Annotated in this window: 44 protein-coding genes, 1 tRNA gene, 1 other RNA gene and 1 CRISPR repeat array (1 of these 47 running past the window's edge); of the genes, 5 read left to right on the top strand and 41 right to left on the bottom strand. The window is 40.2% G+C overall.

Translation table 11 applies throughout. The annotated features are described in order from the left end of the window. Positions 1 to 242 precede the first annotated feature (242 nt). The 18 genes from KHM83_RS11520 to cas13c form a co-directional block, all read right to left on the bottom strand. Complete coding sequence (locus KHM83_RS11520; RefSeq protein ID WP_213237173.1) at positions 243 to 1,277, bottom strand: nicotinate phosphoribosyltransferase; 1,035 nt, start codon at positions 1,275 to 1,277, stop codon at positions 243 to 245. 68 nt (positions 1,278 to 1,345) lie between these two features. After that, complete coding sequence (gene coaE / locus KHM83_RS11525) at positions 1,346 to 1,966, bottom strand: dephospho-CoA kinase (RefSeq protein ID WP_213237174.1); 621 nt, start codon at positions 1,964 to 1,966, stop codon at positions 1,346 to 1,348. After that, positions 1,953 to 4,583, bottom strand: a complete 2,631-nt coding sequence (gene polA / locus KHM83_RS11530) for a DNA polymerase I (protein WP_213237175.1) — start codon at positions 4,581 to 4,583, stop codon at positions 1,953 to 1,955. Before polA ends, coaE begins: the two co-directional genes overlap by 14 nt. A 292-nt stretch (positions 4,584 to 4,875) precedes the next feature. Beyond that, positions 4,876 to 5,712, bottom strand: coding sequence for a serine hydrolase (locus tag KHM83_RS11535; protein WP_213237176.1), 837 nt, complete (start codon positions 5,710 to 5,712; stop codon positions 4,876 to 4,878). A gap of 12 nt (positions 5,713 to 5,724) precedes the next feature. Further along, complete coding sequence (locus KHM83_RS11540; RefSeq protein WP_213237177.1) at positions 5,725 to 7,374, bottom strand: ABC transporter substrate-binding protein; 1,650 nt, start codon at positions 7,372 to 7,374, stop codon at positions 5,725 to 5,727. Between the two features lie 185 nt (positions 7,375 to 7,559). Continuing rightward, positions 7,560 to 8,537, bottom strand: a complete 978-nt coding sequence (locus tag KHM83_RS11545; RefSeq protein WP_213237178.1) for an ABC transporter ATP-binding protein — start codon at positions 8,535 to 8,537, stop codon at positions 7,560 to 7,562. Then, positions 8,530 to 9,516, bottom strand: coding sequence for an ABC transporter ATP-binding protein (locus KHM83_RS11550; RefSeq protein WP_213237179.1), 987 nt, complete (start codon positions 9,514 to 9,516; stop codon positions 8,530 to 8,532). The genes KHM83_RS11545 and KHM83_RS11550 overlap by 8 nt, the downstream gene beginning before the upstream one ends. 9 nt (positions 9,517 to 9,525) lie before the next feature. Next, positions 9,526 to 10,641 carry an ABC transporter permease gene (locus KHM83_RS11555; RefSeq protein WP_246543065.1) on the bottom strand — a complete coding sequence of 372 codons (1,116 nt, stop codon included), beginning with the start codon at positions 10,639 to 10,641 and terminating at the stop codon, positions 9,526 to 9,528. 16 nt (positions 10,642 to 10,657) lie between these two features. Beyond that, entirely contained in the window at positions 10,658 to 11,581 is a 924-nt protein-coding gene (locus KHM83_RS11560) for an ABC transporter permease (RefSeq protein ID WP_213237180.1), read from the bottom strand. A gap of 756 nt (positions 11,582 to 12,337) precedes the next feature. Continuing rightward, a complete protein-coding gene (locus KHM83_RS11565) occupies positions 12,338 to 13,084 on the bottom strand; it encodes an SIMPL domain-containing protein (protein ID WP_213237181.1) in 747 nt (248 codons plus the stop codon). Between the two features lie 97 nt (positions 13,085 to 13,181). Further along, the gene (locus KHM83_RS11570) at positions 13,182 to 14,486 is read right to left on the bottom strand and encodes a DUF4349 domain-containing protein (protein ID WP_213237182.1); all 1,305 of its coding nucleotides are present in this window, start codon (positions 14,484 to 14,486) and stop codon (positions 13,182 to 13,184) included. Positions 14,487 to 14,500: 14 nt separating this feature from the next. Then, complete coding sequence (locus KHM83_RS11575; protein WP_213237183.1) at positions 14,501 to 15,043, bottom strand: RNA polymerase sigma factor; 543 nt, start codon at positions 15,041 to 15,043, stop codon at positions 14,501 to 14,503. A 337-nt stretch (positions 15,044 to 15,380) separates the two neighbouring features. Then, complete coding sequence (locus KHM83_RS11580) at positions 15,381 to 16,328, bottom strand: metal-dependent hydrolase (protein WP_213237184.1); 948 nt, start codon at positions 16,326 to 16,328, stop codon at positions 15,381 to 15,383. 77 nt (positions 16,329 to 16,405) lie between these two features. Beyond that, positions 16,406 to 17,494: a M24 family metallopeptidase gene (locus KHM83_RS11585; protein WP_213237185.1), complete on the bottom strand. Its 1,089-nt coding sequence runs from the start codon at positions 17,492 to 17,494 to the stop codon at positions 16,406 to 16,408. A 114-nt stretch (positions 17,495 to 17,608) separates the two neighbouring features. Then, on the bottom strand, positions 17,609 to 18,046 hold the full coding sequence (locus tag KHM83_RS11590) for a hypothetical protein (RefSeq protein ID WP_213237186.1): 438 nt from the start codon (positions 18,044 to 18,046) through the stop codon (positions 17,609 to 17,611). Continuing rightward, positions 18,033 to 18,251 (bottom strand): helix-turn-helix transcriptional regulator, encoded by a 219-nt coding sequence (locus tag KHM83_RS11595; protein ID WP_213237187.1) that lies wholly within the window; start codon positions 18,249 to 18,251, stop codon positions 18,033 to 18,035. Before KHM83_RS11595 ends, KHM83_RS11590 begins: the two co-directional genes overlap by 14 nt. 139 nt (positions 18,252 to 18,390) lie before the next feature. Beyond that, positions 18,391 to 18,477 (bottom strand) — tRNA-Leu (locus KHM83_RS11600). Between the two features lie 281 nt (positions 18,478 to 18,758). Further along, a CRISPR array of direct repeats spans positions 18,759 to 19,710; the repeat unit is 30 nt; unit sequence GTTTCATTCCCTGCACGGCAGGGTGTAATC. 178 nt (positions 19,711 to 19,888) lie between these two features. Further along, entirely contained in the window at positions 19,889 to 23,614 is a 3,726-nt protein-coding gene (gene cas13c / locus KHM83_RS11605; RefSeq protein WP_213237188.1) for a type VI-C CRISPR-associated RNA-guided ribonuclease Cas13c, read from the bottom strand. A gap of 820 nt (positions 23,615 to 24,434) precedes the next feature. On the opposite strand from cas13c, the gene abc-f reads away from it, so the two are divergent. Further along, on the top strand, positions 24,435 to 26,381 hold the full coding sequence (gene abc-f, locus KHM83_RS11610; protein ID WP_213237189.1) for a ribosomal protection-like ABC-F family protein: 1,947 nt from the start codon (positions 24,435 to 24,437) through the stop codon (positions 26,379 to 26,381). Between the two features lie 119 nt (positions 26,382 to 26,500). Here abc-f and KHM83_RS11615 read toward each other — a convergent pair whose 3' ends face one another. Then, positions 26,501 to 28,381 carry a M56 family metallopeptidase gene (locus tag KHM83_RS11615; protein ID WP_213237190.1) on the bottom strand — a complete coding sequence of 627 codons (1,881 nt, stop codon included), beginning with the start codon at positions 28,379 to 28,381 and terminating at the stop codon, positions 26,501 to 26,503. Beyond that, positions 28,378 to 28,755, bottom strand: coding sequence for a BlaI/MecI/CopY family transcriptional regulator (locus KHM83_RS11620; protein WP_213237191.1), 378 nt, complete (start codon positions 28,753 to 28,755; stop codon positions 28,378 to 28,380). Before KHM83_RS11620 ends, KHM83_RS11615 begins: the two co-directional genes overlap by 4 nt. A 352-nt stretch (positions 28,756 to 29,107) precedes the next feature. Between KHM83_RS11620 and KHM83_RS11625 the strand changes: the two genes are divergently transcribed. Next, a complete protein-coding gene (locus KHM83_RS11625) occupies positions 29,108 to 29,395 on the top strand; it encodes a hypothetical protein (protein WP_213237192.1) in 288 nt (95 codons plus the stop codon). Between the two features lie 200 nt (positions 29,396 to 29,595). Here KHM83_RS11625 and KHM83_RS11630 read toward each other — a convergent pair whose 3' ends face one another. After that, positions 29,596 to 31,539, bottom strand: coding sequence for a diguanylate cyclase (locus KHM83_RS11630; protein WP_213237193.1), 1,944 nt, complete (start codon positions 31,537 to 31,539; stop codon positions 29,596 to 29,598). 241 nt (positions 31,540 to 31,780) lie between these two features. Here KHM83_RS11630 and KHM83_RS11635 point away from each other — a divergent pair, with 241 nt between their 5' ends. Further along, on the top strand, positions 31,781 to 32,272 hold the full coding sequence (locus KHM83_RS11635) for a winged helix-turn-helix domain-containing protein (protein ID WP_213237194.1): 492 nt from the start codon (positions 31,781 to 31,783) through the stop codon (positions 32,270 to 32,272). Positions 32,273 to 32,427: 155 nt separating this feature from the next. Here the strand turns inward: KHM83_RS11635 and KHM83_RS11640 are convergent, their stop codons facing one another. The 14 genes from KHM83_RS11640 to KHM83_RS11705 all read right to left on the bottom strand — a co-directional run bounded on the left by KHM83_RS11640 (position 32,428) and on the right by KHM83_RS11705 (position 51,410). Continuing rightward, complete coding sequence (locus KHM83_RS11640) at positions 32,428 to 33,072, bottom strand: hypothetical protein (RefSeq protein ID WP_213237195.1); 645 nt, start codon at positions 33,070 to 33,072, stop codon at positions 32,428 to 32,430. 282 nt (positions 33,073 to 33,354) lie between these two features. Beyond that, a complete protein-coding gene (locus tag KHM83_RS11645; protein WP_213237196.1) occupies positions 33,355 to 34,926 on the bottom strand; it encodes a S1C family serine protease in 1,572 nt (523 codons plus the stop codon). A gap of 31 nt (positions 34,927 to 34,957) precedes the next feature. Further along, a complete protein-coding gene (locus KHM83_RS11650; RefSeq protein WP_213237197.1) occupies positions 34,958 to 35,362 on the bottom strand; it encodes an Hsp20/alpha crystallin family protein in 405 nt (134 codons plus the stop codon). Between the two features lie 59 nt (positions 35,363 to 35,421). Then, entirely contained in the window at positions 35,422 to 36,843 is a 1,422-nt protein-coding gene (locus tag KHM83_RS11655; RefSeq protein WP_213237198.1) for a sensor histidine kinase, read from the bottom strand. A gap of 63 nt (positions 36,844 to 36,906) precedes the next feature. Beyond that, positions 36,907 to 37,593, bottom strand: coding sequence for a response regulator transcription factor (locus tag KHM83_RS11660; RefSeq protein WP_213237199.1), 687 nt, complete (start codon positions 37,591 to 37,593; stop codon positions 36,907 to 36,909). A 155-nt stretch (positions 37,594 to 37,748) separates the two neighbouring features. Beyond that, a complete protein-coding gene (locus tag KHM83_RS11665) occupies positions 37,749 to 39,152 on the bottom strand; it encodes an aminopeptidase (protein WP_213237200.1) in 1,404 nt (467 codons plus the stop codon). A 160-nt stretch (positions 39,153 to 39,312) separates the two neighbouring features. Further along, positions 39,313 to 39,963: a response regulator gene (locus KHM83_RS11670; RefSeq protein WP_213237201.1), complete on the bottom strand. Its 651-nt coding sequence runs from the start codon at positions 39,961 to 39,963 to the stop codon at positions 39,313 to 39,315. Next, positions 39,950 to 41,077, bottom strand: coding sequence for a sensor histidine kinase (locus tag KHM83_RS11675; RefSeq protein WP_213237202.1), 1,128 nt, complete (start codon positions 41,075 to 41,077; stop codon positions 39,950 to 39,952). Before KHM83_RS11675 ends, KHM83_RS11670 begins: the two co-directional genes overlap by 14 nt. Positions 41,078 to 41,198: 121 nt before the next feature. Next, entirely contained in the window at positions 41,199 to 41,645 is a 447-nt protein-coding gene (locus tag KHM83_RS11680) for a chemotaxis protein CheW (protein WP_213237203.1), read from the bottom strand. A 41-nt stretch (positions 41,646 to 41,686) separates the two neighbouring features. Further along, entirely contained in the window at positions 41,687 to 41,863 is a 177-nt protein-coding gene (locus tag KHM83_RS11685) for a DUF896 domain-containing protein (protein WP_213237204.1), read from the bottom strand. An 18-nt stretch (positions 41,864 to 41,881) separates the two neighbouring features. After that, positions 41,882 to 43,405, bottom strand: coding sequence for a histidine ammonia-lyase (gene hutH, locus KHM83_RS11690; protein ID WP_213237205.1), 1,524 nt, complete (start codon positions 43,403 to 43,405; stop codon positions 41,882 to 41,884). A 168-nt stretch (positions 43,406 to 43,573) separates the two neighbouring features. Then, entirely contained in the window at positions 43,574 to 45,451 is a 1,878-nt protein-coding gene (locus KHM83_RS11695) for a YgiQ family radical SAM protein (RefSeq protein ID WP_213237206.1), read from the bottom strand. Positions 45,452 to 45,628: 177 nt separating this feature from the next. Then, positions 45,629 to 50,968, bottom strand: coding sequence for a diguanylate cyclase (locus KHM83_RS11700; protein WP_213237207.1), 5,340 nt, complete (start codon positions 50,966 to 50,968; stop codon positions 45,629 to 45,631). A 16-nt stretch (positions 50,969 to 50,984) separates the two neighbouring features. Then, the gene (locus KHM83_RS11705) at positions 50,985 to 51,410 is read right to left on the bottom strand and encodes a MarR family winged helix-turn-helix transcriptional regulator (protein ID WP_213237208.1); all 426 of its coding nucleotides are present in this window, start codon (positions 51,408 to 51,410) and stop codon (positions 50,985 to 50,987) included. A gap of 151 nt (positions 51,411 to 51,561) precedes the next feature. Between KHM83_RS11705 and KHM83_RS11710 the strand changes: the two genes are divergently transcribed. Continuing rightward, positions 51,562 to 52,566 (top strand): M23 family metallopeptidase, encoded by a 1,005-nt coding sequence (locus tag KHM83_RS11710; protein WP_213237209.1) that lies wholly within the window; start codon positions 51,562 to 51,564, stop codon positions 52,564 to 52,566. A 31-nt stretch (positions 52,567 to 52,597) separates the two neighbouring features. Then, the gene (locus tag KHM83_RS11715) at positions 52,598 to 53,053 is read left to right on the top strand and encodes a bactofilin family protein (RefSeq protein WP_213237210.1); all 456 of its coding nucleotides are present in this window, start codon (positions 52,598 to 52,600) and stop codon (positions 53,051 to 53,053) included. 63 nt (positions 53,054 to 53,116) lie between these two features. Here the strand turns inward: KHM83_RS11715 and ssrS are convergent. The 6 genes from ssrS to KHM83_RS11745 all read right to left on the bottom strand — a co-directional run. Next, positions 53,117 to 53,291, bottom strand: a non-coding RNA gene (ssrS, locus tag KHM83_RS11720) — 6S RNA. Between the two features lie 29 nt (positions 53,292 to 53,320). Then, positions 53,321 to 54,235, bottom strand: coding sequence for an RluA family pseudouridine synthase (locus tag KHM83_RS11725; protein ID WP_213237211.1), 915 nt, complete (start codon positions 54,233 to 54,235; stop codon positions 53,321 to 53,323). 11 nt (positions 54,236 to 54,246) lie between these two features. Next, entirely contained in the window at positions 54,247 to 54,831 is a 585-nt protein-coding gene (locus KHM83_RS11730) for a hypothetical protein (RefSeq protein ID WP_213237212.1), read from the bottom strand. 10 nt (positions 54,832 to 54,841) lie between these two features. Continuing rightward, positions 54,842 to 55,864: a threonine aldolase family protein gene (locus tag KHM83_RS11735; protein ID WP_213237213.1), complete on the bottom strand. Its 1,023-nt coding sequence runs from the start codon at positions 55,862 to 55,864 to the stop codon at positions 54,842 to 54,844. 205 nt (positions 55,865 to 56,069) lie between these two features. Next, a complete protein-coding gene (locus KHM83_RS11740; RefSeq protein ID WP_213237214.1) occupies positions 56,070 to 57,317 on the bottom strand; it encodes a DUF1015 domain-containing protein in 1,248 nt (415 codons plus the stop codon). Positions 57,318 to 57,377: 60 nt separating this feature from the next. Beyond that, positions 57,378 to 57,671, bottom strand: partial view of a pyridoxal-phosphate-dependent aminotransferase family protein gene (locus KHM83_RS11745; RefSeq protein WP_213237215.1) — the end only. It continues 783 nt past the right edge of the window; only the last 294 of its 1,077 coding nucleotides appear in the window; the start codon falls outside the window, past its right edge — the gene reads right to left on this strand; the stop codon is at positions 57,378 to 57,380.

The raw sequence follows: 57,671 nt of genomic DNA on the forward strand, positions 1-57,671 counted from the left end.
CTTTCTTCAGATTCCTCGTCGCCAAGGACACCCTTGCCTTAAGCTATACACTTCCCACTACCAGGGTGTGTTAGGGACTCTCACCCGTTAGATTACGCCCATACCGGGCACACCAAAAAAAGCGCTGTTTACAAACCCGATCTGTAAACAGCGCCGCTTATTTTGAAGTCGTTCTAAATTTTTATGATTATATTTTTAATTTTCACATCGCAAATGTCATGGTTACCATTCTTGACATCGTATTATTGTACTTTTTTAAGCTTCGGATTATCAATTAGCCCCGGAATTCTACCGCGTTTAGCAACGGCTTTGCCGTTGACCATCTTGATATCCATGGTCATATCAATTGGCGAAGCACCTGAGATATAACTGCCAACGCCAAACGAATCGGCGCCCGCTTCGCGCAACGTGATAATTTTTTCAGGTGTCAAACCGCCTGACACAAATATTTTGACATAATCAAAACCTTCTGCATCCAGTTTAGCGCGCATTTCCTTAACGAGTCCCGCCGTTACACCGCCGCGTTCGCTAGGCGTATCCAAACGAATACCGTATAATTTGCCGTCAAGCGCTTTTGCAATTCTTATCGCTTCCTCTACTTCATCTTTAAAGGTATCAATTAAAACGATTCTGTTATGAGCCGGATCCGATATACGATTATATGTCTCTGATACGGTCAATGTATCACCAGCGATCAACATCGCGCTGTGCGGCACTGTTCCCGATGGGTTAAGTCCCATGAGTTTTGCCGCTAAAATACAGCTAGCACCCATTGCGCCGCCAATAACAGCCGAACGTTCCATAACAGGTGCGACGGAAGGATGCAGATGCCTTGCACCAAAACATAAAAATGTTTTATCACCGCATGCTTCTTTAATTTCACTTGCGGCTGTTGCCCAACCGGAAGCACTTGCCAGCATTCCTAAAACAATCGTTTCAAAAATCGCCATATCTTTATATTTGCCTTTAATTCTTATCACTGTATCTTTTACATCAAAACTTTCGCCTTCATCAACTGCCCATACTTCTAATGGTTTACCCTTCAGTAAATTCTTTACTTCATCAATGCCGCAAAAAATGCCTTTTTTTCTCGGAAAGATTTCAGCGACAACTTCTGCCTCAGCTAAATCAAGTGCAGAAAGAATATCCAGCGTGCGTAGAAAATACACATCAGTTGTTAAACCATTAACAATTTCATTCGCATCAGCTGAATGCATAATACGATCTTCACGAATGCTAATCTGATCTATATCTTTAATACTTTTAAGCTGCTCCATCACATTTTTCCCTTCTTAAGAATAGTCACTAACATTATAAATTATTTCATGTTATGAAGCAACTTTCGTTAATTAATAGTCAATGTTTTTAGAATGTCCGACAATGCCGCATCGACTTGACTGAATAAATGATTTTTATCGCCTGCATTATCCATAATACGCGTTGCATCATTCTTTTTTTCGTCTAGCGGCATTTGAGAATTAAGCTGTGCTTCAGCAAATTGCTCCGTTACACTGTCACGCTGCATCAAACGCTCAATCTGTACTTCCCTAGGGACATAAACAAGCCAAATCTCATCATACTTTTTAAAACGCCCCGATTCGATTAGAAGCGGAATATCTGCAAAAATAATATGATGTGATGTTTTCAATACGTTGATTTCATCCCATATTGCTTGATAAATGCGATCGTGTGTAATTTGATTCAGCGCGTTTCGTGCTGTTTCATCATTAAATACCAGTTCACCGAGTTTCTTTCTGTCAAGTGACCCGTCAGCCATTAAATAAGTTTCGCCGAATGTCTTCGCAATAGCTGCCAGAGCCGGCGAACCGCGATCGACGATATGACGCGCAATTAAATCTGCGTCGACAACCGGATAGCCCTTTCCGATAAGGTATTTGGTTACCGTGCTCTTGCCGCTGGCAATGCCGCCGGTGAGTCCAATAATAAAGGCTTTACTTTGCATCATACCAACTCGCTCCTGTGTTCATATCGACCTTTAATGGTACATCCAGCATATAAGCGGTTTCCATCGCTTCTTTTAAAATGGCTTTTGCCTTTTCAAGCTCCCCTTCAGGCACATTTAAAATCAGTTCATCATGTACTTGAAGAATGAGTTGTGTCGCCATTTCATTTTCTTTTAGGGCATGATACACCTTTATCATCGCCAGCTTGATAATATCAGCAGCCGATCCCTGAATTGGCGTATTGCGCGCTGTTCTTTCTGCCGCTGAGCGCAGCATAAAATTGCTGTGATTGATATCGGCAATATCTCTACGGCGATGTAAAACGGTTTCTACATAGCCGTCTTTTTTACATTGTTCAATAAGACCATCCATATAGGTTTGCACTTTTGGGTATGTTTCAAAATAGCTCTCAATATACGATTTTGCTTCTTTTCGCGTAATGCCCAAGCTTTCGCTAAGCCCAAAATCTCCCATGCCGTAGACAATCCCAAAGTTTACTTCCTTGGCACGGCTTCGCTGTAGGCTTGAAACTTCATCTTCAGCAACATGAAAAACCTGTGAAGCTGTAATGGCATGAATGTCCAATCCCTCACGAAATGCTTTGATCAGCGTGTCATCCTCGCTGAGATGTGCCAAAACGCGCAGTTCAATTTGAGAGTAATCGGCATCAAGCAGTGTGCAATTTTCATCCGGTATAAATATTTTTCTGATTTTTCGGCCATATGGCAGCCTAATCGGAATATTTTGGAGATTAGGCTCTGTAGAGCTCAGGCGCCCTGTTACCGCAATGGTTTGGTTTAACGATGTATGGACGCGCTCTTTCTCATCAACCACAGCTTTTAGGCCGTCAATATAGGTTGACTTTAATTTGGCGTACATTCTATATTCAATGATTTCTTTGATGATTTCATGTTTGTTCATAAGCTTTTCAAGGACATCGTGGCTGGTCGAATAACCGGTCTTTGTCTTTTTACCAACGGGAAGTCCCAGCTTTTCAAAGAGTATAACGCCAAGCTGTTTCGGTGAATTGATATTAAAGTTCTCTCCTGCCAAGCGATAAACTTCCGTTTCAATTTCATTAATCTTTGTTTCAATGGCAGTCCCCAGTTCGTCCAATGTCTGCATATCCACTTTAAAACCAATGTACTCCATGTCAGCAAGGACTTCGATCAACGGTAATTCGACTTCTTTCAAAAGTAAATCCAATTGGGCTTCTTTTATTTCTGCCATAAGACTTTCTGTGAGAATTGGCAAATAACTTACTTGCTGGCATAAAAATGCTTTTAGAGATGAATGATCAATATCAGCGTATGCTTTTTTCTTGGCACCTTTTCCCAGCAGTACCTCTTCGCCGTCTATTTGTAATTGATGCTTTTCGAAAAGAATATCCTCAAACAGATAATTGCGTCTTGCCGGATTGATGAGATAAGATGCGATGTACCCGTCAAAATCAATGCCCTTTAAAGCGATTCCCTCTGATAAACACCACAAGTAATCACGCTTGACGTCAAAGCCGCTTATGGCGATTTCATCGGATTCCAGCATTGGTTTAAGCGCCTGTAATTGCGCTTCACCTTCTACGTAATACAGCTTACCGTCTATATTCATCGCCATGCCATAACACGTCATATAGCGCTCTTTTGAAGGCTCAACGGCTGTTCTAATATAAATTTTACCCGCTTTATTTGCCGCTTTGATCACCTTCTCCGGATCGCAGATGACATCTTCTATGGCGATTGTTTCAACAGCCGGTTTTTCCGTCGGCTTAATACGATTTAGCAATGATGTCAATTCATATTGTTTCATCAAACCAATTGTCGCTTCCAAATTGGGTTCTACGATTTTAAACGCTTCAAAATCAATCTCTATTGGAACATCCTGATGTATGGTTGCAAGCCTTTTACTCATCAGCGCCTCTTCAGCATGTTCAATAATCAAGTTTCTGATGCGCTGATTCTCAACTTCTTCAACGTTTTCAATCAGATTTTCTACAGTTTTGAACTGTGCCAGCAGTTTTTGAGCTGTTTTCGGCCCAACGCCTTTAACGCCTGGAATATTATCGGCGCTGTCACCGCTTAAGCCTTTAAAGTCAATGACATGATCCGCTGTCACACCCCATTCTTCCATAATGGCTTCATCATCGTAATCTTTTAAATTCGTAATGCCCTTTTTGGTAATGTGGACATGGACACCTTCCGCCGCCAACTGCAGGGCATCTTTATCGCCTGTAATGATATGCGCCTCAATACCGGCGTTCTTCGCTTGCTTCGCAATGGTACCAATTAAGTCATCAGCCTCATAGCCTTGCAATTCCACTCTCGAAATATTAAGGGCATCAAGTATTTCTTTTGTAATCGGCATTTGCATCGCGAGCTCATCCGACATGCCTGTACGCGTCCCCTTATAGGCTTCATAAGAAAGATGTCTGAATGTAGGTCCTTTCATATCAAACGCAATAACGAAATGCGTCGGTTCAAAGTCGTCTATCAGCATTAACACCATTTCGGTAAATTTTAAAACACCACCCGTATAAATTCCTTTTGAGTTTCTCAGATCTTTTAACGCAAAAAAAGCTCTATTAATTAAACTGTTGCCATCTACAATGATGATTTTAGCCATACCAGCCTCCATTTTATCTATAATCATATCTTTATCTATTATAGCATATGATCGGGTAATATCGCATGCAACCGTCTTGTATAAAAACGATCATCTCCATGACAAACGATTTGATGAACTTGAGATGACCTCAAGATGATCTCAAGATGATTTTTTTTCGTTAATCAATCCCTCTCTGATAAAAAAACGCTGTTTCGCCATGATATAAGAATCATTTTGAAACAGCGCTTTTAGGCATTTTTTACGTACAATCCAATGATTTTAGTCTTTTGTAATCAAGTGGATGTCACGATTAAAACGAACCTTCTTTTGAAATGAAATGGTCGAGCAACAGTCGGCTCACTTGCGGACCGAACTTAAAGCTCTCATGTTCGTTGTAAAACAATTTGTCACTAAAGTTCTTTGTTAAGAGCGTCAAGACATAACCCCCATATGGCGTATAAAAGATCCCGCCATCATTACGACAGGCGTTCATACTGCCGCTCTTTGATGCGATGGACAGCACTTCCTCATCTCCCGTATCTTCTGCGTCGAGATAATACGGCGTCAGCGCTTTTGTCAGCATCGAATTGTAATGCTGTTTTTTTAGGATTTCAACGAAGCGCTCCGACTGCTCAACACTCCACAGCTCGCCCTGGTAAGCACGTTCAAAAATAACGGCATATTCCTTTGGCGTCGTTGTGCCAAGCTGTCTATACTTGACAAAATCAATTTTGTTATGCAGTCTCGTTTGCACCATGCCAAGTGAATCACACACAGCATTGACACGGTCGATCCCTAGCAGATCAATGAGAACATTGGTTGCAATATTATCACTGACGATAATCATCAGTGTTGCAAAGTCCAACGTCGATAGCGAGAGCCCAGGTGTCAGTGATCTTAAGACGCCGCTGCCGTCAATAAAATTCTCCGGCGTGTAAACCAATGGGTCGTCAAGACTCAAATTCCCTTTTTCAACTTCGTTTAGCAATGTTGCTAAAATCGGTACTTTGATACAGCTCGCTGTTTCAAAGCATTCATTTTCATTGATTGCGATGATATTGCCTTTAAAGTCATTCGCGTAAATCCCCATTAAGCCGCTAAAGCTGTAATTAATGGCATTTATTCGAGAGGTGATGTCCATCATCATAATGACACTTCCTTACTTTTCAATTTGGATGCTGTAGTAAGACTGATCTGACCAGCCATTCCAAGCAACCGTGTAGTTTTTAACATATGGTTGAACGACAAAGAGGTGATCGAGTTCGAAGAGTGGAATCCACGCTGCATCGTCATGTACAATTGTCTTTTCAATTTCTTGGTATGTCGCGATTCTTTCTTCAGCATTCGTCATAATTCTCGCGTCTTCAATTTTTTGTTGAATGTCTGCATTGACATAGTTGAAAGAACGGCTGACGGCATTTTTCTCTGTAAAGAAAGTATAGATGAAGTTGTCTGGATCGTTGAAGTCTGCTGACCAGCTGCTGTAGTAGCTAGGGAGTTCACCAGTTTTACGAATACCGAAGAATGTTGATTCATCCAATTGTGTAATCGTTACATCTACACCGATTTTCGCAAGATCTGATTGAATGATTTCATTGATCTTAAGCGTATTTGGGCTATCTGTTTCCTGTGCAACTTCAAACGCAAAACCATCTGGGTAGCCAGCTTCTGCGAGCAATGCTTTTGCTGCTTCTGGATCATACGGAATTTCCGGAAGATCGCTGTTGTAGCCGTAGAGCCCCGGAGGCATGATACCATTGACGAGCTGACCTTTACCATAGAACATTTGCGCCAGCATGTTTTCTCTGTCTATCGCCATTTGAAGCGCTTTTCTGACACGAACGTCCCCAAGCGGTTCAATGGATTGATTGAGACAAATGTAATAGACGCCAACTCTCGGACCTGAGACAATTAACTCTTTCCATTTGTCATTTGATTCAAAATACGGGATTTGGCTTCTCGCCATGTCACAGTTGAAGACATCGATTTCGCCGCTTTCAAAGAGCATTCTCGCGGTTTCAGCATCCGGTACAATTTTGAGAACGAGTTCGTCGTATTGCGCACGACCACCCCAATAATTGTCAAACGCTTCAAGAACGATCTTGTCGTTAACTGTCCATTCAGCTAATTTAAAAGGACCGCTGCCGACTGTAAGTGCCGGATCAATACCAAATTGATCGCCCGCTTCTAAAACAGCTTTTTTACAGTAAACCGAACCAGCCGGTGTTGCAAGACCTGCTACAAATGGACCAAATGGTTCATCAAGTGTGATTTCAAGCGTATAGTCATCGACAATTTTAATACCTTCTGTGCTGTCTGCTTCACCATTCATTCTCGCTTCTGCACCTGAAATCATATCAAAGAAGTCTGTGTTTAAGCCTTCTGTTGCAGGATCGAGCATACGGTCGAATGTGAAATAAACATCTTCAGCTTTGACTTCATCACCATTTTGGAAAAGCGCCCCTTTTCTCAAATGGAATGTGTAAACTAAACCGTCATCACTGACTTCCCACGTTTCTGCAAGGCCGGGAACCAATTCACTTTTACCGGGTGCTACCGTAACTGATTCTACCAGTCGGTCAAACATGTTGAGCGGCAGTGCATAAAATTCAGTTGTTTTTGCAACGTCCGCAGTTCCCGGATCTTCATCATAAGGCACGACAAACTGAACTTTTTCAGCAGTTGAACCCGTTGCTTCTGATGATGACGATGTACTTGATGCGCCTTCATCGCCATTGCTGCCGCCACATGCTGTCAATGCAAAAAGCATTGCAACGACGAGGCCTAGTGCGATTAATTTCTTTTTCATTTTTAATCCCCCTTGTTCTTAAAATTGACCCAATGCCTTCATACTTCGCACTGGATTTACAGCTTCATAAAATTGTGTTTTCTAAACAAAATTTGAAGCGTTTTATAATAAAAATGATCCTTCATTTTATTATTGATTAAGTGATCCTGCTGAATTCTTTTAACTTTCTCTCTCTAACTAGCTTTTTATAACGGATAATGACATGCATAGCCGCGATGTTCCATTTGAATGATTTCCGGTATTTCCTGTTTGCATTTATCCGTTGCAAATGGGCATCTCGTTCTAAAACGACACCCAGAAGGCGGATTGATTGCACTTGGAATATCCCCTTCTAAGATCATTTTCTCACGGTTTCGTTGAGATGGGTCAGGAATCGGTACAGCATCCAGCAAAAACTTTGTATAGGGATGTTTCGGATCTGTATAAAGGCTCTTAGGATCGCCGTACTCTACAATTTTCCCAAGATACATGACGTAAACTTTATCACTGATATAGCGTACGACACTTAAATCGTGCGAAATGAACAAATAGGTTAAATCGTAATCCTTTTGCAGTGATTTTAAGAGATTCAGAATTTGTGCTTGAATGGATACGTCCAGTGCAGAGACCGCTTCATCGCACACGATAAGGCTCGGATTGAGCGCCAACGCTCTTGCAATACCGATGCGCTGTCTTTGGCCGCCGCTGAATTGATGCGGATAGCGATTGGCATACTCTGGTTTTAAACCGGAAATTTTCATCAGTTCTGAAACTTTTTCATATCGCTCTTTTGCATTGGTCATCCCATGCGTTAATAGCGGCTCTCCAATTAAATCCTTAACTTTCATTCGCGGATTCAATGATGCGTACGGATCTTGGAAAATAATTGACGCATCTTTTCGAAAAGCTTTATCGTGTTTGCCGCGCAATCCGTAAATAGATTCGCCTTTGAAAACCACGTCTCCATCAGTCGGTGAAATTAAATTGATGAGCAGACGTCCAAGGGTACTCTTGCCGCAGCCCGATTCGCCTACGAGTGCAACCGTTTCACCTTTTCCGATTTCTATATCGACACCATCTACTGCTTTTACGACTTCTTTGCTCTTGCCGCCGCTAAAAACGCTTTGAACTTTGACTTCATAATATTTTTTTAAGCTTGATGCCGTCATTAATAGCTCAGACATTGGATACCTCCTTTCGAGGCAGCCAACAAAATACCTCATGGTCTCTTGATACCATTTCTCTAGGCGGAATTTCCTGATGGCAAATAGCCGTTGCCTCAGGGCATCTTGATGCAAATCGACAACCTTTCGGTAAATGAATGAGATTTGGCACCATGCCTTTGATACTGTATAGTTCAGTCACATCGTCATCAACACGCGGCAGTGATTTTAAAAGGCCTTTCGTGTAGGGATGCATTGGTTTATCGAATAGCGTTTTAACATCTGCCTGTTCCACGATTTGTCCCGCATACATAACGCAGACGGTATCGCTGATTTCTGCAACGACGCCAAGATCATGCGTAATAAAGAGGATTGCCGTGTCCAAATCTTTTTGAACACCGCACAGCAGCGATAAAATTTGCGCTTGAATGGTAACATCCAATGCCGTCGTCGGTTCGTCAGCTATGATGAGCTTCGGTTCACAGATCATTGCCATGGCGATCATTACGCGTTGTCTCAGACCACCTGATAGCTGATGCGGATAATTGTTAAATCGTTTTTCCGGATCCGGTATTCTTACTTTCTCAAGATAGGAAATGGCAATCTTTTTCGCCTCTTGTTTCGAGAGTTTCTGATGGACGCGAAGCGGTTCTGTCAGCTGTTTACCGATTGTATAAACCGGATTGAGTGATGTCATGGGTTCCTGAAAGATCATGGCAATCTTATTGCCGCGAATTTTCGCAATTTCACGCTCTTTCAATGTCGTTAAATCTTTCCCCTCAAAGAGAATTTCGCTGCCCGGCATGATAACACCGCTCGGTTTGGGAATGAGTCCCAATATCGACATCGCCGTCATGCTCTTGCCGCTTCCCGATTCACCAACAAGAGCTGTAATTTTACCCATTTGCAGTCTTAGTGATATATCATCAACAGCAGGGTTCATACCGTGTTTTGTTTTAAAATATGTTTTTAAGTGATTAATAACCAAAACGTCTGACATGCCTGCCTCCTAATCGTGTTTCGTGTACGGATCAAGTGCATCGCGCAGTCCGTCACCAATAAAGTTAAATGCAATCACAACGATGAAAATGGCAATCCCAGGCGTAATCGCTACCCACGGTGAAGAAAAAAGATATTCTTTTCCCCTTGAGATCATCAAGCCCCAGCTCGGCATCGGCGGCTGTGCACCAACCCCTAGAAATGATAACCCCGCCTCTGACATGATCGCTTCCGGTACACTCAATGTGAAGAGAACAATCAATGAGGGAATACAGTTCGGAAATATATGACGCCATAGTATTTTCCATTTGCTGACACCCATCGACCGAGCCGCTTCTACAAACTCCTTTTGCTTTAACGAAAGCGTCTGTGCCCTTATAATCCTTGATGTCCCGCCCCAATTGACAATACTAAGTGCAATAAAGATATTAAACAGTGAAGCACCTAATGTATACATGACCACCATTGCCAGGAGCAGCGACGGGAATGACATACAAATATCAGCCAGACGCATGATAAGGTAATCCGTTTTACCACCATAATAACCGGCGGTCATCCCTAACAGTGTTCCTATCGCCAATGTAATCAACGGTGGGATTAAACCAATGGCTAACGATATTCTGGCGCCGTAGATAATCCGGCTCATAATGTCTCTGCCCAAGAAATCCGTTCCAATCATATAGCTGTTATCTGATATTTCAGAAGCCCCCTCTGTAAATGACGGCGGTACCAACATTTCAGCCATATCCACTTCATAAGGATCATAAGGTGCAAAGATCGGCGCTCCTAAAGCAATTATAACAAATGCAATAACCAGTATTGCCCCGACAAAAGCTTTTTTATCTTTATAAATTGACTGTAACAGCTCTCGCCATATGGAATCAGCGGCGATTAATGTATCCTCTTGATCTTCCGGCATTTTATCTGGTTCTTTGCCTGAAAATCCGTTCTGTAAAAGCTTTTCTGCATCATTCGTTTCTGAAGCTTCTGATTTTTTGATAGTTGCTTCTTTCATAGAACCTTCAGTTTCTATCATTTGCTGTTCAATCTTATGCATATATCGGATCGTCTTTCGCTGAAACGGACCGAAGCTGCTGTTTCTCATCGTTGTAATCCAATCACTCATCGTTTTCCGTTCCCTCCTAATGGTATTTAATTCGTGGGTCAATAAATCCGTAAAGAATATCTGCTAATAAATTCCCTAGTATAATCAATACGGTTGCAAACATGACACTTCCCTGTAATAGCGGCATATCTCTCGTTTGAATAGCACTGACGGCGATACGCCCAATTCCAGGAATACCAAAGATTGTTTCTGTAATAACCGCACCGGACAAGAGTGATGCCACCTGTATCGTCATAACTGTAATAACTGGCAGAAAGGCATTTTTTAATGCGTGTTTAATGACTACTTGATGCCTTAGTAATCCCTTTTCCCTCGCTGTACGAATGTAATCGGAACTCATGACTTCCAAAAGACTCGATCGCGTCAGTCGTGCGATGGTCGCTGCAGCGCTCCACCCCAAAACGATTGCCGGCATAATAATATACTTAATATTGAGTCCATCAAAACCGGATATCGGCAGCCATTGCAGTTTTAGACCAAAAAAATACTGTCCCAGTAAACCTGCCCAAAAGACAGGCATTGAAACACCAATGAGTGCAAATGTCATGACGGCGTAATCAATCCACGTGTTCTTTTTAACGGCAGAAATGATGCCAGCCGGAATACCGATAATCCATGATACCAATGCGCCCGAAACGGCTAAGATTAAAGTATTCGGAAAAGCTTGCCATATAAGCGTTGACACTTCGCGTTTTAATTTGTATGAATAGCCGAAATCACCATGCAATGCATCTAATAAATACTTCACGAAACGAAGCAATAAAGGATCATCCAAATTCATACGTGCTCTAACGCGTTCAATCGTGTCAGGATTGATATGCTCCCCCATCATTAACGCAACAGGATCACCTGGAACGATATTCAGCATGACATAAAGCAGAAAACTAACGCCGATAATAATGGGAATCGTCGTCAAAAGCCTTTTTAAGATATACCTCATATGATAGCCCTCCAAAAATAAAATAATGAGTGTCTTTTGTTCGCAAACAAAACCGCTCATTTCTATAATACCGTATTTAAATTATGAGTATTACGAAATATTCGTAGCCCGAATGATTTGATTGCGCACTTTTTAACTGTTTGATCAAAATGGCTGTAGATAAATGATTAAGCAATCTTAACATACGGACCACCCTGCATATATTATAACCATTTTGTGCCTAAAAATGAGGTTTGTCAAGCCCTATGCAGCAATATTATGCATATTTATTTATACTTTTCAAATCTATTTGTTAATATTTTTTTATTTTTTATAGGGGTTTTTTCTAAATTATCGGACAATTTATGACATGTAAAACCGCATTGTTTTAACATTTCAACGCCTTTTTGTATACAATGAGCATGTAAAAGCACATCGATTTTTTATTGTTGTAATATAACAAAGGCTTTTTTTTATGCATATTTCAACACTATTCTGCTTATGAATGTTTGCGAAAGAGAGACACTCTGGTAAACATTTTCAAATCATATTGTCTTCATATTATAGACACATACATAATATGTAAATACTGTGTAAACACTCCCAATATTTATATCTCATTAAAAGGTACGACCAGAAAAAATCGCCCATACTTCAATAAATATGGACGATCTCGTTATCAGGATGTGCATGTAATTGTTAATCATCGTTGTTTTGAATAATCAGTTCAAATACACTTTTTTTCAATAACTCTTAGAAGCTGTACTAATTTTCAGCTTAATAGCCGTATGTGACAGATACCTTTGCCGTAATTGTGATTTGACCGCTTTCTATCGGCGTGCTGACGCTATCCATTGCCAGCGCTCTCACCGCTTCTGTATTGTAGACGATCGAGCCGCCGCTTGATGATTCATTCACTTGCTGCGGAATGGAAGGCGTTTTACCAAACGTACTCATAATGGCAGTCGCTTTGCCTTTCGCATTGGTCATCGCCAACTTTAAAGCTTCTTGATAAAATGCTGAATCATCTTCAACTGAGAATGTAATGTTGTTGATGTTGTTGGCACCATTAGACGATGCGACATCAATAATGCTGCCGACCTTGTCAATGTCTTTAACGATAACATTCACGGTATTGTTTGCGACATAGTACTCTTTTCGCTTATCGGTACTGCTGCTGTAATCAGAAGTTTTGTAGAGATTGTACTGTGCCGTTTTGATATCTTCTGCGGCGATGCCCTGTGCTTTAATGGCACTCACAACTTGATCCATTTGCTTTGCATTTTCCTGCTGTGCAACGTTGGCGTCTTCATTTTGAGTTTGAACACCGATGTTGATGGTGGCCATATCCGGTGCAACCTGCATCGTGCCGGTTCCATTGACGACAACTGTATTCTGAATCTCGGAAGTGCCTGCCGTATCTGCAACACTGATAGCCGTTGGCGCGCTGAGCGATACAGAAAAGGCTGCAACCGCCATGATCATCATAATGGATGTAATCCCTATTATCAGTTTATTTTTCATTTTTATGCCTCCTTATGCATGTGTGTGATGTTAGGAAATTGAACCACTCATCTTTTATTGTGTAATCTCCTTTTGTTATCACTAGATTTTGTTATTACTAGATTTTTTTATGTCTTTTCTTACGCCATATTTTTGATCCGACCCCTGCAAGGATTGCAAGAATTAACAGAACCGGTGATTTGGCAACGAGCCATATGAATATTTCCATGGTCGTCTTCACAATGGCGTTAATGGTATCAATGAAACCTTCTTTCGCTTTTGACAGAACGGAATCATCAATGGGCTCAATGGTTGGATTCAGCGATTCGACCTCGTCTATTTCGACGTATACGTAAGACAAGTCGGCTAAATCTTCCCAATTTTTCAGTTGGTTGGTTAATGCATCAATTTCACGGCGCGTTCTGGTGAGTTCATTTTCAATTTCCAGAATATCTGAAACATCGGTTGCCTTTTCCAGAATTTCGCGCAAACGGTTTTCTGTAATTTTCAAATTTTCAACTTGTGACGCAGTATCTCTGTAATACTTCGTCACGTCTTCTGAATTGACATTGTCATAATTGACGAAGCCATTTGCTTTAATACTGTCGAGCATTTGATCGAATAAATCTGCCGGTACCCTTAAGACAAAACTGCCGTATCGTAGATTGTCACGGTCAGTGTAACGCGTTTTATAACTAGTTTGTTCACTTTCGATATAACCTTCAGTGCCTTCTAAAATCGCCTTAATCGCCGCAACTGTCTCATCATAGGATTCGACGTCAATGGAGAGATTGGCTGTTTTAAGGATAATTCGCCCATTGCGATACTGACTGTTTTGACTGCTGTCATTGGACGTCATTTCCGGGCTCTCATACCCGCCATCTGCGCCTCTCGCTTCTGTTGCTGCCGTCACAGCTTTTGATTCTGCAACATCTGCCGCAGTATCGTTATCATAACTAATCCCAAAGGACTGCGGCGCCATCTCTGTTGATTCCTCAGCCGTGATATAGTTAGCAGCAGCGGCAGTGTCTGAGGATCCACCCATGTAAATACCATATGGCAATGCGGTTTTAACGACCACAACACCAATAATCAATACAGCTGCTACACCGCCAAGTGCGCGAGATTTCCAGCCGAGTTTTTTGATCTTTCCCATAACACTCGCACCAATTGTTTCATTCTCTTCTTTTCTTTCAACTGTTGCTGCCGCTTCCAATAGCCGCTGATGCAATCGTTCGTCAAAGTCATTTGGTAATGGCATTAAGACCTCCTCATCAAGAAGCGTCTTTACATATTTAAGTTCTTCAAACTCGATCATGCATGATTCGCAGTGCGCAACATGTTGCTCGAGTTCTTTGATTTGTGCTTCAGTGATGTCGCCGTCAATATAGGCATTCATCAGTGTTTTGTATTGATCACACATCATTTTACTCCTTTCTACGCTTCTGCTTTTAAAATGTCTTTCAGCATGATTCGATTACGATTAATTCTCGAACGCACCGTTCCAATGGGCACTTCAAGAATCCGACCAATCTCTTCATAACTGTAGCCTAATATATCTCTTAAAATAATCACTTCCTTGCCGTCTGCTGAGAGGCGATCCAATGCCCCTTGAACTTTTGCCTGCAATTCCTTTTGTTCGTAAATCAGCAATGGATCTGTTTGTGCGCGATCCGCTTCTGTCATCGTGTCAATGCGTTCATCAAGCGGTAAGGTCGCTTCTTTTCGCTTTCTCAATTCGTCTTTGCATGTATTCATCGCAATGCGGTATAGCCATGTTGAAAATTGAGAATCACCTTTAAATTGGTGTATTGCCTTAAATGCTTTAATCAATGCCTCTTGAGCCATATCATCGGCATCGTGGGAATTGCCCATCATCCGATAAGTGATGTTGTAGACGTACTGCCGGTATTTCTGGATCAGCAGTTCAAAACTAGCAACATCGCCATTAATGCTCTTTTCAATCAGTTTTGATTCCATCAGGCGCTCCTTTCTGAAGGTATATACATTTGACGACAGTCCTCGCCAAAAAGTTCCAACTGTCATCGGATTATCCGTTTTTCATCTGTCTTCTCATCTGTCTTCTCATCTGTTTTTTCTTATGTTTTTTCTTATGTTTTGTTATTTTAGAGATTAACCTTCTACCATTATACCCTTTTGCCATCTGCGTCAACAAGATGACTTTTGGCTTATGGTTTAGGCCGTGAACTCGGGCACATAAAAAGGCATTCGCCCCAGTGAGGAATCACCAGTATTCGAATGCCTTAATTGCGATTATAATTTTTATCTGTGCTGTTGGCTACAGCGGCAATTGTCGTTAACCTGCAACGAGGACTGCCTTTGAGAGCTTATAAGGATGAAATACACTTTCAACAGGGTTGTAGGCCGAATCGAGAATCAGCGTCCCTTGATGTAAAAATGCATTTCTGAAAAAATATCGCAGGTCTATAATGCGAACCGTTACATAAGTTGGTTCTTCGTCAATCACTTCAATGTGCAAACTTGGCGACATCTGCGAAAACTTCTTGCCGATCGCCGTCTTCTGAACGATGGCCAACAGATTTTTATCCTTAATCTCAAACTTTTTAATAATGTGTATGGGGTTTCGTCTAAACGGATTGTACTGTCCGACGATGTTGTATTGATCGCCTCTTGCAACAAAATCCCATTTGTAAAAGATTTTCAGTGACGGCATGACATTAACATCTTCGATGGTATCTACAGCCTCAAGCGCTTTCATAATGTTTTTACGCGCGCGCTCCCGCATGTACCAACGCAAAATCAGGTAAGGCCCAATAACCGCAGCAGCAAGTGCAAATATGCCGAGGCCATTCTGACGATTAAAGATAAGCCCAAAGCAGACGAGTGTCACAATCGGATCATAAAGCGTCAAAATATTGCCTTTCCGTTTGCGCTGAAACAGCCGCGCTCCATAGGAATTCAAAATATCAAATACCGTATGGGATAAGGCGCCTAAAAACGTCCACATTAATGTCGTCCAAAACTGAAAATTATCAAATGGCATCATCGACAGCATTGCTGTGATACCGATGCTGAAAAGCGCCAGCATTGGCAGTGAATGGCTAAACCCTCGATGGTGCTCTAAATACTCTACATCATCTTTAAAAATTCTGATCACAAAATCTAAATCAGGTGACATTGCACCCAACATACTACCGATCGTAATGGCTGAAGTCATTGCAACGGGCTCATGAGAGAATGATGCGACAGCGATGCCGATAATACCATGGCTAATTGGATCCATAACAACTCCTATTTCATTTCAAAATACATAATTATGTTAACCATTGTAACACCATTTCATCTTGTATACAATGCGTTTTACTTAAAATTAATTAAATTTTTAGAAAAATCATTGAGTACCCGACACCCCTCTTCTGTGACACAAACCAAATCCTCAATGCGAATGCCAAACTTATCGGTAAGGTAGATACCCGGTTCTATTGAAAAGGTCATGCCGGGTTCACAAATGACATCGGAAACCGCCGAAACATCCGGGAATTCATGAACGTCTGCACCAATGCCGTGTCCGGTACGATGTGTGAAATAATCACCATAGCCCATTTCAGTAATATACTGGCGTGCTGCCGCATCAACTTCTGAAAGTTTAACCCCGGGTTTTACCGTGGCAATCGCACGCTCATTTGCCGTCTTTACAATCTCATATACTTTCTTAAACTGTTCATCCGGCTGGCCTTTAAAGAATGTCCGCGTCATATCGGAGCAATACCCTTCTGATAAACCACCCATATCGACAATAATGCCCATGCCGTCTTCTAAGACAGTCTCATCGTTTTCATGATGTGGTTCTGCCGCATTTTTACCAAAGCAGACAATCGGTGTAAAAGACAGCTCATCAATGCCAACCGATTCATTAAACTGCGCTATTTTGGCTGCAACTTCCAGTTCAGTCACATTATCAGCAGATGCCGCTTTAAGATACGCTGCCACCATGTCCATCACGCGATCATTTATCTGCGACGCCTTTATCATTTTCGATACTTCTTCTTTGGTTTTGACCATTTTTACGCGATCGACAATAGCAGACCCAAGGGTCAATTTTAAATCGCTGCGCATATTGATGATTCTAAGCAGGAACTGACTCGCCATGAACTTATCAATGCCTATCGTGATCCCATCTGGAAGCTGGTCGACAACATACTTAACGGGTTCTTCAATGTCATCATATGACTGTATGGTCAAGCCAGCCGTGGGCAGCATTGGAAACAGTTTATTGATGATTAAAAGCAGCTTGTCCTGCGTCATTAAAAGACCGACAAACCGCTCGCCGCTGTGAAAGTCAATTTCAGTATAATAGCGAATATCCGCCATGGTTGTAATCAGCAAGGCATCAACACCATTTTGCTGCATTGCTGCTCTCGTCTTCTTTACGCGTTCATTTTGTACCATACTCTCGTCTCCTTTTCGCATCTATTTTTATGATAGAACACTTTTGATCAATTTTATCAATTTTGATCGACTTTTTCATGTTTGCCGCAGCTATCTATCCTCGACATTTAATCTTTACATTTCCTTTTGAAACTTTCTCAAATAGTAGATATTAATAATGATCAGCAAAAGATACGCGGCAACAAAAGTCAATATTATGTTGAGGTTTACCTGCATAAGTGCAAACACAAGCATCAAAGCACCGAAAATCAACAGCATTGCGTCATAAGCTTTTGCTTTCGCTTTATGACTGATGGCGATATTCCGTTCATCATTTGCTTCAATTTCGATCTGTTTAGCAGCTTCCGGATCTTTTGCCAAGGCAATATTTTTCATAAGTTCACCGAGATTGTGTCCAAATATCCCCATACCAACGCCAACGAAAATATAGGGCAACGTGAGCAACATTCCCTCTGAAGTCTGCGAGAATTTAATCAATATTAGGCCAGTTACAAAAAGTATCAATCCAATGGTCGCCAAAAAAGCATATTTTCCGTTTTTACGCTTTATCATCGTCGTTATAATCCTCCTTATATATAAAAATATCTTCAATATGCATATGAAAATAACGGGCAATTTTGAAGGCTAAAAGAATAGATGGGTTGTAGCGTCCGTTTTCAAGCGAGCCGATCGTCTGTCTGGAAACCTCCAGAACAGCCGCCAGCTCCTCTTGATTCATACCATGCTGTTTTCTTATTTCTTCAAGTTTGTTTTCCAAATGATCATCTCATTTCATGTAAAGTATGCTTTCCATAGCATCGTATCACATGCCCCATTTAATGTCAAGCAAGCTTTCCATAAGCAAAAAAGAAAAACAGGATTGCTTTTTACTTTTGTAAAAGCAATCCTGTTCTATATGGTGCCGAAGGCGGGGGTCGAACCCGCACGAGTGTTACCTCTCCGGATTTTGAGTCCGGCGCGTCTGCCAATTCCACCACTTCGGCAAGGAACGTTTCTATATTAACATAAGCACCTCTACTTGGCAAGATACTTTTTCTAAAATCATGCCGCTTTCGAAAAAGATGTAATAATCAGAAAATGGCGACAGTTTAGGGTTTCATAATCGTAAACGTCACCATTATTCACAAGATGCATTATAACGGGTGCGAGTTCTGCCCTCGGCACCAATTGCCGATTGTACATCTTCATTTCTACGATCACATTTTCTTTAGCTCATCCATAGTGACCTCAAATAAATAAGATATTGGACAGACTACACAGAAAAGTTTCATTCCCTGCACGGCAGGGTGTAATCAAGAATAAATGTAAAAATGTGGAGGAATTAATATTTAGTTTCATTCCCTGCACGGCAGGGTGTAATCATTTAGGAACTCAAGGACAAACTGAAAAGGTAGTATGTTTCATTCCCTGCACGGCAGGGTGTAATCTTTGTATGGCGCTCGTATCTTTCCGGTGAACAGAAGTTTCATTCCCTGCACGGCAGGGTGTAATCTAAGCAAAATGTCAAAAATAGAACTCACAGAAGCGAGTTTCATTCCCTGCACGGCAGGGTGTAATCGGTATCTCGCACATGATCTTAAATCCAAAACTAGCAGTTTCATTCCCTGCACGGCAGGGTGTAATCTTGGTGAGTTTGGCAAGTTTAAGCAATATTCGTGTAGTTTCATTCCCTGCACGGCAGGGTGTAATCGTTTGTGCTCGTATCTTTTAGGCTTCAAGAGTTTTACGTTTCATTCCCTGCACGGCAGGGTGTAATCAGGAATGATAAATATACTGATAAAAAATCACAATAGTTTCATTCCCTGCACGGCAGGGTGTAATCTGCTATTATAGCATTAAGCACTTCATAAAAGGTTAAAGTTTCATTCCCTGCACGGCAGGGTGTAATCATTAATGCTAAAAGCAAGTTAACCAAAGAAATGCAAGTTTCATTCCCTGCACGGCAGGGTGTAATCGCGGACAAAGTGCCGAGCCGATCCGTGGCGTGTCAGTTTCATTCCCTGCACGGCAGGGTGTAATCGGAGACACTGGGCGAAGGTATCAAAGCGGCAGTAAGTTTCATTCCCTGCACGGCAGGGTGTAATCATAGAGCAGTACCTACTCCTATACGGTTGGTACTTGTTTCATTCCCTGCACGGCAGGGTGTAATCTATTGAAATTTATAGAGTTATATTAATTGATGGAAAGTTTCATTCCCTGCACGGCAGGGTGTAATCCCCGGGCGCTACAGCCCAGTCATTTCAATGGCTTAAAAGCCAGTTTCTGTCGATCTGCCATTATTGTACCACTTTTTTAATGCTTTATAAATACGTTGTTGAAATTTCAACGTTTTCGCGTCTGTCGATCCCCCGGTCATTTTACAGTGAGAGGGATCGACAGAAAATTGAATATGGCTTACCGCATTTTAAAGACTGATTTCTCATTTAGATTTACTGGAAACGCAACGCTTCCTAAAACGATAAAATGTGTCCATCCGCATTTATCGGCACAGGCTTTAACTTCCTCTTGTGTTACATCAAGTGTATACGGCAATGGCTTATGCATTATTCGAATACCCTCTCCTTTGAACTCATCCAGCAGGCTAGCATCGTACTTTTTAATCTTATGAGGAATCTGCTCAATCCAAGGGTTTTGCAGTAAACCATTTTGATCAAAGTACAATTGAACCACTTGCTTTAAATCCGTATCTGGATCATCTACTTTCACACCTGCTCTATGCACCAAGGTATAAACATCAATGTTAAAAATATAATAGCGGTCTGTGGCAATCATTTCATATACTTTTTCTTTGATTGCACGATTGAGTTTAGACAGTAAGGCACCGCGTTCATCTGATTGATCTTTTTTCAGCTCTCTAATGATTGTGTTTATATTTTTCTTTCTTTCTGCAATTGTCATGTCTTTGAGTTGTAAGGCGGTATCCTTTCCCCTCTTAAACGGGATCCATGCATCTAAAATAATGTCTGGATGCTCATCGATCTCGCCCATTAATGTTTTCTTCAATGCTTCCTCATCGTCTAAATAACTTGAAAGCTGTTTGAAATCATTGAAGGCAGTGATCACATCACGTTTATCTTCCTCTCGCTTTATTTTATTTTTTTGCTTTTTAGAGAAGCGATTTTTGATTTCGGTATTATCCTCTACAACTGCTGATTTTTTTAGATAATGAAGCACTTGATCGTATTGCATCAAATAATCATTAATAATGAAATCATCTAAATTTTCTTGTTTCAAAGACAATACTTCATAGAGCAGCATTAGATTCTTAACATGCTTTTGTATTGAATCAGCCTCAGTCTTTTCAAACCCTAAAAATTTAGAAAACAGAAAAACAGTATCAAAATGTGATATTTTATTTCTCATTTTAATGGCACTATTATAAATTTCATTTTTCTTCTTATTTTTATTATTTTTATTTTCATCGTATTCTTTAGTTATATATTCGCGCTCACCTTCCATTTCCACTACTGTTTTCATAAGTTCATTAAAATTCAAATGACCTTTACCGACTACTTTCATAGCATCGCCTATGGTTTTTAAAGGACCCTTTCCATCAACATCTTGATTGGCAATTTTTAAAAGTGCCTTTAGTTCAATCATATTGCAAAGCTGATAGATATTATCGTACACCTTAAGAAATGGGCGAATAATCATGCCATTAAGGTTAAATGTGTTGATAATCTCATTGCTTATTGCACGGTCGTCAATGATTTCTTTTAGCACGTATGCTTGAAGTTTTTCAAGTTCATCATTATGGTATGAAAATTGCCAATAATCCTCTAATTTAAAATCAAAGAGGTTATAATGCCGCAAATGCTTTTCAATTAACCGCATCTTATGAAAGAATTGATCTTTTGGATTTTCAGGATCATATGCAGTAGACATAAAATCGACATTTTTAAGTTCATAATAGTGATGTTTCACAAAGCCCAAAAAATCGCCACGTACTTCTTTTGGCAAGAAAAGCAGGAATAATACATATATCTTTAGGAGCGGTGATTCATCAAAAATAGATTGCTTGAGTCTTGGAACAGTATCACAAAAGTTAATGAATCTTTGAAGGCGATTGTTTTCAGATGACTGATATGGAACATTTTTTGGTCTTTTATACAAGCTGGTATCCAAATACGCATTAACCTCTTTGCTGTATGCATTCTCCGATGCACGTGTCCTTTGCCTGCCGATAAAAGAAGGTGTATCCGTATTAAATTCATCTTTAAATCTTTCATAATTAAGATTATAAGCCTCTTCTAAGTAGCCAAAGGCTACTCTTAACTTATAATACAATCGCCATTTAGCATTTGCCTTGGTCATCTTTTCCATTTTCTCTTTTTGCTGATTAATTGCATTATTCAATTCAGCGATTTCTAATTTTCGCATCGGCTGATGCATCACTTGCTGTAACTCTGCAACGCGCTCTTTATGCGCATTATAAAGTGCTTTGTATTTTTTACTGAGATGAATATCCTGAAAATATACTTCGCCATCAGATGTTTCAAGCCATTCACGCAAGACTTTTAATTTATGCTCTGCCGATTTTGTATTCTTTTTATTGTTTTTAAGATACTTAATATAATTTTCAGCCTTCCTAATTTGATATTCAAAATCATCTTTAATGATCTGCTTAACCTCTATATTCTCAACACCGTCCTGCACGAAATAGCCATTGATGAAGGCATTGAAACCATTTTTATGATCGCAAACTTGTCGGTAAGTGCGATTCATTTCGATTAACGACTGGTTAGCGCCAAAAAACATTTCTTTGTCGTTTGAGGTTAAATAAGTCGTATCATGGCTTATTTTAATGTCATACGATGCATCCAATACATCAAACAGGTCGAGCTCTAAGTTGTTTATATCAAATGTTTTATGCTGCATCAACGCAATGGTATTACCGGTTATCAAATCGTCAAAGAGATGGTACTCATAGTGCATCACCCCATGTCTAATGCTTGAAAACACAGCAATGATTTTACGAACATCGTCTTCTGAAATATTGAAACCATCTTTATCAATGTACACCGGCAATGCCGCTAATTTTTTATCCCGCTCGATTTCACAGCTTTTGATTGCCACTTCCTTTTGGGCATCATCACGATCGCTTTTTTTAATTTTTTTTACTTCATTATCATAAACATTATCGGCTGCACTTTTCAAGTTTTCAATATGTTGATGCTGATGTTCAATAAATGGCTCAATGCGGTTATTGAATGCTTTGGTTAATCCTTTATATAAAATTTCAATATCTTCTGACGTTAAGTCTTTAGCTTTATTTGCCTTTTTATTTGCCTTATTATTTGCCTTATGTTCGCTATCAACAATTTCCCAGATCTCATCAAGTTCGCGTGTCTTACCACTCTGATACAGTCTTCTCAGCTCAGGCGCATCGTCATTCTCAATACCTATAGCATCCAATCTTTTATCGTTAACCATTGTCATAATCATGGCATTAATCATGTTCAAATAATAGGACAGCTGACTGCGATAGGTCATAAAGCGTTTCACTTTATAAACCATACGGCTGTCAATCTGCGTTCTGTTAAACGTATCATATTCGCTTCGCCTTAAAATGATGCTAATGTTATTTTGAAATGCTTCATTGAGCAAAACGCGTGATGACAAAGAACTCGCTTTTCGGTTGTTTCGCATCGACTGTGCCCGTTGATGTTTTTTCTTATCTTCCACCGTCACGGTAACTTCTATCTCCCCGTTATTCGTTCTTCGCCACGTTCCCATAATTTTATATTTTCTATTCGCACGATCGTTTGATTCACTAATCACTTTTGTCACAGTCAAGTAAGGAGTATCACCATCAAAGTCATATGTGATTTCAGGCGGCTGATATCGCATGACGCGATCTTCTATTCTATTGGGTGTAATACCGACAACTTCTTGAAATTGGATCATACCTGAATCAGCAGTATCAATTGCCAATAGTTTCATTGCATCAATGCGCAGTGTATCAACACCACCCTGTTTCTCATAAAGCACTTTTATTTCTTTAATCATTTCATGATCAAAGTTCGAAATGACAATTCTTACAATACTGTTTTTATTTTGCTTTCCGCCATTTTTCTTATCACTGCCGTTATTTTGCTTCGCTGCACTATCTTGCATCATCTCATGACACCACCTTTTGAGTATAGTCTCCATCCACGCGACTCATTGACCGTTCTTATTAACTATATTATACATTTATGGTTTCTTACTTACAATTTTCTTTTCTGTGTATTCGCATAATTTTAGATGTATCACGACTGCTCACGCCACCTTTTCAAATTTTACATTTTAAAAACATTTCCCCATTTCACTTGACGAAATTTAGGCCTATATCGTAAACTGAAACTGTAACAAAATACACGATGGACTGCAAGAGGTGTCTGAAATGGTTAGAATCCATGAAAATTCACCAGCTGCTGGCTGTCCTGCTATGAGCTTCGTTTAAGAAAATAAACGAATATCGGTGAGCTTGATCCGGAGCTTATAGCAGTGAGTAGCCGAGCTGAATAACAATCAAAGTTTATAAATGAGCGTTTATTCAGCTGGCGATGAAAGCTAATTTTTATCGTCTTTTTGGTGTATCCAAAATTCGGCCTCTCCTGTTTCAGTCATAGTGTTATTTTGATACGCGCAATGCGTCTGTTTTGCATTGCCTAAATCATGATTAGACGTTGGGCTCCGTGACGATTTGTCACGGCGTTTTTGTTTTTTGTCATTTTTTCGATGTGTCGTCATTTGCAATTTTCTTGGCATAAAACATCTTTTCCCATTCACCATTCTGATCATTTTATAAAACGAATCATCCTATACGAACTGCCTCAATGTGCTGTTTGAGCGCTGTTCTGCGAATATAACCATGACTTTACAGCTCCGTTTCACGCGATTTTTATCAGGAGAGCTTATGTCCTGCTCACAATCTACTGAACAAACGGAGGAAAAAATGAGTTTACTACAATTTCACAATATTACAAAAGAATATACCAACCGCACCATATTAGACGGTATCCATTTAAGCATCGAGCGACGTGAACGCGTCGCACTAATCGGCGATAACGGCGCCGGCAAATCAACGCTGCTGAAAATCGCCATGGGGCGTGAAACACCTGATTCCGGACGTATCATCCTCTCAAGAGGCATCAAAGTCGGCTATCTTTCACAGAACAGCGATGAATTAATCGGCGGCGAACGCAATGCGCTCTACATTGAAAAACATCACCAGCTCGAAATGCAGTTGAAAGAACTTGAAAAAAAGATGGCCGATCCCAGCATTTTAGACGACACAGATGCCTATGATCGACTTATGCGCCAATATGAGCGCGTCCGCCATGCATACGAAGCCATGGATGGCTATACCCTTGAAAGCCTTATTAAAAAAACACTGCTGGGACTGGGGATGAATCCAGAATCGCTTCATATTCCACTGGAACAGTTAAGCGGCGGCGAACGCATCCGCGTGGCACTCGCTCGGATACTAATCGAATCCCCCGACCTGCTCATTCTTGATGAACCGACCAATCACCTCGACTTGCCGAGTATCGAGTGGTTGGAGGATTACCTGATACGTTTTGCCGGCGGTGTACTCATCGTTTCTCATGATCGCTACTTTCTCGATCGCGTCACAACGCGTACGGCTGAACTGCAAAACGGCACCTTAAATATCAAGCGCTGCAATTACAGCACATTTATTGAACAGCGCGCTCAAATGCAGGCCTTTTATCTAAAAGAACAAAAGAACATGAACATCCGCATTCGCGATAAAAAAGAACAAATACAAAACCTGATCAGCAACGGCAAAATCAAGCAGGCCAAAAGCCGTATGATCGAACTCGATAAGATGCAGTCTGCCCTCTCATCGCATCAAAAGATCAAGCAGCGTGAGAACTTAAGCATTCGAAACGGGCCGCAAATTCATATCCAATCACATGGACACATCAGCAAGGAAGTCGCATGGGGCAAGAAAGTCACCAAGTCTTTTGGCACCCGAACACTTTTTCAAGACATCGATTTTCATATTGCAGGTGGTGAACGCGCGGCAATTATCGGGCCAAATGGCTGCGGCAAGACGACGCTCTTAAAAATGCTCATGCGAGAAGATGACGATTATCAGGGAGAATTGGTACTTGGCAACTGGATCACCTATGCTTATTTAGGCCAGTCTGTGACTTTCGAAGATGAAGACCGCACTGTAATCGATGAAATCATCCAATCAAGTGGTTATGAGAAAAAAGATGCGCTTAAATACATTGCAAGGTTTGAATTCTACGGCGAAATGGTGAACAGTACGCTTAGAGCGTTAAGCGGCGGCGAACGCGTCCGCGTTTACCTCGCCGAGCTGATGCTGCAAAACCCGCATTGTCTTATTCTGGACGAACCGACGAACCATCTCGATTTGCATTCCAGAGAGGCAATTGAAAATGCCGTCCTTGCATTTAAAGGCACCGTCATTGCCGTATCGCATGATCGTCACTATCTCAACCGTTGTGTGAATAAGCTCTTAGCCTTTTCAGTTGATGGCTTTGAAACATTTCAGGGCAATTATGATGCCTATAGAGCCTACAAGAAAAATGGCTTTGATGCTGAAGCGACAGTTGTTGTCACGAACGAAACACAGTCGTCATCAAAATCTAATCATCATAGTGCTCAAGTTCATTTGACGGATAAGCGAAATCGAACTATCGAAAAAAAAGAAAAATCAATGGAAACCATTGATAAAGAGGCTCTTGAAAATCATATCATGACACTTGAAAAGGAACTCGAAGCACTTTCCATCGACTTGGCAATTAATGAGATGTCTGCTTCTGACCGCTCGGATGGCTACCGCCGACTTGCCGAACGTCATGCAGCACTCGAAGCGCTTTATTTGACCTATGATTCGATCATTGAATAATCTGCTGCCATAAAAAGCCGCCATAACCACTTTAATCTGTGGTTTGGCGGCTTCTAATATAAAAAAGCTTCATTCGTTAACCCGATAAATAGATATATAAATAATGGATTAGTTGCCGCTTACGGCAGCATAATATCAAATTCAAACATCATTTCATAAGTTGTATCCCGAACTGTATCAAATGTGGCATAAACCGTATAATGGGCACTATACGGCGCCAGCTTTAGCACGTTTTCTTCTAACTCAGAGCTTAAAATGCTATATGATGAATCACGTTCCCAATCTTCCACGGCGATCTTATATTCACCAGTAGGCTCATATGAAAAGGATAGTTTCACTTCTGTTACCGGAAATCCCGTGACGCCGCCAGGGGTATCATCATTAAAAAAAGGATTGACACCTTGTGGAATATCACCACTTTTCTTAGAAATAATTTTTCGCGTTGCATGCATGAGCTCGCCATCGGTATTTACCTGCTCATTGAAATACATCATCATTTCTGGTGGTACCGGTGCAGGATCAGGATCAACTGCATCAAAGTCCAAGAGCGATTCTAAGTAGGGCCAATCAATGGCATCCTCTACAAGAAAAAAAATATCTCTATAATCATCATCCGGCAAATCTACGATCAACAAGTCGTCACTAAGCGCCAGCCTCGTTCGATGATTCAAATCATCGCCATCGCGCTCCCCATAAATAAGGATAAGCTCCCTAACATCGAAATCATCATAATTGCCCGCGTAAACGCGTTTGACATGAAGTGAAGCAATATATGCCGTTAGCGCTTCTTCCTGCCACGCATAAACGCCGACATACCCGTTTCGGTCATCACGCCATTCATTCGTATGAATTGAATCGATCACAACATTTTCCGGTATGCTTTCAAAAATAGCATGTTCGACGGTATCGACACTATCGGCAATGCCCACTGAACCAAGGCTCATGATAAGTAATGCCATCGCTAAACCGATCACAAGACTGCCCTCCATGCGTTTGCTGGGTGTCATGACGTTTTTTAGTCTGTAACGCAGCGTGCTCCCTGCCGCTGAAAGACGCGTCGTAAATCCTCGACTGCTTCCGGCACTGCTTAGCAGCAGCTCTGCATAGAGCCGTCTGGTTCTTTCGTCAGCATTGGTAAGCACCGCTTCATCACAGCTGAGTTCAAGATCATCTGCCGCTTTTCGCTGTGCAATCCACGCAAGCGGGTTAAACCAGAAAATTGCCGTACATAAGTTGATAAAAAGCTTCATGCGAGAATCCGTTCGGATAATATGTCTCAGTTCATGCTGAAAAATCAATGTAATCGCATCATCAGTATAGTGATGGTGCGGCAAAACCAACGCCATCGTGCGGTCGAAACATCCAATTGTCAGCGGCGTATTAACCTGCTCAGAGATGTAGATCGGGATCTCCGCTTTGATGCCATGTCTAGCGGATTCATGCCGCCATTTTTTTAATAATACCGCGTCATCAGTCATTTGAGCACGCCGCAGCAATGCAGTTCGGTATGTAAAATGTGACAGGACAAACCAGAGAAGCGTCCCAACAAAACCCGCTGCCCAGATCATTGCAAAACCTTTAAACCACTGATGGGATACCGTAATCACAAACCGCGGCGATGCGAAAGAATCGGATATTTGAATCGCTAAATAAAGCATTGTCGGCAGCATCCATAATGTCGAACAAGCTCTAGCGCTGATTAATTTTCGAAGTATCGGCAGCAATAATAATAAAACAATGTAATAGATACTGATATACATAAAAATTAAGATGCTTTCTGAAATGAAAGCCATCGATAATGTGAACTTACTTAGCGTTAGCATCATGCTGATTGTCATGATTAAAACTGCCGGCAGCAATAAAGGTTCGACTAATTGCGTTTTCACACCTTTTTTGATGCTCCCCACTTCCAGTTTTTCTTCTTGTGTGATTCGAAGGTTAAAAACGATCGTTACGATTGCGCCAATAAAAAAACTATACACGATTTGCTGCGTTATCATAATTTGCCTCTTTCCAAGAGATCACGAAGTGTTTCGATATCGTCTTCACTTAAGCCGCTGTCACAAAGTGCATTTGCGAAAACATGCACGTCGCCGCCGCAAAGCTTCTCAAAAAAGCGTTTACTCTGCGCCGCAAGGTAGTCCTGTTTTGAAATAATCGGCGTATAGGCATTGCTTCTGCCCAATTTTTCAATACTTAAAAAATTGCGTTCCACAAGTCGCGACAGTAAGGTTAAAATCGTCGTCGTTGCCATCGGATGCGTCTGAGTCAAAATATGCTCTAAATCGCCTCTGGTTACTGGCGGCTTACATTCCCAAACAGCCCGCATTACTTCCAGTTCAGCATCCGGCAGTCTTTTTATAAATAGACTCATTTTACTCTCCTCTACAAATGTAGTATATAATTATATACTACATTTGTAGAATGTATTTGTCAAGCAAAATGCTTTCTATATAATGCAATACAACATGGCTAGTGCGCCATCAATTTGCTCACTTAATATGTTTTGTCCCTTTTTAAGTGAATAATAAACCATCAAAATACACGTACATTTTCCCATTCAAACATATAATCATTCGAATTAAAATTAACATATTTCTAACATTCCGCTAAATAATTCCTAAAAATCAGCCGATATACTAGATATAGAAACAATTCATACATGAAACAGTATATTTTGTAGGGTATCATTATTTCAAATTCATATGGTAAAAAGGAGTGATAAGATGTCCAAGGTCTTAGAAATTCGAGGCGATTACAAAATTTTAGTCACAAACCGTGATTACATTATTGTGAACACGCAGCTTGACTACGAAAACCATGCACACTTTAAATCTGTCCAGCCGATGTATAAGCTCATCAGCTTGATTGAGAGCGGCATCCTACCGCACTCTCCCTATCTGCTGAAAGCCGCCAAAAGGCTTTTAGGCGATGATTTTGACACGTTAACACCGCAGCACAAAAAAGAAACTTATAAAAATCACCATCGGAAATCAAAGGCTCGCTATGCTTAAATACATGTGACTTTGTTTTTTTATTTTTAAGAAAAATAGCAATAATGTAATAGTCTTTAAAACATAAACTGCCCAATGATCTAAACAAATATCATTGGGCATTATCTTTTTATTTCTGTCGTTTTATTTCTGTCGTTATCTTACATGGGCTCCTGCGCATTCTTATGATGATTTGCAATTAAAAATGATAAAGCGATGCACTAACCTTTGCAGACACAGTTTCTACCGTTTGATTTCGCTTTATACAGCGCTTGGTCTGCACGTTGAATTAGCGGGCGCTTGCCATCATTGACATCCTGAACCGTTGCCACACCAAAGCTGGCAGTAATAACTTCATTGGTCACAAAGTGATGGGTTTCAATCGTTTTTCGAAGTGCTTCTGCATAATCGGCAACCTCATTAATATCACCATTTTTACAAATGATCATAAACTCTTCGCCACCCCATCTTGCAGCAGTCATCTCTTCCTTCAAATTTGCTTGAATAAGCTCGGTAAATGCGATCAGCACTTCATCGCCAATAAGATGGCCAAATTGATCATTAACGCTTTTAAAATGATCAATATCAATAATGATAATGGTCAATTGCGGCAAGTCCACGTCACTAGACAATGCATCATCCAGCATATCCTCAATCCCGCGCCTATTCATTAATCCCGTTAGTTCATCAGTCAATGCCTCTTTCAAATAATTTTCCATTTGAATATGCTGTTCTCTATTCTGAATTTCTGATTGAATAAGCTTTTTTGTACGTTCGTTAAGCATTTGACTCATAAGGTAAAACTCAAAATTTAAGACGTCGATTTCTTCAATACCGGTATTATCAAAGGCCTGCACTGCCATTCGGCCGTTTCCAAATTTCTGTATATTCTCTTTCAATCGATTAAGCGGTGTTGAAACGGCTTGTGCCAATGATTGACTCTGGTCTGTGATCATCCTTAAGATAATGAGATTCAAAACGACCATAAAAATAATAATCAGTCCAAAAACTTTATTAATTGTTCGTTCAATGTCATGAACGGGTTTTAGAATTTCATCCTGATCTGAAAAAACGATCAGTCGCCAGTCGGTATTGCCGATGACATTGCTCGTTACATAAAATGTTTTATCCTTCATCGACAAGTTAGCTGTGTCATTTCCGTTGTCAATCAACGCTTGAATATCTTCTTTAAAGGCATCATCACCATGTTGGTCAATCATAAAGTCATCTGATTTTGTAATGGTTTCTGTTACAACTTCCTTATAAGCATGTTCTTTTAGTTCAGAAATTGTTAAAAGCGCCTCGGCTTCTTCATTCATGGCAATAATCAAACCGGATTCATTGGTTAACACCACTGCTGAATTGAGTGTCGTTTCAACATTAATCAAATCCTTGATCAGATTTTCAATGGTAATGTCAAGCCCGACAACACCTTGCAGAAAATCGCCGTCATAAACCGGCGCAATACATGAAATCATCCAGCCTTGGCCCGCAGGATCCAAATAGACATCCGTCCATACAATATCCCTACTGGGATTATGCAGATCATCTGCCAAGTAATAAAAATTGTAATTGCTAATTTTCATATCTGAACCGAGCAAAATCGGCAACTCATCAATCGAAGGATAAATACGCGTCATACCGTCCCATGCATTAAAGTATATTTGATCGAGGATCGGGTAATCTTGAACCGCCAATTTAAAATATGGATCCATGTAACGCGACTTTAACGCTTTTTCCAGTGCACCTTCTCGCAGCGCACCAGTTTTCGCATAATACAGCGAACTGCTCGTATCATCGCCGTCACTGTAAAATGCGCCATTGGCATGCTCCATTAACAGTGACGCATTGGGCTCAATCGGCAGCTGATCAAATAGGATAAAAAAATCAACAAACTGTCGTTGAATCATTTGTGTTAGAACCGTAATATCATTTGATTTTTCAGTAACATAGTTGGCATTACTCATGGCATTCAATTTGAGATTCGCCTCAATCCGATTGCGCAATTGCGTTGCCGTTTGCGATTCAACCGAAATAATCAAAATGGCAAAACTTAAAAAAGTAATTACTTCCAAGACAATCACCAACAGCAACGTCGATCGAATAAACTGATTTTTAATTAAATCTTTAATTGTCGTTGGATTAGCCGCTGGCTTTCTCATCATCTTTACCTTCTTTATTCATCTTATACCCATAATGTTTTACCACCATATCCTTTATTATATGAAAATTTACCTATATTACAACCCAAAATCATTAAAATAGTCCCTATTCACTTTTCTTGGTCATATCCTGTAAGACATTGCAACCCTAATTCAAAAAATTTGAAAATATTTAATAATCACTTAAGCTGAAAATAAGAATTACGCTTTAACATCAAACTAACGATTATAAAAGGAGTATACCATGCATGTCAATAACTTCCTTAATAAAACACACGATGAGGCAATTCATTTCTTAGATGTCATCATGGATCAAAACCGTTTTGAAGTAACAGTCAAACAAAAGCCAGTTGATCTTACCTTTACAGAATTTAAATTATTGGAATATTTGATCTGTCATGCAGATCGTGCAGTTAGCCGAGAAGAACTGCTCAAAGAGATCTGGGCAATCCCAGAATCGATTGAAACACGCGCAACGGATGACATGGTTAAACGCCTAAGAAAAAAATTGAAGGCAGCAAATGCAGATGCCATGATCGTAACGGTTCGCGGTTTTGGATTCATGATCGCAAAAAATCACCATCCCAAATTGGCCGATGCACAAATAATTGTTCCCGCACATGAACTGCATAAAACCATTGATTATATTTGCAGCAATGCGCAAAACAACCATTCAGCAGCCACCATTAAAATCAAAAAATTAAATGATCAATACATTATTGACATTTTAGCATAGCCTTCTTCACCACTCATTTTAAAGTTCACGCCCATAAAAAATCTGCTATCCTTTCAATTCACAATTTCAAATAAAAAAAGAAGCGCCGAAGCCCTTCTTTTCCATATCTATTGAATGCTATGTCGTCCATGACAAATGATCCTCCTATCACAACTTTAAAGATCTGTGACAATCCCCTGCAAAACGGCACTAAGGTCTGATGCAGAATAAACGTCACTGTCATCTAACGAAGCCTGAAGCTTATCGAGCCACGTTTCAACAGAATATACGGTCTCATCGTCATTGGATCCATAAGCATCCATCATTGCCCCAAACTGCGGCGGCATTGGCGGTGGTCCATTTTCTTTCATGGTTTCCAGTGCAGACTGGACATCATTGAACAAGGCTGTTATCTCTTCCTCTGAAAGCGATTCTAAATCAGTATCTGCTGTTAATCCGCCTACTTCTTCCAAAATGGAAGCCTGCAGATTTGAAAGCAGTGTCAATTGATCGTCAGATGTTAAATCTGTCGCTGCTTCAGTGATTGCATCAGCATTTTCTTTAAATGTTTCCATCACTTCATTGCCTTGATTCCTGAAGCGCTGCATCTGACCAAAACCGCTATTCATCATTTCAAATTGGATAGATGACAATGATTTTAGATCATCTTCTGACGAAGTCAAAAAGTCTACCAATGATGAACTGCTGTCAGTTGCATCTGACATTAAACGATCTGTTGAAAAACTAGATGTGCTCGAATTGCTTTTGTAAAGATTCGCTAATTGTTGTGCGTAATAAAGTTCACTTGAATCTATTCGCATAGCGCTACTCCTTTCTTATAGATTATGATGCATTATGCTTTTATGAAATGCATCTACAAAAGCTATCGTACACTTATTAATAATCCTTCAACGCATTTTTATGTTAATATTGCGGCATTAATGTGGTTTACTGATATCTTACTGCTCATTTATTAACTTAAACAGCCATTTATGCCCTGACATCAACAAATAAAAGCGGCTGTTTCCAGCCGCTTTATAAAACCATTAAATGCTTATACAATTTTATTTGAAAATCATTTGAGTCGTTGCGTTTAACACTTTTTAGTCTGTTTTATTTTTATCACCTAACGTTATATTGACCGTTAATTTTTCTTTATTGTCTCTCACGATCGTAAGGGCTATTTTATCACCTGGTTTATGTGCATTGATGTAACCGGTCAACTCTTCCATTGTATTGACTTTTTCACCGTCAAATGCGATGATAACATCCATTTCTTTTAATGTCGAATCTGCCGCTGGCGAATTTTCATAAATGTAACGAACTAAGACGCCAACAGGAACTTCATATAAATCAGATGCTTCTTGACTAATATCAACGCCGCCGATACCAATATATGGTTTGGCAACATAGCCATTTTCAATGATCTCCGCGACAATCGGCATAAAGATGTTCACAGGTATTGCAAAGCCCATCCCTTCAACCGTAGTGTCTGTAATTTTTGCGGTATTGATGCCAATCAGTTCCCCTTTTTTGTTGACTAGCGCACCACCTGAGTTGCCAGGGTTAATCGCTGCATCCGTCTGAATATAGGTTGTGTTGGTGTCATCTCCGACTTTTCGGTCAATGGCACTGACGACACCTGCGGTAACCGTATTATTGTAACCAAGTGGATTGCCGATTGCAATCGCCGGTTCACCTACTAAAAGGTTTCCCGAATCTCCAATATTGATGGCCCTAACGTTGTCGGCTAGTTCTACCGGGATATCAGCTTTATTAATCGAAAGAACAGCGATGTCTGCATCTTGATCGTAACCGATGAGTTTTGAATCAATCATTTGATCCGTTGCGATTTCAACCAACACTTCGGTTGCACCATCTACGACATGGTAATTTGTAACAATATAGTATTTATCTGATTCGTCTTTGATTATGACGCCAGATCCTGCGCCTTCAGTAAATCTTTCGTTGTTAAACCAGTCATAGTATTTTAACTTACTGGTGATCCCAACGACGGAATTACCAACATTGGCATAAATCTGCGCGACATTTGCCGTTGCACTTGATACATCCGTGCCATTATCGTCCATATAATTAACCACTGAACGATAAATTTCTGAATCAATATTCTTGGATAGTATTTGTTGAACGCTTGTTTCAATAGCAGATTCATTAATTGAAATCTGGCCATGATAATAACCGATAGAATAAGTCGAACCACCAATTAACGTTAAAATAAGAACAAAAGATAATACCGTTTTAAAATTAAAAGAACGATGTTTTTTAGGTGGTTTAGAACCGCCGTTGCCATTACCATTGCCATTGTCATTGCCTTGATAAGCACGACTGTAACGATTTTCATCTTCATAGCGCCTGTTGTCATCAAATTGGCGATCACCATCTGCTGCTATGCTCACAGCACGCTGATATGCTTGCCCTTGATTGAGATTAGGGTCAGCTTCATAAGGATGCTGTTCGACTGCCTTTACAGCAGTATCGGATGCATTTTGAATGCTTTCATAAGACTCTTTTACTGCTTCACGTTCTGGATTGCCATTCGTTTCAACATACGCCATTGTTTCGCTGAGGTTATCAGCTCCTTTTGAATTAAAGTCATTTTCTGCATTCAAATCATTTCCTGCATTCAAATCATTTTTAAACGCTTCATTCATCATTTTCACCTCATTCGATTGTCATTTGGGTATGTTACAATTTGGGAAGTTCGATTTTTAACACGCCATTTTTAAGCGTCGCCCTGATATTCTCTTTGTCTACATCTTGGACGAAAAAATTGCGTCTGAAAATACCGAAACGTCTTTCCCGTCTAATAAAATCAAACCCTTCTGTATCTGCACATTCATGTTTTTGTGCAATGATACTGAGATAACTGTCTTCGTAAATGATGGTGATGTTATCGATTTTGAACCCCGGAAGTTCTGCCTCAATCATGAATTTCGTACGATCTTCTCTGACGTCGACATCAAACGTATTGATAACGTGTTCACCTTTTTTTACGGCACAGCTTACCTTTTCTTCCATGATGTCATAAAAAAGTTGATCCAATGCCTGTCTATGCTTTGAACTGTTCTTCTCTGGATTGATTTTCAACAATTTTATACACCTCCTAACGTATAAGATAATGGATTAATTTGAAATAATTATGAACAAACTTAAAGCGATTTGAAAATTTGTGTTGATACCGTAAATATAAAGGCGACACCAATGTCTTGATTGCTGTAAACTTCAATGGTTTCATGATGTGCTTTAATAATTTCCCTCACGATGGAAAGTCCTAGGCCCGAGGAAGTCTTTTCAAGTCCTCTCGATTTATCGAGCTTCGAAAATCGATCCCAGATCACAGAGAGTTCCTTCTCATCCAAAACACGACCGGTATTGCTGATTCCAACATAGTATTTATCATTTTTAAGCTCTGTACGAATGCTGATGGCGCCATCTTCCTCGACAAATTTTGTTGCATTGTCCAACAGGTTATAGACGACGCGCTGAATAGAGGCAAGATCACCGTGTGCCAGTACCTTTTCTTTTGAAAATTCAATGGTCAATTTAATACGTTTTTTAATAATCTTCTGTTCAAAACTATCCAGTACATTTAAAATGACATTGCTTAGATCGAAATCTGTCTTATTGAGGATCAATGCACCGCTTTCCATTTTTGATAAATCTAACAGGTCATTGATCATTTTAATCAGGCGCTCGCTTTCATTTTTAACAATATTCAAGTAGCGTTCCTGCTTGTCGGCCTCAATTGTCCCGTCCAAAATGCCAATCGTATAGCCTTTGATTGTCGTTAACGGCGTTCTGAGATCATGTGACAGGCTTGAAATAAACATGCGCTTTGTATTTTCCTGCTGATTGAGTTCATCTGCCATGAGATTAAAGCTGTTCGCCAGCTCCCCTAATTCATCTTTTCGATTGATGATAATCTTCTTGTCGAAATTACCTTCTGAAATATATTTTGCCGCATCGTTAATAACTTTAATTTCATAGCCCATACGCTGGGTAATGAGAAAGATCAGCACGACTGCCAAACAGCCGGAAAGCGCTAATGAGAAGAAAATGATAACCGACACTTTTGAAATGGTATCTTCTATTTCAGGCATTGGCACATTAATGAACATGGCATAAATGCTGTTGCCAAGATGAAAAGGATACCCTACTCTTAGTATACGGTCTTCATAGACCCCTTCGTAGATCACTTCTCTTCGGGTTGTATCGCCGCTAAAAACGGTAACGATGTCTTCCATCAGATTCGGCATACTGGAAATCGAATCGGCATCGAGATCATTGGAAGTTTTATAAAGTTCACCCGTTTCTGAAATCAGCCAAATATTGGCGCCTGTGTAGCCATCGAGTATCAAAATCTGGTCTTGAAGCAAGTCGAGACTAATGGTATTAAAATACTGCTCATTCACGACTTTCTCAAAATTAGCGGCCCTTTTTTCAATCAGTTCCGATTCATTGTTTATAAAATAATACTCGAGTACACTGCGCACACCAATAATAATAAAGATGAAAGAGATCAAAAATATCATGATGTAAATAAACGCAAATTTATGGAAAATTGTTTTCATAGTTTCCTCAATCAATTGGGCTGTGATCGTCAGTAAAAAGCCGCCACAGCCTCAAGTCATTCTTTAGTCCAATTTAAATTTATAGCCAACGCCCCAGACTGTCTTTATTTCCCAACCATTTTCAGGCTGATCCAACTTTTCTCTCAACCGTTTAATGTGTACGTCAACCGTTCGCGTTTCCCCAAAGAAATCATAGCCCCAGATATGATCTAAAAGCTGTTCTCTCGTGAAAACGCGGTTTGGATGTGTTACTAAGTAATTCAGCAGTTCAATTTCCTTAGGCGGTAATTCAATGGTTTCACCATGATAAACGATATTGTAATCTGTCATGTTAATCGTTAGATTTGGTACAGAAACAACCCCTTCAATCTCTTGTTTGTCTGTTGTCTGATATCTTCTGATGACAGCTTTAACACGAGCGGTCAGTTCTTTCGGTTCAAAGGGTTTTACGATATAGTCATCTGCGCCAAGTTCCAGCCCCAGTACTTTGTCAAAGGTCTCATCTTTCGCCGTAATCATAATAACGGGAACCGTGCTGATTTTTCTAATTTCTTTTAAAGTGTCATAACCATCTATACCCGGCATCATAATGTCCAGTAGAACGAGGTCTGGTGCATTGGCTTTAAAGGCCTCCAGTCCTTTTTCGCCGCTTTCATAAAGTTCTGTAACGTAGCCCTCTTTTGTTAAATACAGGCTTATCAGTTCCCTGATGTTTTCATCATCATCGACAATAAAAATCTTCTTATTCATTGTAACCTCCTTACCCAATACCCGTTTATTTTGATCTTTTATTTCCGTGATACTAAAAAAGAGCATTTAATCTTAAATGCTCTTAGTTTACTTAATCTAACTTATATTATACAACATTTCTACCTACATATCTATTTAGATATGTGAATAAACTTTTAACGATTGAGAAAGGCATGATAGGCTTTGTAAGTCATATAAAGGTCTGCTTTGCTAATAACTTCATAAGGCGCATGCATACTGATGACCGGGACACCGCAGTCAATGACTTCCGCATTGGCATTGGCTAAAATGTAAGCGATGGTGCCGCCGCCGCCCTGATCGACTTTGCCGAGTTCACCAATCTGCCAAACGATGCTGGCATCATCGAAAAGACGCGCCACTTCACTCAAGAATTCCGCATTGGCATCATTGCAGCTGTACTTACCGCGTGCGCCAGTATATTTTGCAAGCTGAACCCCCCTGCCCATCATGGCTGAATTGCTTTTTTCGTATGCACTTGCATAGTTAGGATCAAAAGCCGCGCCGACATCGCCAGAGAGCACTTTTGAATTAGAAATCGCACGTCTGAGATACAGGTCATTATACTGGCCTTCCTGCAACAAGATGAGCTCGGCCAAGATATTTTCAAAATAGCGTGATTCAGAACCCGTATTACCTTGACTGCCAACTTCCTCTTTGTCCATGAACATGCCCACCGCTGTTGTTTCAACTTCACCAAGTGCCAGCATTGCTGCTACACCCGCGTAGGAACAAACGCGGTCATCATGTGCATAAGCCGAAATCATGCTGCGGTCAAGCCCCATGTCACGCGCTTTTCCCGCCGGTACAATTTCAAATTCAGCTGTTATAAAATCTTGCTCTGTGATGCCATATTTTTCATTTAGCAATTTCAACATGTTTGCCTTAATGCGATCTTTTGCATCTTTATCGCCAATACCGCGATTGCCGATGAGTACATTGAGCTTTTCACCTTGAACACCTTCAGCCAGCGTTTTTGTCTGCTGATCTTTTGCAAGGTGAATCAAAAGGTCTGTTATTGCGAAAATAGGATCTTCATCAGACTCACCAATAACGATATCGCGTTTTTCCCCATCCTTTGTAAAGACGACACCATGAATTGCAAGCGGCGTTGTCGTCCACTGGTACTTTTTGATGCCGCCGTAGTAATGTGTTTTTAAGAAAGCCATCTCCGCATCTTCATAAAGTGGAAAAGGTTTGAGATCTAATCTCGGTGCATCAATATGTGCGCCGACAATATGAACGCCTGCTTTTATCGGCTTATCGCCGATGTTAAAGAGTAGTACAGCTTTGTCTCTGTTAATTGCATAAATCCGAGAACCTTTTGTCAGTGTTTTTTTGCCGTCAATAAACAGATCGATTGATTCGTAGCCCGCAGCTTCTGCCAGTCTTACGATTTCTCGAACACTTTCTCGTTCCGTCTTTGAAAAATCCAAAAATTGTTTATAGTCTTCTGAAAATGCAAAACATTTTTCTATTTCATGTTCATCCATGGTATCCCATGCATTTTTAAACGTATGCTTTAATTGATCCTGTTCCATACAGTTCCCTCTCTTTCTGCTATTTGTTAATCATATTGTACGACAATTTTTATAGACGTACAAATTATTAAACAAAATGTAATATGACATGACTTGCAACATGAGAAAAGACAGTCCTTTTGGACTGCCGCTGTTTGATCATAAGTGTTGTTAAAGCACATTATAATTTAGATATGTTATTCTTAATCGCATAAAGCGCCGCTTGGGTACGATCGGTAACTTTTATCTTTTTGAAAATATTTGAAACGTGATTTTTAACCGTTTTTTCGCTGATAAAGAGCTCCGTTGCAATTTCTTTGTTATTGTAGCCTTTTGAAATCAGTTTAATAACCTCATATTCTCTTCTTGTCAATGATGAATTATTAATTTCTTCTTGCTGCTGGTCTTTTTTCTTATATTCTTTTATTAAAATGCCTGACAGCGTTGGATGAATATAGATATCACCACCATTTACCTTCAATATAGCTTTGACGAGTGATGAAACATCGGCGTCCTTTAATACATAACCTTCAGCACCAATATTAACCGTCTCAATAAGGTATTCGGCATCTTCATGAATCGTCAGCATGATCACTTTCGTCGCCGGATATTCACTTTTAATAATCTTTAATGCTTCGATTCCGCTTAAATGCGGCATGTTAATATCCAATAGGATAACGTCCGGCTTTAATGTCTCCACCAACTCAATGGCTTCATTTCCGTCACTTGCCAATCCAAGTATTTCCAGACTGTCTTCGAGTTCTAAAAGTTTCTTGATACCTTCTCTGATGAGTACATGATCATCTGCAATGACGAGTTTAACCTTCTCCATGCTTTCCTCCACTTTTATTGTTTGGAATTTGTATGATTATTTTAGTGCCCATTCGATCTCGTGTAATGATATTGAAATTGCCATTCAGAAGTTCGACGCGTTCGCGTAGATTATATAACCCAAATCCCTTTCTTGAATCCAGAGCGCTCTGAAGATCAAATCCTATACCATCATCTTCAATCTCTAATGCAATCATTTCATGATTAATGATGAGGGAAAATTTTACGTGTTTCGCATTGGCATGTTTGAGGATATTCGTAAAGCTCTCTTGTACAATTCGAAAGATCATGAGATTGACCATATTGTCAAGAATTTCTTCTTTTGACTCCATAAACGTTACAATTTCGATATCATTATTGTCACCAATATCCGTAATTAAACGTTTTACCGTCGGTATCAATCCCAAGTCATCTAAAGACATCGGCATAAGGTCATAAATAATGCGTCTGATGTCTTTAAGTGTCGTACGGATATCTTCTTGAATTTCTGCAATTTCCTTTCTCGCCTTCGAAGGGGAGGTTTCTATGATTTTCGACAAATATTCAGATTTATAAATGATATTTGCCAGATACTGTGCAGGTCCATCGTGCATATCTCTTGAAATACGCTTCTTCTCATTTTCCTGTGCCTCTATAATACGATAATTGACATCTTTTCTCAGGATTTGGTCGCCAATCTGTTCATTGATACTGCTGGTGAGGTATTCAAGTGCAACACTCACTTTTGTTTCCAGCGCTTCGGATTTGTGGATGACATCTTGTGTATTGGACAATAATCGTTCCAGCTCATTTCGGCGTTCGTTAAGCGCTTTTTCTTCTTTCCGTTTAAGCGATAGCTCGACTTGAACTTTCTGCGCCAACTCATAAGCTTCTTTAATATCCTTCTCCGTGAATTCATCAAAGTGCGAACTGATGGTGGCAATCATATTGCGCGCCATTTTTGACCGTATTTCCAACTTGTCAACTTCGTTAATCGTGAGCGCCAGCTTTGTTTTAATATTATGTAGTTCTTGGGTATAATTCGAAAACTCTCTTCTCGATTTTTCCGATATTTCAAAGATTTCTTTCTTACCGTCTTCTATGGAATTGACAGTTTTATGAATGATTTCATCCAAGTCCTGATAATTGATATAGCTCTTCGTAAGACCACCTCTTCACGATACTTAAGATATTATAACATAAAAGCCCACGCTATCATACAGCATGAGCTTTTTTGGTATATTAGACCTATAAGCACTATAAATCCATTATTTCATCAATTTCATCATCTGTCAAAACGCGCTCGAGATCAACGACGATTATAAGTTCATCCTGATAGACGGCAACTTCTGAAATATATTTATTGTCTTTTCGAATTGCAATCATTGGCGGCGGCAATATATTTTTTTCACCAACAGTCATTGATTGTGACGCGTCATCGACGAGAAAACCAATTTGGATATCGCCCTTACGAGCAATTAAGATCCTTTGGTTGTCGATGCCTTCGTAAGCCATTTTGAATCGCTTTTTCAGATTGATCACCGGAATAATATCCCCTCTTAAATTAAGAAGACCCTCGACGTACGCTGGTGCATTTGGCAACGAGGTGATGGATGCAAATTCCGTGATGGATGCTATCTGATTAATGTTTGCCGCAAATTTCTCACCGTTTAACTTAAACACAATATACTGTTTATCAGCCATATCCATTCCCCCCGATATTCATTCTCGCTAGTTTAAAACAGCTAGTCCTTATAAACGATCTCTATATTGTCCAATTGTTTCCTAAAGCTCTTTCGAAAGGCCGTTAAGTATTCTTCTCTCAATGCCTTTTGTTCAAGCGTCTCTTCTGCAGTAAGGCCTTCACGCTTTTTCTTATTTGCTAAAAAGCTTATACGATCTAATTTTTCCTGATTTAACAACTTGCCACCTTCTAATCATTACATGGTTAGCGCACCAATTTTTGCTTCAATGCGCATGACTATTTCATTAGTTTTAATTATATCATATATTTTGTTAAAATCTATATGCATCACGCGATCTTTATCAATTTTCGAAATGTCCTCACGCAAGCGATCGTAGGCAATGCGCGTTCCCACTCCCAGTCTTTCGTGATTCGAAAAGTCTATTGCCTGAGCTGCGGCCAATAATTCAATGCCAATGACATTTGTCGCATTCTCAATAATGTCTCTGCCATGTCGTGCAGCAATTGTACCCATGCTGACATGGTCTTCCTGATTGGCAGAAGATGGAATAGAATCCACACTCGCCGGATGAGCAATTGATTTGTTCTCTGAAACGAGTGCTGCTGCCGCATACTGCGCGATCATAAAACCAGAATGCAGCCCGCCGTTTGGTGTTAGGAATGCCGGCAAACCGCTGAGCTGCGGATTGACAAGCCGTTCGATACGCCTTTCTGAAACATTTGCCATCTCTGCAACTGCAATCGCTAAATAGTCAAATGGCAATGCCATTGGCTGTCCATGAAAGTTACCGCCCGAGAACACCACATCATCCTTGGTAAACAAAATAGGATTATCGGTGACGGCATTGATTTCAACGCATAGTTTTGATTCGACAAATGCAATAGCATCTTTGCTGGCGCCATGGATCTGAGGAATACATCGAAGCGTATAAGCATCTTGTACGCGAAGTTCACCTTGATTTGTCGTCAAATGACTGTCAGAGAGCAGTCGTCTCATATTGGAGGCTGTATCCAGCTGACCTTGATGAGGTCTGACACGATGTAATCGCTCGTCAAAGGCATCGACAATACCATTAAGTGCTTCTACTGTCATCGCCGCAGCAATATCCAAATGTTTCATGAGCTGCTTGGCATCATAACAATTCAAACAGCCAATCGCAGTCATTACCTGCGTGCCGTTAATCAGTGCCAAGCCTTCTTTTTCGCGAAGGGAGACAATTTCGATACCTGCTTTATCCATCGCCTCAGCTCCAGGCAATCGCTTACCTTTATAGAACGCTTCACCGAGACCAATCATCACCAGCACCATATGTGCAAGCGGTGCTAAATCGCCGCTGGCACCCAGTGATCCTTTTTCAGGGATAACAGGATGGACACCATTGTTCAACATTTTTACCAGTGTATTGATAATGACAGGCCTTACACCGCTATAACCCTTGATTAAATTATTGACGCGAAGCAGCATTATTGCGCGCACGACATCTTCGGCAAGCGGTGCACCGACGCCGCATGCATGCGATATGATGAGATTTTTCTGCAATTCAATCGCCTCTTCTCCAGAAATAACAACATCAGAGAATTTACCAAACCCAGTTGTGATGCCATAGACAACCCGCTGCGTCTCCACGAGTCGTTCGACGTAATCACGGGTTTCCGAGACTACGGTAATATTTGCATCCTCTATTTTAACGGTTCTGTTATCTCGTGCGACTTGTTTTACCTGTTCTATCGTCAATGATTTTCCATCGAGCATTATCATCTGAAAGCTTCCTCCTAAATCCCAATTATTTGAGTTAATTGAATCATTCCAATTTCAATCCTTACGCGATAATCTATCTTATTTTCATGAACGAAAAGTCAACATATTTTAGTGAAGGATTAACTCATGGTAATGATGCAATTTCATTATTTGGATTATTGTATCGAATCAGCGTCTTTTTTTAGTCTTCTTTACAGGTGATATGCGTTTCTGGTGTGTCGAGTGCTTTTGTTTATCCCCTTGTCCCTTTTCTCTGGGGTGAATAAGCGCTTTGCCATTATAACCAATGAGATCTTTTCGATTTTCAATCATAAGCGCTTCATAGACGAGATCATAGTTTTTGGGATTCTTAAATTGCAGAAGTGCCCGCTGCATCGCCTTTTCACGCGGTGTTCTCGGTATATAAACTTTTTTCATCGTTCTAGGATCTAATTCTGTGTAATACATACAGGTACTCAATGTTCCAGGTGTCGGATAAAAATCCTGTACCTGTTCAGGCGTGTAATGAATATCTCTCAAGTACTCCGCAAGCCTAATCGCTGACTTTAGCGTACTTCCAGGATGTGAACTCATTAAATACGGAATGATATACTGTTCTTTACCCAATTCTGTATTGACTTTTTCAAATTTTTCCACAAAAGCACCATATAGTTTGCCACTTGGCTTGCCCATATAATCCAAAACGATTTCATCAATATGCTCTGGCGCTACTTTTAACTGACCGCTGACATGATGCTCACAAAGCGTATAAAAAAAAGAATCAGACTGATCATGCATCAAGTAGTCATACCTAATGCCACTCCTCACAAAGACTTTTTTGACATTAGCAATTGCCCGAAGCTTTTCGAGAAGCGCTTCATAATCGGTATGGTCTATGTTCAAATGTTCACAGGGTTCAGGGTATAAACACTGTCGGTGTTTACAAGCACCGTGCTTCAGCTGGTTTTCGCACGCCGGTATTCTAAAGTTGGCCGTCGGCCCGCCGACATCGTGTATATACCCTTTAAAATCAGGATCTTCCGTAATCTGAATTGCTTCCTTCTCAATGGATTCATGAGAACGAGATGTGATTATTCGCCCCTGATGAAATCCGAGCGCGCAGAAACTGCAGCTGCCAAAACAACCCCGTTCACTAATGATGCTCATCTTTACTTCCTGAATGGCAGGAATGCCACCCGCTGCTTTATACATCGGATGATAGTCGCGCATATAACCCAGGTTAAAAGTCCAGTCAAGTTCTTCACGTGTTAACGGCATCGTTGGCTGGTTTTGAATTAAATAGCGATCACCATGCTGTTGAATGAGCCGCTTACCGCGAATTGGATCTTGTTCGTCATACTGTATTTTAAAAGCAGCTGCATAGTTGCGTTTATCGGTAGACACTTCTTCAAATGAGGGCAAGATCAATGCATCTGTAAACATGTCAATTGCGTTCGTCATAAAACATGTTCCATCAACATGCTGTAAGTACTGTATTTCGAGCCCTGCATTCAAGAAATCTGCAATTTCAACAATTTGGTGTTCGCCCATGCCGTAGATGAGCAAATCTGCACCGGAATCGACCAAAATTGATTTTCTAACCCGATCTTCCCAATAATCATAATGTGCAAACCGTCTTAAAGACGCTTCAATGCCGCCAATGATAATTGGCACTGACTTGCTGCGCTGTCTAATAAGGTTGGCGTAAACAATCGTTGCGCGGTCAGGTCGTTTCCCCATGACACCGCCTGGCGAAAAACTGTCGCGTTTTCTTCGCTTTTTAGAAACATAATAATGGTTTACCATCGAATCCATATTGCCGCCGCTAATGAGAAAGGCAAGCCTCGGCATGCCCAACACTTCTATACTGGCAGCATCTCGCCAATCCGGCTGTGCAATGATGCCTACTTTATAACCCGCATCCAGCAATGTTCGCGCGATGACAATTGGACCAAAACTAGGATGATCCACATAAGCGTCTGCTGAGATGAGTACAAAGTCTAGCGTCTCCCAGCCCAGTAATGCCATATCGGCTTTTGACACTGGTAAAAATTGATTTAAGATCATAAAAACCCTTTCTATTACAATGATCATCATCAGTGTGCACACTCTCTTATAAACATTGCACACGATGTTCTTAAGCCATTAAAAAGACTAAACGCCCAAATGGTCGTCTAGTCTTTCATACCCATATTTACTACATTCAATACGCTAACAATTTTTTTGCCTGTCCAACAACATTTTCTAAAATAATATATGTCTCAAAACAGGCTTTAAGGATTCAACAAAATTTAAATTGCCAAAATCAAATTCCTTGTCTTTGATATTGACTGAAATTGCCAGCAATCCCTTGGCATTTGGCTCGTCAAATGCCAAAATAATATAAGACTTCCAGTTCGGAATATTGGTTGCTTCATCATATGAAACAATCTCATCCCAATCAACAAAACTAACACTGCTTTCTGAGTGACGATATTTTTCTATGAGTCTAGGACTCAGCTCTAGTTTCTCACTGTACTCATTTTGGCCTTTTTTCTTAAAGAGCGCCTCGCCGATTTCGCCGTCTTCCCTAAACTTGACAAAGCTGATTTCGTCCGCTTCTGTAATATCGACAAGCGTCATAAAAGTATTGAGTATCTTGCTGCTTCTTTCTTCTTCTTCTTCCAACTGCTTGACAATATCGAGAAGTGCCTTTACATTACGCGTATCGGATGATATATTCCCCGTCAAGATCCCCGTTAATTTATCATAGCGATGTCCCTCTTTGTTGAGTTTTTCATCCCATGAAGTCGCGCGGTTACGACCATTGTTTTTCGAGTAATACAGCGATTGATCTGCTTTCTCAATGAGTTCTTCTTCATTGGAACCATCTACCGGAAAAGTCGAAACACCCAAACTGACGGTAAGCGGCATTTCTTCGCCAAGTAATTTTCTAGACTCAACCAACATTCTTATTTTTTCTGCAACATTAAACCCGTCGACAGCATCCGTTTCTGGTAATACAATGACAAACTCTTCGCCGCCATAACGGCCGACATAATCCGATTTACGAATAGAACTTTTTATAAGCGAACCGATGGATGACAGAATTTCATCACCCTTCCGGTGACCGTAATTATCATTGACGCTTTTGAATTTATCAATATCGAGCATAATAACAGACAAAGGCGCATTCTGCATTCTGGCTAAATTTAGTTCTTTGGTAAATTCCTGTTCAATATGCTTGCGCAAAAAGACACCCGTGAGTTTATCAATTGTCGAAACGCGCTTGAGGTGATAATTATTAATCATGAGATAGATCAAGCTGATAAACGATTTACACAGTTTAAAAGAATTTTGGTTTATATGATTAATCACATTTTTTGTTTCAATGAAAACGTACCCGACGACGCGTCTTTTCACCAGTAGTAAATCTTCTTTTCGCTTTTCAGGGGTCGACAGTTTAATTTCCGATTCGTGTATTGGAAAGCATATAAGTCCCTTTTGATCACCGGTCAGTAATTGAACGTTGGTGCGATTATCAATTTTATTGACGTAAATTCCCTCTGAATCACTGCCGATTGCATTGATCAGCTTCATAATGTCAAAGTGTTCTTCTCTCGGCTTTGAGGCAATAATTTCTGAAATGTTATCGTGCTCATCAAAGAGATACATTTCTGCCAATTCAGAAAAAGTCATCTGCTCAAAGAATTTTAAGATTGTCTTTAAGTTATTGAGTTCATCTTTACCGAGATTTTGTATGAGATCTGTCGGATTACTAAAGCGATTTTCCTGTGCCATCGCATTGTTCGCCAGCATTTCTCGTGTAAAGACTTCGTTGTCATACAACAGTCTGTAAAGGTTCAGATCAAAGAAATCATCAACACTTTCAATACGTTCTTCATAAAGATTTGCAATTTCAACCGCATCTTGCTGCTGAATAAACGCTTCGACTATTTTATTAATGCGCGTTTTAAGCGCCATTTTTACGTCGTCATACAGAATATAGGTTTCTCGGTATTCATGGATAATATCTTGTGCCAGTTCGGCGAGGACGTCCAACGCCATCAGATAATATTGAAGCGCATGATAAAGATCTTCCTCAAAAAAGTATTCATCACCAAGAACCTTGTAAATACGCCATAACATTTCCTGTGAATGCTCTTTAAAAAAGCCGATAAGGTTGGTAATGCGTTCGATGGCATTATCTGAGAGCGATGCATCAATCACATCTCTCCGCATGCGTATGGCTTTTGTATTATACTGCGCTTTCAAATCGTCATCAATTAAAATCAAGCGATCTAGCGCGACAAAGTCATGATCGTCCAAAAGATCAAACATCATATCATTGATAAAATCGCGAAGCAGTTTTGCTTCTGAAGGATTACGCGTCTCATCTTTCAACTTTTTAATTTCTTCAAACGGTACGCGTTTTTGGTTGAATATAATATGATTTTTCTTGTGTTCAAGGCGCAAATCAATAATTTTAAGACGATATTGCCTAAAATCGTCTAAAACCTCATCAGCTTCAAACTCATAGCGCCATTTATCGACTTTGATAACGGCATTCATCGCGAGATAGTACTCAAAATGCAGCATAAAATAGTCAAATTTATCGTAATCCCTGCGTTTGATAATATTAATTTCGTGCTCGAGGCGATTAATGATCGTATGCGTCTTTGAATAGTTTTCATTCAATAGATAAGCATGGCACATGTTGAGCAATGCCAATACGATAATATTGCGATCACCGACATTTTCAGCCATTTGATAAGATTCTTCAAAATATTTAATGGCCGTTACATACCGGCCTTCAATCCGATACGTTTCACCAATATTATTCAAATACGTTGGAATTGCTACAAAGTAGTTGCGGTTGCTCGCACGATTATAAGCCTTTCTAAAGTAATCTCTCGCCAGATAGTAATCGCCATAGCCATCGAGATAAATAACGCCGAAGTTGTTGAGCAGTGAAATGACGTTTTCTTCATCTTGCAGCGATTGGTAACGTTCGAGACTTCGGTTAAAACTGTCGATGCTGGAATCAAATGCGTTGTTATACAGATAATTAACACCCATTTCATTTTCAAAAACGGCTTCAAAATGCACTTGATTGTTCTCATAGCTTTTGTCGAGGTATTCATTTACTAACTGTAAATGTGCATTGAGTTCACCACTATTTCGCAAACATCTTGCTTTAATGCGCACACCTTCAAATTCGCCGTGCACATAGCCAATCGTTTTCGATTTTTCGATCATGTCATCGACAATTTCAATACCGCGCTGTACTTCGTTCTTATAATAGGCAATCGTTGCACGTTCTAGTCCGATATCGATAATATCCTTCGGATTTTCCATAAGGCGATTGGTTTCAATACTGCTGATGGATTCTATGGCGCGTTCTAGCTTGCCAACTTTAATATACTGCTTAACCAGACGTTTCGTGGTTCGGCCAATTTGCTGTACATCTTTTAGGCGCTCATAGATATTAAGTGCTAATTCCAATAAATCAAGCGCCTTGTGTGCATTGGATTTTTCAAAATAATAATCAGAAAAAATCACACAGTAACGCGCTGCCTTTTCAAAATTATCCGAATCCATAAGATAATCAATCAGCGCTTCATTGAAATCATTGGCATTAATAAACCTCAGTTCGTATATTTCTGCCGCTTTGTGTGATAACGCCTTAATTTCTTCAGTTGAAAGCATATCGTAAAACGCTTTTTTAAGATCGTTGCCATTAATAGCGAAAACATACTCAACATCGGAAATTTTCTTCGTAATAATCTTGGCTTCTTCCATGTAATAGATGAAATAATACGCCTCTTCTTCTGAAATGCCTGTAAACTCAAGAATGACACTCATATTAAACGAATCTTTTAGGATGGAAAGCTGTTGCAATAATTTAAGCTGAGAGGTTGTCAATCCCTGCATAACACGCTCAATTTCAGTTGATTGGCTGACTTCATACTGGAATTTAAAACTGTCGTCAACACGGTCGAGTTCCCACCGCAGTAGTATCGGATCAAAATAGATGACTTCATCTTGCCACAGTTTTTTAATCATCCTTTTTGTCATACTTGGAACGCCTTGTGTTTCAAGCATAAGCCGATGTGTTAGTTTATAGGGAATTTGATTCATTCCCAGCGTCGACATAACGAGATAGCCCGTTTCTTCCAAGTTTAAGGACGATAATTTGATGATCTTAATAAACTCATCACTATAGCCCATCTCCTTTTCCGAATTGTAATCAGAGGCAAGAATACAGTAGTTTGCCTGATTTTTTTGATGAATCAACAAATCAAAAAAATACCGTTCAGTGCCTGACAGTGCATCTTCATCGTCTATAATAAGCACAAAAAAATGATTGATCGTATATTCCAAAAAGAAATTGTAAATACGATTCAGGACGCGGAGCATTGACATCTCACTCTCTTCGTCTTTTAAATTCCACTTAACCTTCAATTCGGGCAATACGGCACCAAGTTCCATACCATATTTTTGGATGAGAATCGGAGAGATATCATCCATTTTCGAAAGATGTGCTACAATTTGCCTGACAATGGGATATGGTGAGTGGTCGTGATGTCTTCTGATAAAAATATGATTAACTTTATGAATCTTGCAGTTAAACTGTATTTCCTGCAAGACGCGCGTCTTACCGGAACCGACATCGCCTCTGACAAAGATCGCATTGATGGCCGTATTTTTCTTTTGTTTGTCTTCAATCACTTTACTGATGTCTCTGATAACGCCGTCTCTGCCGATAATGCGCGTTAAGTCGTAAAGTCGATCATAGTATTGCTCATCGTTATTGTCAATGTCGATGAGAATCAATTCTGAAAGTGCTGTAATAAATTCATCTATGCTGCGATGACGTTCATCTTTAATATGACTCGTTGCACGAATAATAAACTTATGGATTTCCGTAAGCTGCGGCGATTTCATGATATTTTGGATTGACTTTAATTTATAATCGACTTTGTAATAGAGATAGTAAAAGATATTGCCCATCGCATAGATATCAGCGGTTACATCCGGCACTTCTCCCCAGACGACTTCAGGCGCCAAAAAATGATTACTGCGTTCATAACCGAGCTTGAAAAAATAATCATCGACATAATTATTGGCAAATTCTCTTATTTTAAGGGTTATCCTGCCATGATCTCGCAGTAGAATCATGGCGTCAAAATTCAAGTATTTATAGATAAACCCCCGATAGTGGAGATAGCGGACCGCTTTACAGAGCTGTACAAGTACCTGATTGATTTCTGATTTGTTCAGGTCTTCATAGTGGACAATCTTCGTCGAATCGTAATGTTCATAAGTATAAAAGAATTGATTGCGATTGACTTTACTGCCGTTGATCGTCAGAATCGTCTGAAATTCGTACGCGCTTAGAATATTCTCATGATAGAGGGTTGCCACTTCGATAAAGTGCATTTCAAAGCGTTTCACAAAATCGTAATTCGACATTTCCGTATCAAAAATTTTGAGCCGCTTTACCATTTTATTTTTCTTGAGATCTTCTACAAGATACTCAACCATATTATTTTCTTTATAAATTGTATCGACAATGCGATAGCGGTCATTAATAATTTTCAAGCCGTCCTCCAATGAACTAGATTTCTACGCGTTCATTCAATATTCGTACACTTGATTCGATGCTCTCACGTGTTGCTTCATCAATGTCTGAAAGCATTGCTTCAATATATCTTATTCTCGTTTCGATTACTTTATTTAAAAGCTCATGCCCTTTTGGCAATACCATAATTCTCACAATACGCCTGTCCTGATCGTCTTTAACACGTTTAACCAGTTCGTTGCGTTCCATGCGATCCAGCAGATCGGTAACGGTACTGCATGCGAGGAACATATTCGTACTGAGTTCACTGATCGTCAGTCGTTCATCGTTGATGAGAAACTGTAATGCTTCAAATTGAGGTGGCGTTATATCAAAGTCGCTGAGGATTTCTCGCCCCTTTTTCTTAATCTTGTAACATACCCTTCTTAAATCCTCCTCAATGCGTGCCATTTTCTCATCCATTTCCAGTGCCTCCGGTCTCTGTTAATTTGCCTATAATGTATATTGTACAAAATAAATAAATATAGGTAAACAAAATTTTAAAGTTTAATTGTAATTTAACAATTGGTTATGATAAACTATGTATAGATTCACGCATTTTTTAGGAGGTTCTATGCAAAGACTACGCGCTTTGTTAAGAAAATTTAAAGTGACCATCATGGTCATTCCAAATGCCGATCAAACCATTCGGCAAAAACCGATTAACTTAGCACTTGTTTTTTTAGTACTCATGGTATTGCTCGTGATCAATATTGCACTGATTACGACTTCTATGATTTCAAGATCTAAAGCAGCAACACTTGACGCAGAAAATATACAACTCGTTTCAGATATGACTTATCAAACAGACAAGATGAACTCACTAGAATCAATTAATAACGCTAGACTTGAAGAGATATTAACACTTCGCGAAACACTCGAAAGTTCTGTCACCTATCTCGACAACCGTCTTGCAGCCATTGAAGAAGCAGATTCACGCATTGACACACTTGTCTCTATGTTTAATAGCGAAACACATTCTGATGTTGAAATTCCCATAAGCCGATCCTATGATCGAGAAGCATTCACCTTGACTTCACAGGAAACGCGAACAACAGATGATACGATTTTCGAGGATATTGAAAACCTCATTGAAAATGAAGAAATTACCAACATCATTCAGTCGAAAATGGATGCGTATGATGCTTTAATTGAACAGATGGAGACTCAATTGGTCTATTTGGACTGCCGACCTGATCTCTTGCCTGCTTCCGGTATTTTTACTTCAAAATTTGGTTACCGCAAAGATCCCATTACAAAGCGAACCGCCAAACACAACGGCTTAGATATTGCCAATGATAAGGGAACCGCTATTCGCGCCGCTGGTACTGGTATCATTACTTATTCTGGATATAACGGCGATTTCGGCAATGTCATCATTATTGACCACGGTTATGGTTATAAATCCGTATACGGTCATTGCAGTGAATTGCTTATCGAAGAAGGTACGCGCGTTGAAAAAGGTACTTTAATTGCGAAAATGGGATCAACGGGCAAGAGCACTGGGACGCATTTGCACTTTGAAGTACGCTACAACGATACACCCATTAATCCTGCAACAATTTTAAATTTAGAATAATCATCACAACTGTTTATAAGGGGGATCTAACATGCAAATGTTTTCTAAAAAAGAAGTGACAACATCCTTTGACTTGGTTATTGGACCGAATTCAATGGTTAATGGTAATTTGGAAAGTGAAGCCAGCGTCAGAATCGACGGAACCGTTATTGGTGACATTACCTCAAAGGGAAACGTCATCCTTTCAGAACGCGGACGCATCGAAGGCAATATTATCTGCGACAATCTGGAAATTCACGGTCATTGCATTGGCAACGTCCAGTCGAAAGGTCGTATTGATCTTACGAAATCATCAAAATTGGTTGGTGATATCGTCTGTATGACACTCAATACTGAAACAGGTGCTAAATTCGAAGGTAACTGCCGTGTATTGCCGGAGACCAATATCGAAATTATCACACAAGTGGCTCGCGGTGTTCCCTCTCCTGAACCATATGCCGTTTATGATGACACCGAAACAGCCTTTGATGATGTTGCAAACATGTAATGACTTTAACTTTAGATTATTATCAAAAATAAAAATCTCAATGCTTGCTGCATTGAGATTTTTTATTTGCCCAAGATGCCGTCGTCACCCAAATATCACACCACACCTCAACAGGTGGGTGGACTATCTGCTCTTTCTGACTTCTCCCTGTAGAAGCTTGCCATACGCAGCAGAACACGTTCTCCCTAACAAAATACAGTGGTTGAATTCACAATGACAACCAACATCTCAGACGTTACTTTATTATAACGCATTTTTTTATAAAGATCAAACATCCTGCAAGTCTAGTACTTTCAGAAGCCTCTTAAAATCGTCGGGCAATTCGGCTTTGACTACCGTCTTCTCAGGTTTTCTTGGAGAGCGAAAGCACATCTCCCTACAATGCAGCGCTTGTCGGTCTATAAAATCCGATGAACTGCCATAGAGGGTATCACCAATAATCGCATGACCTATAGATTGAAAATGAACGCGAATCTGATGGGTGCGCCCCGTTTCCAATGTAATATCTACAAGCGATGCTTTATCATTAGAAGCCAATACTTTATAATGTGTTATACTGGGAAATCCGCTTTCTGTAACACCTCTTCGCACATCGCCTTCTTCCAAGCGGTCAATCGGCGCGTTAATCGTCCCTTCACTTGGCAGTACACATCCCTCTACAACAGCAGTATAATGCTTCTCAACGGTATCATCCTGCATTTGTTCCGCAATAATTTGGTGCGCATAACCATTTTTTCCAACGAGCAATACACCTGAAGTATCACGGTCTAAACGATTAATAAAACGAATTTTAAAGTTCTGTCCTCTCTGATATTGCAAATGAGAGATCGCATTGGCCAATGTTCCATCCTGATGCCCTCTTGTTGGATGCACGACTAGAAACGGCGGTTTATTGACAACCATCACATCGGCATCTTCATACAGGACTTCTATTACAATCGGATTTGGCTCGAATGTATTCTCATCATGATCAAGCATAATCGTAAGTACGTCCCCACGACTGACTTTGGCATTAACGGAAATCTTATTGCCGTTTAATGCAATTTGTTTATGAACTTTACATCTTCGAATAAGTTTTCTGGATAAATTCATCTTTCGCGCCATGACGTCCAAGATCGTCATCCCCACCTCGTGCGCTTCTATTTCATAGGCGAGTTTTAGAGTTTCTTCATTGATGAACATGCAATGCCTTTCTAAAATTGGTAACGGAGCAATAGAACACCCTGTGTATCAATTTCTTTAATAATAATATAGTGTCTGAATTTCTGTTCGGCAATGTCGCGAATATCGCTGTCCGTCAATCCCGCTTTGAACTCAATGATATCAACATTGGCTTTTCGCCAGCCGCACCTAATTAGTTTTCCAATGGCATCTTTGGTAATCAGCTCCAGTGGTACAGATCCATAAACATTGCCATAAATAATTTCATGTGACTGCCAAAACTCATTATGCGCTTCTATCGCACCAGATTCCAATAGTTCTTCTGAACGCTCACGTGCAAAATATTCAATTTCATTGCCTTCATAGATATTATTGAAGTGCATGGGTTTATAAAGAAATTCAATGGTGTTAATGGTTTTATAGTCTGAGACCTTGGAGATGGGCTGAATAATAATTTCTTCATGCTCAACATAAGTCGACCAATAGTCCGTTTTTATTTGTGCAGCAATATTTTTAATCAGCCTCACATACATATCAACATCGTCCGTCTCGCGATCATGTACAGCGTATTCCAGCCTGTTAACAGCTTCTTTTAAGTCTTCAATTCTATAATTCATGGGACCTCCATTAAGACAGCAATGTTTTGAGTGTATCTATCAGCAAGTCGACGCCTTCCTCCGGCGTATCGTGATTGGCAACAAATCTAAAATGACCATCTGGTGTACCTGTTACAATTAATCCCTTTGCTGACAATGCTTCTGTAAACGCCTCAAGCGGCATTGGCAATGCTATTTTACAAAAGACAAAATTAATATCGCGCTGTGCCTGCTGCACCTCTATTTTCGGAATTTTCTCCAAACCTGCCGCTAGACGATTTGCCATTAAATGATCATCTGCAAGAGCTGGTATCATTTCTTCAATCGCTATCCGCCCTGCGGCAGCCAATATGCCGACTTGTCTTAAACCGCCGCCCATCATTTTTCTATTTTTTCTTGCACGTTCTATAAATGATCTATTACCGACGAGCATTGAGCCGATTGGTGCGCATAATCCCTTGCTCAAGCAAAACATAATTGAATCAGCGTAGGCGGCAATCGCCTTCGCTTCAACACCGAGTGCAAGAGCAGCATTAAATAGTCTCGCACCATCCAAATGAACTGGAATACCATTGTCTCCGGCAATTTTGTAGACCGCTGCCATGTGTTCCAAGGGAACCGCATTGCCGCCAGAATGTGCATTCTCAATACAAATCAGACCCGTTTCCGGAAAATGAATGTCATCACCTCTGATCAGTTTTTCAAGATGCCCCGGATAAAAGCAACCCTTTTCAGTCGGTGCTGAACGAAGCTGCACGCCGGCAATAACCGCCGCAGCACCAACCTCGTACCTCAAAATATGACAGGCATCTCCCAGTATCACTTCATCGCCGCGCTTCGTATGCGTCAGAATCGCCAGCTGGTTGCCGAATGTACCGCTCGGCACGAAAAGTGCCGCCTCTTTACCCAATAATGCGGCACACTTACTTTCTAATTCGTTCACGGTTGGATCGTCTCGATATACATCATCACCAACGACAGCTTCAAACATCGCTTTTCTCATATTTGGCGTTGGTTGTGTCACCGTGTCGCTTCTAAAATCAAATGTTCTCAAAATTTTTCTCCCCATTTTGCATTCATACTTATTTTATTATAGCATAGTTGCATTCATCCATTAAAGCAATATCCTCACCAAATACTTTCAATTAGACTAAAATCAATTTTTCACAGTTTAAAACCCGCAGATATAGCAATCAAACTGCTACTGCATCTGCGGGCAATATTGTATTCGGTGTTCTATTTAAAGGCTATAACCCTTGTTAAAACAAGCGATGAACAAATAGACCGCTTCTGAGTTTTGGTTCGAACCAAGTCGATTTAGGCGGCATGACAGCACCTGCATTCGCAATGTCAATGAGATCATCCATTGTCGTGGGATACATTGAAAAAGCAACTTTAAATCCCATTGTATCCACACGTTTTTCCAGTTCGTCGAGACCGCGAATGCCGCCAATAAAGTCAATGCGTTCATCAGTTCGCGGATCGTCAATGCCTAAAATGGGCTTCAATAAGTTATTTTGCAGTATCGAAACATCAAGGCGTTCGACTGGATCGTCAGCCGCATAAGTACCGGCTTTTGCACACAGTGTATACCACTTTCCAGATAAATACATCCCAAAAGTACTGCGCTTCATTGGCTTATATGGTCTCGTATCCGCCTTTACAAGTTCAAAATGCTGTGTTATCGCTTCTAAAAAAGCTTCATCACTGTAACCGTTTAAATCAGCTACAACACGATTATAGTCCATAATAAAGAGATCCTCATCGGGAAAAATTACAGACATAAAGAAATTATACGGTTCTTCACCTGAAAAGTTTGGATTTTCTGACCGTCTTTTAAGCCCTACTTTTACAGCAGAGGCAGAACGATGATGGCCGTCAGCAATATAGAGATAATCAATAGCCGCAAAGCGTTCTGTTATCAATTGTATGGTTTCATCTGCATCGACAATCCAAATGATGTGCATAATGCCATCCTCAGAAGTGAATTGAACATACGGCATATGAAATTTAATCCAATCATTGACGATGTGTTGAATGATCTCATCCTTACGATATGTCAAAAATATTGGAGCGGTGTTGGCCTCACATGTATCGAAATTTCGAATGCGGTCTTCTTCTTTAGCAGGTCTCGTAAATTCGTGTTTTTTAATACGATCCTGCAAATAATCATCGATGGCATTCCGAGCAACAATGCCAGTCTGAACACGTCCATTCATTATTTGTCGATAAATAAAATAAACGGGTTTATCCGTCTTAACCAACGTCCCCTCTTCTATGAATCGGTCGAGATTTTTCCTTGCCGTTTCATAAACAGCCGGCTCATATGCACCGACTGCTTCGGGTAAATCTATTTCAGATCGCACAATATGCAAAAATGATAGCGGATTGCCTGCTGCCATCGCTTTTGCTTCTTCTCTATTCATCACGTCATAAGGCAATGATGCAACGCTTTCTGCATATGACGCCTTAGGAATAATGCCCTCAAAAGGCTTAACAATTGCCAAAGTTACCTCCTCTTTATCATCTTATACAAGATGAATCCGCTACAGCGCTTACCAACTTGCTTACGCTTTCAATTTTAAAATCTCTTCGATCGCCGTCAATAATGCAGTAAGGGTTTCATGCTGTGTATCTGCCATATGTGCAATCCTAAACGTCTTATCTTTTAAGTCACCATAACCGTTAGAAATTTGAAATCCAACCTCGCCCAATGCTTTATTCAGCGCACTGACATCAATTTCTCTCGTGTTTTTTACAGTCGTCAGCGTATTGGACGTATATGCCTCATCAACAAACAGATCGAAGTACTTTTTCGCCCATTCCCTTACGGTTTTAGCCATTGCTAAATGCCGTGCATA

The sequence above is a fragment of the Fusibacter paucivorans genome, assembly GCF_018390735.1.
GTDB classification, from domain to species: Bacteria; Bacillota; Clostridia; order Peptostreptococcales; family Acidaminobacteraceae; genus Fusibacter; species Fusibacter paucivorans.

Excerpts from the sequence above, each read along its gene's own strand:
- KHM83_RS11520 (WP_213237173.1), bottom strand. The coding sequence starts at position 1,277 with ATGGAGCAGCTTAAAAGTATTAAAGATATAGATCAGATTAGCATTCGT.
- coaE (WP_213237174.1), bottom strand. The coding sequence starts at position 1,966 with ATGATGCAAAGTAAAGCCTTTATTATTGGACTCACCGGCGGCATTGCC.
- polA (WP_213237175.1), bottom strand. The coding sequence starts at position 4,583 with ATGGCTAAAATCATCATTGTAGATGGCAACAGTTTAATTAATAGAGCT.
- KHM83_RS11535 (WP_213237176.1), bottom strand. The coding sequence starts at position 5,712 with ATGATGATGGACATCACCTCTCGAATAAATGCCATTAATTACAGCTTT.
- KHM83_RS11540 (WP_213237177.1), bottom strand. The coding sequence starts at position 7,374 with ATGAAAAAGAAATTAATCGCACTAGGCCTCGTCGTTGCAATGCTTTTT.
- KHM83_RS11545 (WP_213237178.1), bottom strand. The coding sequence starts at position 8,537 with ATGTCTGAGCTATTAATGACGGCATCAAGCTTAAAAAAATATTATGAA.
- KHM83_RS11550 (WP_213237179.1), bottom strand. The coding sequence starts at position 9,516 with ATGTCAGACGTTTTGGTTATTAATCACTTAAAAACATATTTTAAAACA.
- KHM83_RS11555 (WP_246543065.1), bottom strand. The coding sequence starts at position 10,641 with ATGAGTGATTGGATTACAACGATGAGAAACAGCAGCTTCGGTCCGTTT.
- KHM83_RS11560 (WP_213237180.1), bottom strand. The coding sequence starts at position 11,581 with ATGAGGTATATCTTAAAAAGGCTTTTGACGACGATTCCCATTATTATC.
- KHM83_RS11565 (WP_213237181.1), bottom strand. The coding sequence starts at position 13,084 with ATGAAAAATAAACTGATAATAGGGATTACATCCATTATGATGATCATG.
- KHM83_RS11570 (WP_213237182.1), bottom strand. The coding sequence starts at position 14,486 with ATGTGTGATCAATACAAAACACTGATGAATGCCTATATTGACGGCGAC.
- KHM83_RS11575 (WP_213237183.1), bottom strand. The coding sequence starts at position 15,043 with ATGGAATCAAAACTGATTGAAAAGAGCATTAATGGCGATGTTGCTAGT.
- KHM83_RS11580 (WP_213237184.1), bottom strand. The coding sequence starts at position 16,328 with ATGGATCCAATTAGCCATGGTATTATCGGCATCGCTGTCGCATCATTC.
- KHM83_RS11585 (WP_213237185.1), bottom strand. The coding sequence starts at position 17,494 with ATGGTACAAAATGAACGCGTAAAGAAGACGAGAGCAGCAATGCAGCAA.
- KHM83_RS11590 (WP_213237186.1), bottom strand. The coding sequence starts at position 18,046 with ATGATAAAGCGTAAAAACGGAAAATATGCTTTTTTGGCGACCATTGGA.
- cas13c (WP_213237188.1), bottom strand. The coding sequence starts at position 23,614 with ATGATGCAAGATAGTGCAGCGAAGCAAAATAACGGCAGTGATAAGAAA.
- abc-f (WP_213237189.1), top strand. The coding sequence starts at position 24,435 with ATGAGTTTACTACAATTTCACAATATTACAAAAGAATATACCAACCGC.
- KHM83_RS11615 (WP_213237190.1), bottom strand. The coding sequence starts at position 28,381 with ATGATAACGCAGCAAATCGTGTATAGTTTTTTTATTGGCGCAATCGTA.
- KHM83_RS11620 (WP_213237191.1), bottom strand. The coding sequence starts at position 28,755 with ATGAGTCTATTTATAAAAAGACTGCCGGATGCTGAACTGGAAGTAATG.
- KHM83_RS11625 (WP_213237192.1), top strand. The coding sequence starts at position 29,108 with ATGTCCAAGGTCTTAGAAATTCGAGGCGATTACAAAATTTTAGTCACA.
- KHM83_RS11630 (WP_213237193.1), bottom strand. The coding sequence starts at position 31,539 with ATGATGAGAAAGCCAGCGGCTAATCCAACGACAATTAAAGATTTAATT.
- KHM83_RS11635 (WP_213237194.1), top strand. The coding sequence starts at position 31,781 with ATGCATGTCAATAACTTCCTTAATAAAACACACGATGAGGCAATTCAT.
- KHM83_RS11640 (WP_213237195.1), bottom strand. The coding sequence starts at position 33,072 with ATGCGAATAGATTCAAGTGAACTTTATTACGCACAACAATTAGCGAAT.
- KHM83_RS11645 (WP_213237196.1), bottom strand. The coding sequence starts at position 34,926 with ATGATGAATGAAGCGTTTAAAAATGATTTGAATGCAGGAAATGATTTG.
- KHM83_RS11655 (WP_213237198.1), bottom strand. The coding sequence starts at position 36,843 with ATGAAAACAATTTTCCATAAATTTGCGTTTATTTACATCATGATATTT.
- KHM83_RS11660 (WP_213237199.1), bottom strand. The coding sequence starts at position 37,593 with ATGAATAAGAAGATTTTTATTGTCGATGATGATGAAAACATCAGGGAA.
- KHM83_RS11665 (WP_213237200.1), bottom strand. The coding sequence starts at position 39,152 with ATGGAACAGGATCAATTAAAGCATACGTTTAAAAATGCATGGGATACC.
- KHM83_RS11670 (WP_213237201.1), bottom strand. The coding sequence starts at position 39,963 with ATGGAGAAGGTTAAACTCGTCATTGCAGATGATCATGTACTCATCAGA.
- KHM83_RS11680 (WP_213237203.1), bottom strand. The coding sequence starts at position 41,645 with ATGGCTGATAAACAGTATATTGTGTTTAAGTTAAACGGTGAGAAATTT.
- hutH (WP_213237205.1), bottom strand. The coding sequence starts at position 43,405 with ATGATAATGCTCGATGGAAAATCATTGACGATAGAACAGGTAAAACAA.
- KHM83_RS11695 (WP_213237206.1), bottom strand. The coding sequence starts at position 45,451 with ATGATCTTAAATCAATTTTTACCAGTGTCAAAAGCCGATATGGCATTA.
- KHM83_RS11705 (WP_213237208.1), bottom strand. The coding sequence starts at position 51,410 with ATGGATGAGAAAATGGCACGCATTGAGGAGGATTTAAGAAGGGTATGT.
- KHM83_RS11710 (WP_213237209.1), top strand. The coding sequence starts at position 51,562 with ATGCAAAGACTACGCGCTTTGTTAAGAAAATTTAAAGTGACCATCATG.
- KHM83_RS11715 (WP_213237210.1), top strand. The coding sequence starts at position 52,598 with ATGCAAATGTTTTCTAAAAAAGAAGTGACAACATCCTTTGACTTGGTT.
- KHM83_RS11725 (WP_213237211.1), bottom strand. The coding sequence starts at position 54,235 with ATGTTCATCAATGAAGAAACTCTAAAACTCGCCTATGAAATAGAAGCG.
- KHM83_RS11730 (WP_213237212.1), bottom strand. The coding sequence starts at position 54,831 with ATGAATTATAGAATTGAAGACTTAAAAGAAGCTGTTAACAGGCTGGAA.